A 56,594-nucleotide genomic window follows, 5' to 3' on the forward strand; every position below is an offset into this window, starting at 1 on the left:
CGGCCCCGCCCCCAGGCGGCGGGGCAGGAGTGGTTCGGCGCGGCTGAGCAGCGTCCTCAAGCACGCCGGGCTGATCGCCGCCAGCCTGGTGATGATCTACCCGTTGGTGTGGATGCTGGTGTCCTCGTTGCGGCCCACGGAGGTGATCTTCCGGACCCCGGGGTTGTGGCTGAACGAGCTCTACATCGAGAACTACATCCAGGGCTGGACCGCGCTGGCCCGGCCGTTCGACTGGTACATCGTCAACTCCGGGATCGTGGTGCTGGGGGCGATCGCGGGGAACCTGATCTCCTGCTCGCTGGCCGCTTACGCCTTCGCCCGGCTGAAGTTCCGGCTCCGGACGCTGTGGTTCGCGATCATGCTGATGACGATCATGCTGCCCTTCCACGTGGTGGTGGTGCCGCAGTACATCGTCTTCAACAACCTGGGCATGGTGAACACGTTCCTGCCGCTGGTGCTGCCCAAGTTCTTGGCCACCGACGCCTTCTTCGTGTTCCTCATGGTCCAGTTCATCCGCGGCATCCCCAAGGAGCTGGACGAGGCCGCCCGCATCGATGGCGCCGGTCACCTGCGCATCTTCGGCCAGGTCATGATCCCGCTGATGATCCCAGCCCTGGCCACCACCGCGATCTTCACCTTCATCTGGACCTGGAGCGACTTCTTCACCTCGCTGATCTACCTGACCAGCCCCGACATGTACACCGTCCCGATCGCCCTGCGATCCTTCCTGGACGCCACCTCCGGCTCCAACTGGGGTGCCATGTTCGCGATGTCCATCGTCTCCCTCGTCCCGATCTTCCTGGCCTTCCTCTTCGGCCAGAAATATCTCGTCAAAGGCATCGCCACCACCGGCGGCAAATAGCCCGGACGCACGACTGCCGCACGAGGACCAGGTCCTCGTGCGGCAGTCGTCGTCGCGTCGGTCAGGCGGGGACGGCCGCCGTGGCCAGCAGCTCGGTGAGGACCACGCCCTCGGCAGCGGGCAGGTCAAGACCCAGCAGCGCGGCGAACGTCGGTGCCTCGTCCAGCATGCTGCGCCGGCCCGCGTCCGCACCGGGTGCGAAGTCCGGACCGGTGCCGATGAAGACCGGCTGGCCACCGTGGCGCGGTGCGTGACCGTGGTTGCCGAGGTAGGCGGGGAAGTCGTCGTCACCGCGGCGGACCACCGGACGCCGGTCCAGCAGCATCCCGACGATCACACCCGGCTCGGACTCGACCACGTAGTCGAAGGGACCGTCCAACCCGTAGTCGCGCAACGTCTCCTGCGAGGTCCAGATCTTCTCGATCCGGTACTCCGGCGTGCTCTCGATCTCGGCGAGCAACGCCTCGACCTCGGCGCGGCGCTCCGCCGTCAGGTCCTCGGCGAGGAACAGCTGCCCGGACAGGCCTGCGCCGAGGCAGAACACGTCGTAGTCGGCCAGCTTGCGCTCGGTGTCGAGCCGCAGGAAGCCACGCTCGGCGAAGATCACGTTGAGGTTGGTGTGCTGCTCGGTGTCCACGTGCCCGTGGTCGGAGACCAGCACGATGTTGGTCGTCTCGAGGTCGCCGTTGTCGGACAGCGCCTTGAGGTAGGAGCCGAGCGTGACGTCCACCTCCCGCAGCGCCTGCTCGACGTGCGGCCCGTAGCTGCCGCCGGCGTGCCGGGCCGAGTCGACCTCGACGAGGTGGACGAACATCACGTCCGGGCGCTCGTTGCGCAGGATCTGCTCCGAGACGTGGTTGACGAACGGGAAGTAGTTCCGCTTCGGCTCCCGGATCACCACCCGATCCAGGTTCGGCAGGATGTACCGCTCGAGGGACGCCTCGTCGGTGGTCTGCCGGTACTGGTCCTCGAGGCCCTCGAACACCTGGGGGCTGGCGATCTCGGGCACCAGCCAGTCGATGTTCTGCTCGTTGGCGGTCACGGGCCACTGCACCGCGGCGACCGTGAGTCCCGCGGCCTTGGCCGCCTCGAAGAGGGTCGGGACCTTGATCGCCCTGGAGTCCCAGAACCACTCCGACCTGTCGCCCTTCCCGGGCTGGAACTGGAGGTTGTTGAAGATCCCGCTCCGAGCCGGCGGGCAGCCGGTGGTCTGCGCCGTGTGGTTGGGGTAGGTGACCGAGGGGTAGATGCCCTCGATCTCGGCGACCGCCGCGCGCTCCAGGATCTGAGCGAACGCCGGCAGGGTCCGTGCGAAGGGGATGTCGTCGACGTGCATCGCGTCGACCGACACCACCAGCAGCTTGTGCTGTGTCATGTCTGTCCTGCTCTCTGTTCAGGGGTGGGCAGGCTCAGGCGATCCCGAGGGCCTCGAGGTCGTCCCGGTTGTCCTCGAGGACGCCCTCGAGCTCGCCCCGCAGCGTGTCGATCGTGGCCTGCACATCGGCGTCGTCGCCCGTGAGAGTGGCGAACGCCTGACCCAGGGCCTGGACGCCGGCCTGGAACCAGAGCGCAGGTGCGACGGTCTGCGCGTTCTCGAGCTGGTCGATCGCCACCGTGAAGTTCGGGTTGGACGCGTGCAGCTCCTGGACCTCGGGCTCGTCCCGAGCAGCCGTGACGATCGGCACGTAGCCGGAGTTCATGTGGTACCAACCGGACATCTCCGGGGTCCCGAGAAACTTGAGCAGCTCGGCGGTCGCGTCCTGGCGCTCCTGCGAGTCGGTCTTGACCAGCGAGAACCCGGAGCCGCCCGTCGGCACCCGCGGCGGCTGGTTGACCTCGCCCGGCATGAACGCGGCGCCCAGCTCGAAGTCGACCGCGTCGGTGAGGCCGCGCATCGACGCCGTCGAGCCGTGCACCGCGGTGACGAGACCGGTCTGGAAGTCGGTGTGCGCGGCCTGAGCCTGGTAGGCGTGCCCGTCGACATGGACCCACTCCTTGGCGAAGGTCATCAGGTCCTGCACCGGGGCCTCCTCGGGCATCACGGTGAAGCCGTCGGCCCACTGGCCGTCGAACGCCCACAGCCAGGAGGAGGCGAACCAGGCGTCGTCGGCGCCGTAGGCGAAGGTCTTGACCGGCTGCCCGGAGGAGGTCAGCGAGGCGATCTCCGGTCCGAACTCACGCAGCTGGGACCAGGTGTACTGGGTGTCGACCGGAAGGCCGAGCTCGGAGAACGCCGTCTTGTTGTAGTAGAACAGCGGCGTCGAGCGCGCGAAGGGGACCACGTAGGTCTCCTCGCCCGCCTTGCCCTCGCCGATGTAGTTCTGCAGGTAGATGTCGAGGTTCCACTCGTCCGTGAAGTGCGGGTCCAGCGGGGTCAGTGCACCGGCGAAGTAGAACTGGAGCCACTGCAGCTCCGGGAAGCAGACCATGTCCGGGACCGCCTTGGCCTGCAGTGCCGCGGTGAACTGGGTGTTGAGGTCGGCGTAGCCGCCGACCGACTCGACCGCTGCGTAGATGTCGCTCTGCGAGTCGTTGAACATCGTGAAGGCCTCGGCCAGCACGTCGAACAGCGCACCGGTCCACGGGGCCCAGAACAGGATGTTGGTCCGGCCCTGGTACTGCGAGGGGATCTCGCCGAGCGCGGCCTGCTTCATGTCGGCACGGAGGTTGCTGCCGGAGCCACCGGCGTCACCGCCCCCGCCGGACGAGCCGCTCGAGGTGGGGACGGTGCATGCGGCGAGGGCCGCAGCACCGGCGCCCATGCCCAGCACGGTGAGCAGGCGGCGGCGGGAGAGCGTGAGGTCAGGCATGGGGACTCCTTGTTGGGGATGGAAACATCGGTGGAAGGGGAGGCGGGGAGGGCGCGTGGTCAGCCCTTGAGGGCGCCCGAGACGATGCCGCCGACGATGCGGCGCTGGGCGAGGAAGAACACGACGAGCATCGGCAGCGCGACGATGACGGTGCCGGCCATCACCGGACCCCAGGAGTCGTAGCCCTCCTGGCTGCGCAGGAACATCAGCCCGATCGGAAGGGTGCGCATGTCCGCCGTGGAGGTCACGATCAGCGGCCACACGAAGTCGTTCCACTTGCCGATCATCACGATCAGGGTCGCGGTGAGGATCATCGGCTGGCAGATCGGGGCGACGACGTTCCACATGCGTCGGACATGGCCCGCGCCGTCGATCTTCGCTGCGTCGACGAGCTCACCGGGCACCTGACGCATCTGCTGGTAGATCAGGAACATCGCGAACGCGGACCCGATGCCGGGCAGGATCAGGCCCTGGTAGGTGTTCAACCACCCCAGGCCGGCGACCGTGATGTAGTTGACGAGCAGCGTGATGTGGCCGGGCAGCATCAGCGAGCCGACCATCACGGCGAAGATCAGCATCTTGCCGCGGAACCGCACGAAGGCGAACGCGTAGGCCGACAGCAGCGCGACGCCGATCTCGAGCACGGTGCCCACCACGGTGGTGATGACCGAGTTCCGCAGGAACGCGCCGAACGGGGCCGAACGCCACGCCTCGGCGAAGTTGCCCCACTCCAGCGAGCTGGGGATCCACGTCAGCGGGAACGTGTAGATCTCGTTCTCGGGCTTGAGCGAGGAGCTGAACAACCAGTAGATCGGGACCGCGAACACCGCGAAGACGAAGCCCAGCAGGATGTACAGGGCGATGGCCGCAGAGCGGGAGCGGCGTGGCGCCCTGCGACGGTCCCGTTCCGGGCGGATCCCCGTACGGGTGCCCTCGTCGGCCTCGGCGGCGGGTGCGGGAACGGCGTCGGCCGGAGCGATCGGCCGTGGCGAGGTGAGCGTCATGAGTAGTGGACCTGCCTCGAGGCGTAACGGGTCTGGACGAGGGTGACGACCAGCAGGAGCACGAACATCACGGTGGCCGTGGCTGCGGAGTTGCCGATGTTGAAGCTCACGAAGGCCTGGTCGTAGATCAGCCACGGCAGCGTGGTGCTCGACGTCCCGGGCCCGCCGCCCGTCAGCGTGGCGATGATGTCGAACGTCTGGGCCGCCGCGATGATCCCGGTGACCGTGAGGAAGAACGTGATCGGGCTGAGCAGCGGCAGCGTCATGTGCCTGAACAGCTTCCAGCCGCGCGCCCCGTCGAGCGAGGCGGCCTCGAAGATGTCCTTGGGCAGGTCGAGGATCGCGGCGTAGTAGATGATCGCGACGAACCCGAGCCGCTGCCACGCCGAGGCGATGATGATGGCCCAGAGCGAGAAGTCGGAGGTGGTGGTCCACCGGGGCGAGTCGGCGCCGAACATCTCGAAGAACCAGCGGCTCAGACCGTAGTTCGGGTCGAAGAGGAAGAGCCAGAGCACACCGACCGCCGCGCCGGGGAGCATGTGCGGTGCGAACGCGATCGTGCGCACGACGCCGCTGAAGCGGAGCCGCTGCGCGAGCAGGCCACCGATCGCGAGGCCACCCACCATGGTGCCGGCGACCGTGAACAGCACGAAGAGCGCCGTGTTGGTGAGCGCCTCCATCAGCAGCGAGCCCGGCTGGAAGAGGTCGACGTAGTTCTCGAGGCCGACCAGCACCGGCGCGGGCTGCACGAAGTCCCAGTCGGTGAAGCTGAGCACGAGGTTGTACAGCGTCGGGTAGTAGCCGAACACGACGATCGCGGCGAGGTTCGGGATGATGAGGGCCCAGAACAGCAACCCCTCACGCATCAGCATGCGGGTACGCACCGCTGACCTTCGTCGAGCAGGTGGGGGAGCGAGCGCGGTCATTCCTGATAGCTCCGTCGGGTCGCGGGTGAGCAGTCGGCCAGGGACTAGGCAAGACCTGCCCGGTGGCCGCCAACCCACCGCGACGTGACGAGCAGGTGGCGGTGTGGCGAAGCCCATATGACCTGGCCCGCGCGGTGCGGCGGCGTAGTATGAGGGCCACAGGCATCGACCCGGCCATCACCGGCGAGCCTCCGGAAGAACGGCGCTCTCGACACCTCTCGCCCTGCGAGAGGTGGGGCGGGTGCCCAGTAGAACCGGACGGGGCAGGCCCGTCACAGCCGTCGTGGAGTGGTCACGCCACCCGAAGCACAACCGGGTGAGCGGGGCAAGCGAGGTGGTACCGCGGTTCGCTCACGGGCGGGTCGTCCTCGCGGACGACGCCCGACCACCCGCTCCCAGAGGACCACACGATGGCCAGCACCTACCCCCGCCACCGCGATGCCAGCCCGGCCACACCGCCGTCGGACGAGGGCGTCGTCAGCTCACCGAACCTGCCCGAGCTCGAGGAGAACGTCCTCGCGTTCTGGAAGGCCGACGGCACCTTCCAGGCCTCGATCGACGCCCGGCCGGCCGGTGACAACGGGTCGAACGAGTTCGTCTTCTACGACGGGCCGCCCTACGCGAACGGTCTCCCGCACTACGGTCACCTCCTCACCGGCTACACCAAGGACGTCGTGCCGCGGTTCCAGACGATGCTGGGGCGCCGGGTGGAGCGCCGGTTCGGGTGGGACACCCACGGGCTGCCGGTCGAGCTCGAGACCGAGCGGCTGCTCGGCATCACCGACAAGGCCCAGATCGACGAGATGGGGATCGAGGCGTTCAACGCCGCCTGCCGCGACTCGGTGTCCCGCTACACCGGCGAGTGGGAGGAGTACGTCACCCGGCAGGCGCGCTGGGTGGACTTCGAGAACGACTACCGCACGCTCGAGCCCTGGTACATGGAGTCGGTGATCTGGGCGTTCAAGCGGCTGTACGACAAGGGGCTGGCCTACCAGGGCTACCGCGTGCTGCCGTACTGCTGGCGCGACCAGACGCCGCTGTCCAACCACGAGCTCCGGATGGACGACGACGTCTACCAGATGCGCCAGGACCCGGCCGTGACGGTCGGGCTGCGCCTGGCCACCGGCGAGCTCGCGCTCGTCTGGACCACGACGCCCTGGACGCTGCCGAGCAACCTCGCGATCGTCGTCGGCCGCGACATCGACTACGTGGTGGTGACCTCGGACGCGACGGGCTCGACCGAGCGTTACGTCCTCGCGGCGGAGCGCCTGCAGGCGTACGCGCGCGAGCTGAAGAACGAGGGAGTCGAGGACGTCGAGGAGCAGGTGGTCGAGCGGCTGAAGGGCGCCGACCTGCTCGAGCGCAGCTACACGCCGCCGTTCTCCTACTACCTCGGTCACAAGAACGCGTTCCGGATCGTCGAGGCCGACTTCGTCACCACCACCGACGGCACCGGCCTGGTCCACACCGCGGGTGCGTTCGGCGAGGACGACAAGGCGGTCACCGACCGCGAGGGCATCGAGGCGGTGATGCCGGTCGGCGCGGACGGCAGGTTCACCGAGCCGGTCCTGGACTACGCGGATCAGCTCGTGTTCGACGCCAACGCGCCGATCATCGCCGACCTCAAGCGCGCGACCCGGGGCGAGACCGCCTCGTCGGTGACGCCCGGCACCGTGCTGCTGCGGCAGGAGACCTACGACCACTCCTACCCGCACTGCTGGCGGTGCCGCAACCCGTTGATCTACAAGGGCGTCGAGTCCTGGTTCATCCGGGTCACCGAGTTCAAGGACCGCCTGGTCGAGCTCAACCAGGAGATCACCTGGGTGCCCGACCACATCAAGGACGGGCAGTTCGGCACGTGGCTCGAGAACGCACGCGACTGGTCGGTCTCGCGGAACCGCTACTGGGGCACCCCGATCCCGGTCTGGATGAGCGACGACCCCGAGTACCCGCGCATCGAGGTCTACGGCAGCTTCGCCGAGCTCGAGGAGGCCTTCGGCGTACCGGTCACCGACCTGCACCGGCCCTTCATCGACGAGCTGACGCGGCCGAACCCGGATGATCCGACCGGGCGCTCCACCATGCGCCGCATCCCGGACATCCTCGACGTGTGGTTCGACTCCGGGTCGATGCCGTTCGCGCAGGTGCACTACCCGTTCGAGAACCAGGACTGGTTCGAGCACCACTACCCGGGCGACTTCATCGTGGAGTACATCGGCCAGACCCGCGGGTGGTTCTACACGATGCACGTGCTGGCGACCGCGCTGTTCGACCGGCAGGCGTTCCAGACCTGCATCAGCCACGGGATCGTGCTGGGCGACGACGGCCGCAAGGCCAGCAAGTCGCTGCGCAACTTCCCCGACCCGTACGCGATGTGGAACACCTACGGCTCCGACGCCGTCCGGCTCTCGCTCATGGGGTCGCCGGTGCTGCGCGGCGGCAACCTCATCGTCGCGGAGGAGTCGATCCGCGAGCAGGTGCGCGGTGTGCTGCTGCCGCTGTGGAACACCTGGTACTTCTTCTCGCTGTACGCCAACACCGTGGCCGACGGCGAAGGTTACGTCGCGGCGGCGCCCTCGCCCGGGTCCGTGGCCGACCTGGACGAGCTCGACCGCTACGTGCTCGCCAAGACGCGCGCGTTCGCCGATGCCGCGAAGGCGGATCTCGAGGCGTACGACATCCCGGGTGCGGTGCAGAGGCTGAAGGACCACCTCGACGTCGTCACGAACTGGTACGTGCGGAACTCCCGTGACCGCTTCTGGGCCGAGGACGCCGAGGCCTACGACACCCTCTTCACGGTGCTCGAGGTGACGTGCCGCGTCGCGGCGCCGCTGGCGCCGATGGTGACCGAGGAGATCTGGCGCGGTCTGACGGGGCAGCGGTCGGTGCACCTGACCGACTGGCCCGACGCCGACAGCAGCGAGGACGCCACCGCGACGGCGCTCGTGGCCGACGAGGCGCTCGTGGCGGCCATGGACGCCGTGCGCGAGGTCGTCAGCACGGCCCACGGGCTGCGCAAGGCCAACAAGCTGCGGGTGCGGCAGCCGCTGCGCTCGCTCGTGGTCGCGGTGCCCGAGCCGGCGGCGCTGCAGCCCTTCGCCGACCTGATCGCCGACGAGGTCAACCTCAAGGAGGTGCGGCTGGTCAGCGAGGCGGAGACGCCGGCGGCCAGGTATGGCCTGGTCACCACCCTGCAGGTCAACGCCCGGGCGGCGGGACCGCGGCTCGGCAAGGACGTGCAGAAGGTCATCCAGGCGGCGCGGGCAGGCAGCTGGGAGCAGACCGAGGCGGGGGTGCTCGCCGGCGGCGTCGCGCTGCAGGAGGGCGAGTACTCCCTCGTCACCAAGGTGGAGGACCGCTTCGGCGACTCGATCGCGGCCGCGGTGCTTCCCGGTGGCGGGTTCGTGGTGCTCGATCTCGCGCTGGACGACGAGCTGCTCGGCGATGGTTACGCACGCGACGTGGTCCGCCAGGTGCAGGACGCCCGCAAGGCGGCCGGCCTGCACGTGGCCGACCGGATCACGCTCCGGCTCTCCGTCCCGGGGACGTGGGCGCAGGCGGTCGCTGATCGGTCCGCCTTCATCGGCGAGGAGACGCTCGCGCTCCAGGTCGCGGTCGAGGCCTCACCGATGGTCGTCGACGGCGATGGTGACGGCGTCGATGACCGGACGGTCGGCATCGAGCTCATCAAGGTGGCGCAGTCATGAGCAAGGAGGCCGGCGTGAGCTCCGCCGTCGAGAAGGAAGCGCACGAGATCTACCGTGCGATCCTGCGGCGCGCGCCCGAGCACAAGATCGAGCCCACGATCGCGCGGGTCGCGACCTTGCTCGACCTGCTCGGGTCGCCGCAGCGCAGCTTCCGTGCGATCCACCTGACCGGGACGAACGGCAAGACGTCGACCGCGCGGATGACCGAGCGGTTGCTGCGGGAGACCGGGCTGCGGACCGGCAGGTTCACGTCCCCGCACCTGCACGACGTCCGCGAACGGATCGCGATCGACGGCGAGTCGATCAGCGCCGAGCAGTTCGTGGCGACCTGGCACGACATCGAGCCGTACGTCGCGATGGTCGACGCGGACCTCGAGGCCTCCGGGCAGGCGCAGCTGAACTTCTTCGAGGTGCTCACGGCGCTCGGGTTCGCGGCGTTCGCCGACGCACCGGTGGAGGTCGCCGTCGTCGAGGTGGGCATGGGCGGGGAGTGGGACTCCACCAACACCCTCGACGCCGAGGTCGCGATCTTCACCCCGATCGCGCGCGACCACGAACGCTGGCTGGGCCACAGCATCACCGAGATCGCGACCGTGAAGTCCGGCATCATCAAGGCGACCGAGCCGGACCAGGTGGTCGTCACGGCGTCGCAGTCCGAGGACGCGGCCGTGGTGATCGCCGACGCCGCCAGGCAGCGCCACGCCCGCGTCGTGGCCGAGGGCTTCGACATCGACGTGGCGAACCGGGTGGTCGCTGTCGGCGGTCAGCTGATCGACCTCCGAGGAACCGGCGGCCTGTACACCGAGATCTTCCTGCCCCTGCACGGCCAGCACCAGGCGCACAACGCGCTGCTGGCGCTGGTCGCCGTCGAGCAGTTCTTCGGTGGCGGTGCCCTCGACGGCGCGGTGGTCGAGACCGCGTTCGCCGACGTCACCTCGCCAGGGCGGCTCGAGGTGGTGCGGCGCAGCCCGACCGTGCTGGTCGACGCCGCGCACAACCCCAGCGGCACCGAGGCTCTCGTGGACGCGCTCGACGAGGCGTTCGCGTTCTCGCGGCTCGTCGGCGTCGTCGGCGTGATGAACGACAAGGACGCCGAGGGCATCCTCGCGGTCCTGGAGCCCGTGCTGCCCGAGATCGTGGTCACCCAGGCGAGCCTCGATCGCGCGATGCCCGCCGACGAGCTCGCCGAGCTCGCGCGCGAGGTGTTCGGGGAGGACCGCGTGCACGTGCAGCCCTCGCTGCCGGACGCGATCTCGATGGCCGCCGACCTGGCCGAGCAGGGTGACGACGACCGGATCGGCAGCGGCACGGGTGTCCTCGTGGCCGGTTCGGTGATCCTCGCGGCCGAGGCGCGTGCCGTGTTCGGCCGCGACAAGAGCTGACCCGCCCGCCTCGCTACTTGATGCCGGTTGTGGCGATGCCCTTGACCAGGTAGCGCTGACCGACCAGGAACGCCAGGAACAGCGGCAGCAGCGAGACCACCGACATCGCGAACATCGCGCCGTAGTTGGACGTCGACTGCGCATCGATGAACCCCTTGAGCGCCACCGACACCGTGAAGTTCTCGCGCGTGCGCAGGTAGATCAGTGGACCGAAGAAGTCGCCCCACGTCCAGATGAACGTGAAGATCGTGGTGGTCGCGAGGGCGGGCACCATCAACGGCAGCGTGATGCCGCCGTAGATCCGGATGTGCCCGGCGCCGTCGATGCGTGCCGCCTCGAAGAGCTCGCGCGGCAACCCCCGGATGAACTGCACCATGAGGAACACGAAGAACGAGTCGAGCGCGAGGAACTTCGGGACCACCAGCGGCAGGAAGGTCTCGAGCCAGCCCAGCTCGCGGAAGATGATGAACTGCGGCACGAGCACGACGTGGAACGGCAGCATGATCGTGCCGAGCATGACTGCGAAGTAGAGGTTGCGACCCGCGAACCGCAGCCGGGCGAAGGCGTAGGCGGCGAGCGAGCAGGACACCAGGTTCCCGACGATGGCGCCCAGCGACAGGATCGCCGAGTTGGCCAGGAAGCGGCTGAACGGAAGCTGCTGCGAGGTCCAGCCGTGCACGTAGTTGTCGAGGGTCAGGTCGGTGGTGAAGATGCTGAGATCGGTGAAGATCGTCGCGTTGGGCTTGAAGGAGGACACGACCAGCCAGAGCAGCGGGTAGATCATCAGCAGGGAGAGCGCGATCAGACCGACGTGCTTGAGCGTCGATCGGGGCCGTGACGTCCTCATGCTGCCCTCCTCGACCCACGGCCTCGCCGCCTGTCCACACCTGAGTCCTCCTCGTAGAAGACCCAGAACTTCGAGAACCAGAAGTTGAACGCCGTGAAGGCCGCGATGATCAGCAGCAGGAACCACGCCATCGCGGACGCGTAGCCCATCTCCAGCTCCGTGAAGGCCTGCTGGTACAGGTAGAGCGTGAAGAACATGGTCGAGTCGGAGGGCCCGCCCGTCCCGCCCGAGACGATGTAGGCCTGCGTGAAGGACTGGAACGCGAAGATGATCTGCAGCACCAGGTTGAAGAAGATGATGGGGGTGAGCAGCGGGAACGTGATCGAGACGAACCGGCGGAGCTTGCCGGCACCGTCGACCTGGGCGGCCTCGTAGTACATCTCCGGAATCTGCCGGAGGCCCGCGAGGAAGATGATCATCGGGGACCCGAACGTCCACACGTGCAGGATGATGATCGTCAGCAGCGCGTAGTCGGGATGCGAGATCCAGCCGGGTCCCTCGATCCCGAGCAGCGCGAGGAACGCGTTGACGATGCCTTCCTTGCCGAACACCTGACGCCACAGGATGGCGATCGCCACCGAGCCGCCGAGCAGGCTCGGGAGGTAGAAGATCGACCGGTAGATCGCCAGCCCGCGCATCCCCTTGTCGAGCAGCATCGCGACGCCGAGCGCCAGCGCCAGCTGCAGCGGCACCGAGACGATCACGTAGACGAGCGTGACCCGCAGGGAGTTCCAGAGCCGCTCGTCCTCGATCATGCGGACGATGTTGTCCAGGCCGGCCCAGGTGGGCGGCTGCAGCAGGTTGTAGTCCGTGAACGCCAGGAACAGCGAGGCGATCATCGGACCGATCGTGAAGGCCAGCACGCCGATAAACCAGGGGATGAGGAACAGGTGTCCCGCGAGGTTGTCGGGATGGCGGACCTTGGCTGCGGGCGTCCCGCCGCGCTCGCGTCGGCGCGCCAGGCGCCGCAGCTCACCGATGCTGCTCACGAGACCTCCTCGTCGTCGTGCCGCGCTCGTGCAAGCGCATTCTCGAAGGCGCCCAGTATCACCACGAACCGACGGAGCCGTCAACAGATACGTCGGAGGTGCTGCGATATCAACGTTTGCAGTCTTCCCGGCTGGTATCCCGGTCGCCCTCAGCGAACCCGTTGACAGCCTCCATCGGCGCTGTTACGGTCCGCTGCAAGCGATTTCTGAGAATCCGCTTTCACGATGGCGTGACGCAGCGAGGCAGTCGCGCCCACGACGATCGAAGAGAGACAGCAATGACGCGATCTGCACATCACTCGATCACGACTGCGGTCGTCGCAGGTGCGGCGGCGCTCGCGCTCGTGGCCTGCTCCGGAGGGTCCGGTGGGACCGGCGGAGACGCCGACGAGGTCGAGACCGATCAGCCCGTCGAGCTCCACATCGCCTGGTGGGGCAACGACGCCCGCGCCGCCATCATGGCCGAGGCGATCGACCTGTTCGAGGCCGAGTACCCGAACATCACCGTCGTCGAGGAACCGGTCGGTGCACCCGACGACCTGTTCAACCGGCTCGCCACGGACTTCGCGTCCGGTACCGCTCCGGACGTGTTCGCGCTCGGGGGAGCCAAGCCTCAGGAGTACGGCGCCGCCGGCGCGCTGCTCGACCTGGCCACGGTCTCCGACCAGCTGCCGACCGACGCGTACCCCGAGTTCACGCTGACCAACGCCGTCGTCGACGAGACGCTGTACGGGCTGCCCACCGGCGGGAACGCGATCGGCGTGCTCGTCAACCCGGCGTTGTTCGAGCAGGCAGGTGTCCCGCTGCCCGAGCCCGACTGGACGTGGGAGGACTTCGTCGGCATCGCCAACGAGATCTCGGCCAACGCCGGCGACGACGTCGTGGGGCTGGACCTGCGGCTGCAGGACATCCTCGGCACCTATGTGGCGCAGTACACCGAGACCGGGATCTACGACTGGGAGGGCCGGCTGGCGGTCGAGGCCGACGTCATCCAGCAGTGGTACGACATGGAGGTGGGCCTCGTCGCCGACGGCGGGTTGCCCGATCCCTCGGTGATCGTCGAGCACTGGAACGTCACGCCCGACCTCAGCCTGTTCGGGACGGGCCGCGCGGCGATGGCCTTCAGCTACAGCAACCAGATCGCGGCCTACCAGGCCGGCGCGGGCAGCGACATCGAGATCCTCACACCGCCGAGCTCGACCGGTGTCTCCGGCGTCGCGGTGCTGCCGTCGCAGTTCTGGGCGATCGCCTCGCAGTCCGAGAACCCTGCGGAGGCGGCGCTGCTGGTCGACTGGCTGCTCAACCAGCCTGCTGCGGCCGAGCTGATCCTGTCGGACCGGGGGCTGCCCTTCAACCCGGACACGCTCGCGGTGGTCGAGCCGTTGCTGGCGCCCGCCGACGCCCAGGCGGCCGCGTACCTCACCGAGGTTCTCGAGATCGGCGTGGTGGCACCTCCGCAGCCCGCCGGCGGCGCGATCCTCAACGAGCTGTCGCAGCGCATCGAGTCGGAGATCCTGTTCGGTCGGGTGACCTCGGCGGAGGGTGCGCAGCAGTGGATCGACGAGCTGTCCGCCTCGTTGGACGGCTGACGCCGCTCGCCCTCACCGCCGGTCCGCCACGTCGCCGGCACTCCGTCGGCGACGTGGCGCCGCGCTCAGCAGTGCCTCGGCGAACCTAAGATGTCGCAGCGCTTGCCCCGCCGGGGACCGGTCAGTACACGAGAGGACGGGCAGTGGTCACGAGACGGCCGGACGCGACCACGATCGCGGAGGTAGCGGCGCGGGCCGGGGTGTCGGCGTCGACCGTGTCGAGGGTCATGAACGGTCGGTTCGCCGGAGACCCGGGGGTCGCCGATCGCGTGCGGGCGGCAGCCAGCGAGCTGCACTACGCCCCGAACCACCTCGCCCGCAGCTTCGCCATGGGCCAGACGAGCGCGATCGCGTTCCTCGTGCCCGACCTGGCGAACCCCTCGTCGCAGGCGGTGCTCGCCGCGCTCAGCTCGGCTGCCGCTGCCGACGGCTACCGCGTGCTCGTGGCCGACTCCGCCGAGTCCGCCACGGACGAGCCGTTGCTCGCCGCCGACATCCGCCGCCGCAGCGACGCGCTCGTGCTGTGCGCGCCTCGCATGTCCGATGCCGAGCTGATCAGGTCCGCCGAGGCGCTCGCACCCGTGGTGCTGCTCAACCGAGCCTGCCCGGGCTTGCCCGCGCCGACGCTGTCGGTCGACTCGCGTGCCGGTTTCGAGCACCTGACCCGCCATCTGTACTCCCTGGGCCACCGGCGGTTCGTGTACGTGGAGGGCCCTGACGGGGTGGCCAACCGCAACCGGATCAACGGCATCGGTGACTTCACGGCGACGGTGGACGACATCAGCCTGGTGCGGGTGCCCGGTGGAGGCACGAGCGAGGACGGTCTGGCCGCCGTGGGTGCGGTGGTCAGCACCGGCGCGACGGCGGCGATGGCGTTCAACGACCTCGTCGCGGTCGGGCTCGTCCACGGGCTGCTCGAGCGCGGCGTCGCCGTGCCCGCGGACGTCTCGGTCACGGGCTTCGACGACATCCCGTTCGCCCGCTTCATGTCGCCCTCGTTGACGACGCAGTCGGTGCCGCACCAGATGCTCGGAGAGCTCGGGTGGGCTCGCATGAGGGCGCTGCTGCGGGAGGACGCCCCCGATCACGACCTGCTGATTCAGCCCCGGCTCGAGGTGCGCCGGTCCACGGCGTCGCCGCCGTCCCCGGCCGGCTGACTCGAGGCCCGCACCACCAGCCGGTGCGGGACCAGGACGTGCCGCCCGGCGCCCTGGTAGCCCATGATCCGCTCGTGCAGCAGTCGCAGCGCCGCCCGTGCGAGCGCCCGCTTGTCGGGGGCGACGCTGCTGAGCTGCGGGTGCGACCACCGGGCTGGTTCGGTGTCGTCCCAGCCCACGACCGCCACGTCCTCGGGGACCCGTCTGCCTGCCCGCAGCAGCGCCCGCAGCGCACCTACCGCGAACCGGTCCTCGCGGCACATCACCGCATCGATCTGCAGCCCGTCCGCCAGCGCTCGGCTCAGAGCGGCCTCGCTCGCCTCGACCGAGTAGTCGGCGCACACCAGCACGCACCTGTCGGCCTGGGGTGTACCCAAGTCGTCCAGACCCTCGTGGTAGCCCTGCAGCCGGGGTGCGGTCGCGTCGCTCAGCTGATCGACGACGGTGCCGAGGAACGCGATCCGGCGACGGCCGGCGTCGACGAGGTGCTGGATCACCGCACGCGCGGCCGCGACGTTGTCGATCATCACGTGGTCGGCAGCCGGTGGCGCGCTCTCGCCGAGAAGCACCAGCGGGAGGTCGCGCGGCAGCGCACCGATCTCCTCCGGGGTCAACCGGACCGGGTGCAGCAGGATCCCGTCGACGACGCCGTTCTGGCTGCTGCCGATCGCCGCGTGCTCGTCGTCCGCCGAGAGCAGCGTCTGCTCCATCAGCACGCGGTACCCGAACTCCGGCGCGGCCTCGGCGACGTGCCGTGCGAGCTCGGCGTAGTAGGGCTGGTCCATCTCCGGGAGCGCGAGCGCGAGCATCCCAGTCCTGCCTGTCGCGAGCCGTCGCGCCGTGAGGTTGGGGCGGTAGCCCAGCTCGTCGATCGATCGCTCCACCCGCGCGCGCATGGCCGGACTGACGTGGGGGTTGTCGTGCACCACGTTGGACACGGTCTTCATCGAGACCCCGGCGTGGGCGGCGACGTCCACGAGGCGCACGCGCGCCTGCGGACCTGGTGGCCTCATCGCCGAACCCTGCACACCTCGGGATGCTACCGAGCGGCGCGTCCGCTTGTGGGAAGTTTTACAGCGCTGTAGCGTCGGCCACACCCAGGTACCGGCGCCTGGGCCACCGGGGAGGCACCCGGGTGGAGAACGCGTCACGAGGGAGTGATCCGCATGGTGGACCGCACCACGGGCCTGACCAGACGCCAGCTGCTGACGACGGGTGTCGGCGCGCTCGGCGCTGCTGCTGTCGGTGGCTCGCTGCTGGCTGGCTGCTCACCAGGAGGGGGAGTGGCTGGACGCCAGAACCTCGACTTCTGGCACCTGCTCAGCGGCGGTGACGGCATCAAGATGGCCGACCTCATCGACTCGGCCAACGCCGCGAGCGACGTCTACTCGGTCAAGCCGACCGTGCTCGCGTGGGGCGCGCCGTACTACACGAAGCTGGCCATGGCCTCGGCCGGAGGCCGCGCGCCGGACCTGGGGATCATGCACGCGTCGCGACTTCCGGGCTACGCCCCGGGCGGGCTGCTCGACCCCTGGGACCAGGACATGCTCGCCGAGGTCGGCATCACCGAGGACACGTTCCCGGGACCGATCTGGGAGAAGGGCTTCAGCGAGGACTCGTTGTACTCGCTGGCGCTCGACGCGCACCCGTTCATCATGATGTACAACACCGAGATCTGCGACCAGGCGGGGGTGCTCGGCAGCGACGGTCAGCTCGCGGAGATCAGCTCGCGCGAGGACTTCCTCGAGGTCGCGGCCGCGATCCAGGGCGTCACCGGCGTCCACGCACTCTCGTACGGCTACCTCGGTGACGGCGCCCAGATGTGGCGCCTCTGGTACTGCCTGTACCTGCAGCAGGGCGCGGAGCTGGTGCTGACCGGCGACTCGGCGGAGTATGAGCTCGACGCTGCGGTCACCGCCCTGGAGTTCATGCAGACGTTGCTCGACGACACCATCTGCGCGCGTGGCGCCGACTACGCCAACGCGGTCGCCGAGTTCGCGGGAGGGTCGGACAGCGCGTTGTTCTTCACCGGTGTGTGGGAGCTGCCGACGATGCTCGGGGCGGACATCGCGCTCGACGCGCAGACGATCCCCAACCTGTACGGGACCGACGCGGCCTACGGCGACTCACACTCGTTCGTGCTCCCGCACCAGGACAACCCGGACCCGGATGCCCGGCGCGCGACCTACCAGTTCGTCGCGGATCTGCTGGGTTCTTCGTTCCGGTGGGCGGAGGCCGGGCACATCCCGGCGTTCCTGCCGGTCACGGAGAGCCCTGAGTACGAGGAGCTGGTGCCGCAGTCGCACTACGCCAACGCGGCCGACATCCTCAACTACGACCCGGAGGCCTGGTTCAGCGGCTCGGGCAGCAACTTCCAGGAGTACTTCGCGGAGTACGTCCAAGGGGTGCTGCTCTCAGGTGATGACGCGGCGAGCGGGTTCGAGGCGTTCATGCGGCGTGTCAACGCCCTGATCAGGCAGCCGAACCCGGTCGCGGGCTGAGGAGGACGAGATGACCACCGCTCCACAGACCGCCGTCACGGCGGCACCGGCTCGCCGCGTGAGGTCGGGCGCGCCCCGCTCGGGAGACCGGCTCGCCGGCTGGGCCTTCGTCGCGCCGTTCCTCGTGTTCTTCATCGCCTTCTTGATCTGGCCGATGATCCATGGTCTCTACCTGAGCTTCACCGATGTCTCGCTCACCGGCGCGGGTGGCAACCTCATCGGGTTCGCCAACTACTCGGAGGCCTTTGCCGACGGCGACGTGTGGCGCTCGCTGGGCAACACGGCCTGGTTCACGCTGCTGTCCACGATCCCGCTGGTGGTCATCGCCCTCGTGATGGCGGTGCTCGTCGAGCAGGGGCTGCCGGGGCAGTGGCTGTGGCGGCTCTCGTTCTTCATGCCGTTCCTGCTCGCCTCGACGGTCATCAGCCAGATCTGGGTATGGATCTTCAACCCGCAGCTCGGTATCGCCAACGCGGTCCTGAACGTCTTCGGCCTCGAGAGCGTCGCGTGGTTGCAGGAGCCCGAGACCGCCATGATCGGCGTGGTGATCGCCACCGTGTGGTGGACGATCGGCTTCAACTTCCTGCTCTACCTCGCGGCTCTGCAGAACATCCCGCCGCAGCAGTACGAGGCAGCGGCGATCGACGGCGCCGGCAGGTTCCGCCAGTTCTGGTCGATCACGATGCCGCAGCTGCTCCCGACCACGTTCTTGATCGTGATGCTGCAGGTGCTCGCCTCGCTGAAGCTGTTCGACCAGGTGTACCAGATGACCGGTGGCGGACCCGGTGGGGCGACCCGTTCGATCCTGCAGTACGTCTACGAGGTCGGGTTCACGGGCTACCGGTTCGGATACTCGGCCGCGATCTCCTACGTGTTCTTCGCGATCATCATCATCGTCTCCGTCGTCCAGTTCCGTTTCACGCGAAGGAGTGACTCATGAGCGCCGCCGCAGCCACCGCCCCGCGTCGCGTCAGCAGCCGAGGGCGCGGGCCGGAGAAGAAGGCCGGTCCGGGCAGGATCGTCGCGTTCGTGATCCTCGCGCTGATGGCGATCGGCTGGCTGCTGCCCTTCCTCTGGGCGGTCAACACCGCGCTGAAGACGGAGCAGGATGCCGCGTCGTCGACGAGCTGGATCCCCGAGAACGGCTTCACGCTCGAGTCCTTCGCCGACGTGCTCGCGGTCGGGAACGTGCCGATCTGGGCGTGGAACTCGCTGCTCACCTCGGTGATCATCACGGCGATCACGGTCGCGATCTCGGCGCTCGCCGCCTACGCGTTCGCGCGTATCGACTTCGGTGGCCGGAAGTGGCTCTACGCGGTCGTGATCGCCTCGATCGTGGTGCCGGGCCAGGTGCTGATCATCCCGCTGTACTACGAGATGCTCGCGCTGCGCATGGTCGACACCTACTGGGGGTTGATCCTCCCGCAGGTGATCGCGCCGGCGATGGTCTTCATCCTCAAGAAGTTCTTCGACCAGGTCCCGATCGAGCTGGAGGACGCGGCCCGTATCGACGGCGCCGGACGCCCCAGGATCTTCTGGTCGGTGGTGCTGCCGCTGTCGCGCCCGATCCTGGCCTCCGTGTCGATCTTCGTGTTCATCGGCGCCTGGAACAACTTCCTGTGGCCGTTCCTGATCATGAACGACACCTCGCTGATGACCCTCCCGGTCGGCCTGCAGACCGTCATCAGCGCCTACGGCATCGTGTACTCCCAGGTGATGGCCCAGGCCGTGATGGCGGCGCTGCCGCTGATCATCGTGTTCCTGATCTTCCAGCGGCAGATCATCAAGGGCGTCGCCACCTCCGGCTTCGGCGGTCAGTGACCGCAGGCTCCCCACCCGGCCGCTGAGCGGCGCTCGGGTGGGGAGTCCTCCCCGGCGGGCGTGATGCGGCACGCCGCGGCCCGCCACTACGGTGTGCGCCATGTCCGTGCCGCCGCAGCCCAACGCTGACTCGCCGTCGACCTCGCCCGCACCCCAGAAGGACGGCGGTGCCAAGTTCGGCGCCACCCCGGTCGCCGCGTTCGCCACGCTGGCGGTCGTCACGGTCGGAGGTGCGGTCACCTACGTGCTCACGGCGAGCGCGACCGTCACCGCGACCTGCGGTGGCGACCGGATGCGCCCGGGGGACCTCTGCGAGACGACTCGCAACGGGATCCGCACCGGCACCGACACCTACGCCGAGGTGCTCGCGAACGCGATCCGCACGAACCAGGTCGCCCAGTGGGTCGGCATCGCCCTGGTCGTGATCGGTGTGGCGTTCGGAGTGATGACCTATCTGCGCTGGCGGCAGGACGTGGCCCTGCGGGCGCAGCTGGGCCACGAGTACGGGCAGCCGATCAGCGCGCACTCCCGGACCGCGAGCTCCTCGTTCTTCGGCATCATCTTCGGGGCGGGCTTCGTGGGCCTCGCCGGGTTCTTCCTGCTGAGCGGGCTGAGCAAGGACGAGTGGCCCTACTACCTCGGCACGGTGTTCTTCGGCCTGCTCGGCCTGGTGTTCCTCTCCCTCGCGATCCCCAAGAACGGCCAGCTGATCCAGACCTTCGCCGACGGCGTGCGGATCGTCACGGGCAACCGCCACCACGCACTGCCCTGGCGGGACGTCGACTACGTCATCACCCCGGCCAAGAACGCGGCCAACCACGGGATCAGCGGACCGGGCCTCAAGCAGGTCGTGCTGACCGGGCTGCAGGACGCCACCGACCTGCAGGCGCTCGTGCAGCAGCGCACCGTCGAGGCGAAGTACCGCCCGGCGATCGAGGCGCTCAACCGCGGTGAGACGGTGCCGTTCGGATCGCTCGCGGTCAGCCGCGAGGGCATCACCGCCGGGCGCAAGCTGCTGCCCTGGAACGAGTTCGGGGGCGTCACCCTGCACCAGGGCAACGTCGGGGTCGCGAGGGTGCCCCAGGGCCGCTTCGCCGGCGTCTCGCTGGCCAACGTGCCGAACTACGCGCTGTTTGTCCACCTCACGAGCGCGATCTCCCAGCAGCAGCCCCGCTGAGCCGGGCCCAGGCCGCGCAGTCCTGACCCGTGCCTTGTGACGGGCGTCACGCCGTCGCGCCCGCACGATCCTCCCAAATCCGCCCGCGCGCGCGATGGTTCGCGGGAGAGTGGGCACGGCGGAGTGCTGCCGCTGTCATCGCAAGCGAAGGAGCCGGCTGTGAAGAAGTTGATCAACGACCCGAACGATGTCGTTCCGGAGAGCGTCGAAGGGTTCGTGCAGGCACATGCGGATATCGTCGTGGCCGGTGCCGACCCCGAGCTGCCCTACATCGCGCGTGCCGGCGGTGCGGTCGCCGGCAAGGTGGGTCTCGTCAGCGGTGGCGGCAGCGGTCACGAGCCGCTCCACGGCGGGTTCGTCGGTGTCGGCATGCTCGACGCGGCGGTACCCGGGCCCGTGTTCACCTCGCCCACGCCCGACCCCATCCTCGCGGCGACCCAGGCGGCCGACGGCGGAGCGGGTGTGCTCCACATCGTCAAGAACTACACCGGCGACGTCCTCAACTTCGAGACCGCGGCAGAGCTCGCCGACGCGGAGGACATCCCGGTCAAGGCGATCGTCGTCAACGACGACGTCGCCGTCGAGGACTCGCTCTACACGGCCGGGCGACGCGGCGTCGGCGGCACCGTGCTGCTCGAGAAGATCGCGGGCGCCTCGGCCGAGCGGGGTGACGACCTCGACACCGTGCTCGCCGTCGCGACCCGCGTGAACGACAACGTGCGCTCGATGGGGGTGGCGCTGAGCGCGTGCATCGTGCCCCACGCCGGCAAGCCGAGCTTCGACCTGCCCGAGGACGAGATCGAGATCGGCATCGGCATCCACGGCGAGCCCGGGCGCCGCCGCATCAAGGCTGCGCCGGCGGACGAGATCACCGACCTGCTGCTCGACCCGATCATCGAGGACCTCGGCCTCGGCAGCGGTGAGGACGCGCTGCTCTTCGTCAACGGCATGGGCGGCACCCCGAGCTCGGAGCTCTACATCGTCTACCGCCATGCCCGTGCCCGGCTCGAGGCTCTCGGCGTGAACGTGACCCGGTCGCTGGTGGGCAACTACATCACCTCGCTCGAGATGCAGGGCGCCTCGATCACGGTGCTGCGCCTCGACGAGGAGTCGACGGCGCTGTGGGATGCCCCGGTGCACACCGCAGCCCTGCGCTGGGGCATCTGATGACGGGGGTCGGCATCGACTGGGCGCTGGACTGGGTGCGGCGCAGCGCCGCCGTGGTGGCCGAGCGACGCGAGGACCTGATCGACCTGGACCGGCTGATCGGTGACGGCGACCACGGCGAGAACCTGCACCGTGGCTACAGCGCGGTCCTGGGCAAGCTCGACGCCGCGGAGCCCGCGACCGTGGGTGACGTCCTCAAGCTGGTGGCCACCACGCTGATGTCCACCGTCGGCGGCGCCGCCGGTCCGCTGTACGGCACGGCGTTCCTGCGCGGCGCCAAGGTGGCGGACGCGGCAGAGATCGACGCCGCCGGGGTGGCGGCGGTGCTCGCCGCCGGCCTGGAGGGCGTGGTCGCGCGTGGCAAGGCCGAGGTGGGCGACAAGACGATGGTCGACGCCTGGTCACCCGCCGCCGCGGCCGCGCAGCAGGTGGCCGACCGGGGCGGCAGCGCACCCGAGGCGCTGCGGGCCGCCGCCGACGCGGCACGTGCCGGGGCGGAGTCGACCGACCCGCTGGTGGCCCGCAAGGGCAGGGCGTCCTACCTGGGGGAGCGGGCCATCGGTCATCGTGACCCCGGTGCGGAGTCGTCCGCGCTGCTGCTGGAGGCCGCGGCCGCTGCGGCAGGTTCGTGATGGCGATCGCGTTGGTGCTGGTCAGCCACTCGGCACAGCTCGCCGCCGGGGTCGTCGAGGTCGCGGGCCAGATGGCGCCCGACGTGTCGATCACGCCGGCGGGCGGCACCGAGGACGGCCGGGTCGGGACCAGCTACGACCTCGTCGAGCAGGCCGTCTCCGGAGCGTTGGCCGACGGCGCCGAGGGCGTCGTGATCCTCACCGACCTCGGCTCCGCCACGCTGACGGCAGAGTCGGTCCTCGAGGTGCTCGACGACGACCGGGTCCGGCTCGTGGAGGCCCCCTTCGTGGAGGCGGCCGTGGCGTCCGCGGTGTCCGCGCAGGGCGGCGGCGACCTGGACGCGGTGATCCGCGCCGCGCGGACCGCCGTCGCCTCCTTCGCAGCACCCGCGGGTGACGACGACGGTGCTCCGCCTGCCGCAGCGGATCCCGCAGGCGCGGGGGCACGCTCGCGCACGCTGGTGCTGGCGAACTCGCTCGGCCTCCACGCCCGCCCGGCCGCTGTCGTGGCCAGGAAGGCGTCGGAGTTCGACGCGGACGTCACGATCAACGGCGTGGACGCGGCCAGCGTGCTCGCGCTGATGGCGCTCGGTCTCGTCGGTGGCGCCGAGGTGGAGCTGAGCGCGTCGGGTCCGCAGGCCGACGCCGCGCTCGAGGCGATCGCCGCGGACATCGAGGCGGGCTTCGGCGAGGACTGAGGCAGGTCCGCCCGTCAGCTCGTGTGGCAGGCGGGTGCGCAGTACATGCAGCCGTTGACCTGCCCGAGCACGGCGCCGGCTGCGGCCACGGCGGATCCGCAGTCGGCGTGGAAGCCGAGGTCGACGCGGTTGGCCGGGTTCGGAAGGCAGAAGGTGCCCGAGGACAGGTCGTGCACCTCGTGGTCGCCGTTGTCCTGTGCGTTGTCGTTGACGCAGAAGCGGGGCATGGTCAGTCCTTTCCCGAGCGAGCCCGCAGACCGCGGGGCGGGTGTGCACGGCTCGTCTTGAGGAGCGCCGCGGCCGCCAGGTGATACCCGGCCCTATCCTGGACCGGTGACCACGTCAGGCCCCGCTGCCCGCCCGAAGCGCTCCGCGCGTGGGGTCTTCTGCTCGGCGGTGCTGACGTTCGAGATCTTCGTGATCGTGCTCGCGGCGCTGGTCGCGTTCGGGCTGCGTGAGCCGGGCACCAGCGTCGGGCCGATCTGGGCGGTCGCCGGCGGCGGAGTGCTGCTGTGCCTGGTCGCGGCGGGCCTCGTACGACGCCCGGTCGGGCTGTGGCTCGGCTCGCTGCTCCAGGTGCTGCTGATCGCCGCCGGGCTGGTGGTGCCCGCGATGTACGGCGTCGGCGGGGTGTTCGCGGTGCTGTGGGTGGTGGCGATCCTGCTCGGCCGACGCATCGACACCGAGCGTGCGGAGCGGGCCGCGCTCGAAGATAGGTTGAGCGCATGACCGACGCACCCGTGCCCGAGCGCACCCTCGTCCTCGTCAAGCCCGATGGCGTCCGGCGCCACCTGACCGGTGAGATCCTCCGCCGGATCGAGGCCAAGGGCTACTCGGTGGTCGCGCTGCAGCTCCGCACCGCCGACGCCGATCTCCTCGCCGGCCACTACGCCGAGCACGTGGGCAAGCCGTTCTACGGCCCCCTGGTGGAGTTCATGAGCTCCGGGCCTGTCGTGGCGGCCGTCGTCGAGGGCCACCGGGTCATCGAGGGCTTCCGCTCGCTCGCGGGCGCCACCGACCCCACCGTGGCCGCGCCGGGGACGATCCGTGGCGACCTCGCCCGCGACTGGGGCCTGGCGGTCCTGCAGAACCTGGTGCACGGATCGGACTCCGCGGAGTCCGCCAACCGCGAGATCGGACTCTGGTTCCCCGACCTGGGCTGAGTCCGTGCGGGACGATGGAACCCACCCATCACGGAGCGAGGAGGAACCATGTCACTCCCGAGCGACGACTGGCGTGAGGCCGGGCTCGCCGAGCCCGACGAGCTGGACCCGGCGAACCCGTTGCTGGCCGACGGCGAGGCCGAGCGGGGCGAGGACTACCATCCCGGCACCGCCCGCCCGGACCTCGAGGACCAAGCAGCCGAGGCCGACGTCGTCGAGCAGGCGTACGAGGTCGAGGTCGACGACGACGGTGACGACGACGACGGCGATCCCGCCGTCAGCTGACCGTCGCCTCCTGAGCAGTCCCCTCCCGTCCCTACCGGCTCGCGACCAGCGACGAGATCGGACCTCCGGCCCGAGATCGCACGCCCGGTGGTCCGATCTCGAGCCGGAGTCCGATCTCGTGGCCGGGCGAGGAGCGGGCCGCGGGTGTGGTGGTGGCCGGATCCCGGCGCGGCGCCGTCTAGGCTGACCGGGTGCACCTGAAGACGTTGACGCTGCGCGGCTTCAAGTCGTTCGCGTCGGCGACCACGCTGCATCTGGAGCCGGGGATCACCTGTGTGGTGGGCCCGAACGGGTCGGGGAAGTCGAACGTCGTCGACGCGCTCGCCTGGGTGATGGGTGAGCAGGGCGCCAAGACGCTGCGCGGCGGCGCGATGGCGGACGTGATCTTCGCCGGCACCTCCTCCCGGCCGCCGCTGGGCCGCGCCGAGGTGTCGCTGACGATCGACAACACCGATGGTGCGCTGCCGATCGACTACACCGAGGTGACGATCTCGCGCACGCTGTTCCGCAACGGCGGCAGCGAGTACGCGATCAACGGCACCTCCTGCCGGCTGCTCGACATCCAAGAGCTGCTGAGCGACACCGGCATGGGTCGCGAGATGCACGTCATCGTGGGGCAGGGCCGGCTCGACACCGTGCTGCAGGCCAGCCCGGAGGAGCGGCGGCACTTCATCGAGGAGGCCGCCGGCGTCCTCAAGCACCGCAAGCGCAAGGAGAAGGCGCTCCGCAAGCTGGAGGCGATGGCGGGCAACCTCGCCCGTGTCACCGACCTGACCGGCGAGATCCGGCGCCAGCTCGGACCGCTGGCCCGGCAGGCCGAGGTGGCGCGCCGCGCCCAGGTCGTCCAGATCGACCTGCGCGACGCCAAGGCGCGCCTGCTCGCCGACGACCTCGTGCAGCTGACGGCGACCCTCGCCCAGGAGCAGGCCGACGAGACCGCGCTGCGGACCCGCCGCGCCGAGGTCGAGACTGCCCAGGAGCACGCGCGGCACCGGCTCACCGAGCTCGAGTCCGCCGCCGCCAAGGCCGCACCCGCGCTGAGCGAGGCCTCGGACACCTTCTACCGGCTCTCGAGCCTGCGGGAACGGCTGCGCGGTACCGCCAGCCTCGCCGCCGAACGGTGCCGCCTGCTGGGCAGCCGCACCGCCGAGCCCGAGAGCGGTCGCGACCCCGACGACCTCGACGCCCAGGCCAAGCGGGCGCGCGGCGAGGAGGCCGACCTCGCGCTCGAGGCCGAGAAGGCGCAGGCAGACCTGCAGGCCGCGGTCACCGAGCGGCAGCACCGTGAGGCCGCTGCCGCCGAGGCGGAGAAGTCGCTCGCGGCGGTGCACCGCGGCGTCGCCGACCGTCGTGAGGGTCTCGCCCGGATCACCGGTCAGGTCGCCGCCCGCCGCAGCCGGCTGGAGGGCACCGAGGCCGAGCTGACCCGGTTGCGCGCCGATCTGGAGTCCGCGACCGAGCGCGCCCGCACCGCCCAGGAAGCCTTCTCCGCCCTCGAGCAGCAGGTCGTCGGCTCGCAGGAGGGCGAGGAAGGTCTCGACGCCGCTCACGAGGAGGCCCTGCAGGCCCAGGAGCGCGCCGACGCCGAGGTGGTCCAGCTCGTCGAGGCTGAACGGGCCGCCGACGGCGACAGGGCCACCTGGACCGCCCGCCGCGACGCGCTCGAGCTCTCGCTCGCTCGCAAGGACGCCACCGGCGCGCTGCTGGAGTCCACCGATCTGCCGGGCATCACCGCGACGCTCGCCGACCACGTGCGCGTCGAGCCCGGTTACGAGACGGCGCTCGCGGCCGCGCTCGGCACGCACGCCGACGCCGCGCTCGCCGACGCGGTCGAGGACGCCGTCGACGCGCTCCGCTACGTCCGGGCCCAGGAGGCCGGACAGGCGCGGCTGGTGATCGCCAGCGACGACGAGCACGACGGCGATGCCGGGGAGCCGCCCTCGGGTGGCGTCTGGGCGGTGGGTCTGGTCAGCGGCGCACCCTCGGTGACGGGCACGCTCGCGCGGCTGCTCCGCGGTGTGGTGGTGGTCGAGGACCTCGCCGCTGCCCGCGCGGCGGTCGCGGCGGCCGACGTGGTCGCCGTCACGCGCGACGGCGACGTGCTGTCCCGGACCGAGGTCCGCGGCGGCAGCAGCGGCGGGCCCAGCGTGCTCGAGCTGCACGCCGCCCACGACGAGGCCGAGACCGAGCTGGCCAAGGCGGTGGCGCGTGCCGAGCAGGCGCGGTTCGCGCTCGGTCCCGCACGCGAGGCGCAGGCCGCGGCGCGCGAGGAGGTCGACCGGACGCTGTCGGCGCTGCACGCCTCCGACGCCGAGCTCGCAGCGGTGGCCGAGCGACTGGGTCAGCTCGGCGCCGCCACCCGCGCGGCGAACGCCGAGATCCAGCGGATCACGCCGGCCATCGAGACCTCCGAGCGGGAGCGCGAGCGCTACGCCACCGAGCTCGCCGAGCTGGTGGAGCGGCTCGAGATCGCCCAGCGCGAGCCGGCCGAGGCGGAGGCGGACCTCGAGGGCGCGGCCGCGGCACGCGAGGAGACCGCCGCTGCCGCCACGCAGGCGCGTCAGATCGAGACCGACGCGCGGCTGGTGCTGCGCACGGTCGAGGAGCGGGTGCGCCACATCCGCGGCCGGGCCGAGTCGCTCGAGCGCGCCGCGAACGCCGAGCGGCACGCTCGCCAGGTCGCGCAGGAGCGAGCGCGGCGTCGCGCCGAGCAGGCCGAGGTCGCCGATCGTGTCCGGTCGGGCGCCGAGCGGGCGCTCGCCGCCATCGACTCCGCGCTCGCGCTCGCGCACCGGCACCGGGAGCGCGCGGAGGCCGAGCGCACGGCGCGAGACACCGAGATCGCCGAGGTCCGGACGCTGCTCGACGGCCTGGGCAAGGAGCACGCCGAGCTCACCGACGTCGTGCACAAGGACGAGGTGGCACGCGCCCAGCAGCAGCTGCGGATCGAGCAGCTGCAGCAGCGCGCCGTCGAGGAGCTCGGCACCGACCCCGAGGTGCTCGTCGAGGAGTTCGGCCCGCACCAGCTCGTGCCGGCCGTGCCGCAGCCCGGCGAGGACCCGGACGCGCCGCTGCCCGAGCCGCGCCCGTACGTGCGCGAGGAGCAGGAGAAGCGCCTCCGCTCCGCCGAGCGCGCGCTCAACCAGCTCGGCAGGGTCAACCCGCTCGCGCTGGAGGAGCACGCGGCGCTCGAGGAGCGGCACCGCTTCCTCACCGAGCAGCTCGCGGACCTCAAGAAGTCGCGAGCCGATCTCGAGGAGATCATCCGCGAGATCGACGAGCGGGTGGAGGTGGTCTTCAGCGAGGCCTACGCCGACACCGCACGCGAGTTCGAGGGCGTCTTCAGCCGGCTGTTCCCGGGTGGTGAGGGCAGGCTGCTGCTGACCAACCCGCAGGACATGCTGACCACCGGCATCGAGGTCGAGGCACGCCCGCCGGGCAAGAAGGTCAAGCGGCTCTCGTTGCTGTCCGGCGGTGAGCGCTCGCTGACGGCGGTCGCGCTGCTGGTCGCGATCTTCAAGGCGCGGCCCAGCCCGTTCTACGTCATGGACGAGGTCGAGGCCGCCCTGGACGACGTCAACCTCGGCCGCCTGCTCGACATCTTCCGCGAGCTGCAGGAGGACTCCCAGCTGATCGTGGTGACCCACCAGAAGCGCACGATGGAGATCGGGGACGCGCTCTACGGCGTGACGATGCGCGGCGACGGCGTCACGACCGTGATCAGCCAACGCCTGCACGAGGCCGTCTGAGCCTCGACACGGTGACGATTCGGTGAAGGCTCGGCGCGCCCGGTCCGATCTCCAGGTTCGCGGGTGATACTCGACCACCGTGAACCCCTTGATCGTGTCCGTCGTCGCCGTGCTGCTCGCCCTCGTGGTCGTGGCGGTGCTGGTGCGCAGGCACATCCCCGACTCCGGCCTCGGGACCTGGCTGCGTGAGTCGTTCGGGTCGGTGAAGGCGCGCGAGGAGATCGCAGCGATGCGCGAGGAGTCCGCACGGCTCGCCGAGCCCGATGCCGAGACCGGCGACCTGCAGGTGAGCGACATCCTCGACATGGCCGAGCCCGGCAACGCCTACCACCGCCCGGTCGACCTGCGCGAGCTCGTCACCGGTCGCGGCAAGCGCTGACCATTCCCGACTAGCTCCGTCTGGGGCACGCGCCCCGCCTGCGGCACACTGGTGTCCCTATGGACACGCCAGACATCATCCTTGCCGCCATCGGCGCGCTCGCCGTCCTCGCCGGCGGCGGGTTCGCGCTGCTCCGGGGCCGCTCGCGCGGTTCCTCGACGAGCGAGCAGCCGCCCACCACCCAGGGACGGGTCGACGAGCCCGGCGAGCCCGCCGACGGCGGTGTCCTCACCGAGGAGCGCCCCGCCGGCGCACCGGCGGGGGAGAGCGACCCGGCCGGAGCGGGCTCCGCCGTCCTCGAGACACCGGTCGAGCCGGTCGTGGACAGGCCCGAGTCCGCGGCCGGGCGACTGGTCCGCCTGCGGGAGCGGCTCTCGCGCTCCGGTGCGCTCGGACGCACGATCCTCGGCCTGCTCTCCCGCGACAAGCTGAGCACCGCGGACTGGGAGGAAATCGAGGAGTCGCTGCTCCTCGCCGACCTCGGCACCGGCCCCACCGACGAGCTGGTCGAGGCGTTGCGCACCCGCGTCCAGGTCGAGGGCACCTCCGATCCCGCCGTCGCGCGCGAGCTGTTGCGATCGGAGCTGCTCAAGCTCGTCGACCCGGGCATGGACCGCCGGATCGCCGCCACGCCCGTGCTCGGCGACGACGGCCAGAGCCACCCCGCGACGATCCTCATGGTGGGCGTCAACGGCACCGGCAAGACCACCACCGTGGGCAAGCTCGCCCGGTTGCTCGTGGCCGAGGACAAGGACGTCGTGCTCGGCGCCGCCGACACCTTCCGCGCCGCCGCGGCCGACCAGCTCGCCACCTGGGGCCAGCGCGTCGGCGTGCCGGTGATCCGCTCCGAGCGTGACAGCGCCGACCCCGCCGCCGTGGCCTTCGACGCCGTCAAGGCCGGGCGTGAGAACGGCGTCGACGTCGTGATCGTCGACACCGCCGGGCGGCTGCAGAACAAGGCCGGCCTCATGGACGAGCTGGGCAAGATCAAGCGTGTCATCTCCAAGCAGGCACCCGTGCAGGAGGTGCTGCTCGTGCTCGACGCGACCACGGGGCAGAACGGCATGCGGCAGGCCCAGGTCTTCGCCGAGGTGGTCGACGTGACCGGCATCGTGCTGACCAAGCTCGACGGGACCGCCAAGGGCGGCATCGTCGTCGCCGTCCAGCGCGAGCTCGGCGTCCCGGTCAAGCTGGTCGGCCTGGGGGAGGGCCCCGACGACCTCGCGCCGTTCGACCCCGAAGCATTCGTGGACGCCATCGTCTCGTGATGTGGACGACACGCTGACCTCGAAACACACCGTTCACGAGGAACTGGATTCCGTCACACGCCCGTAACAGCGGCGGCGCCCCAGAGAAATCCGCCTGCCCGACGCTGTTCCCATCCCGGCCTCCCCCCACCGCGTCGGGCTCGAAAGGCGGATTGATGGAAGAGGTAGTCCTCAACTACGGGTCCACGGCATGGATGCTGGTCAGCGCATCTCTCGTGCTGCTGATGACCCCTGGCCTGGCCTTGTTCTACGGCGGCATGAGCCGGGGCAAGTCCATCCTCAACATGATGATGATGAGCTTCGGCGCACTCGCCGTGGTCGGAGTCATCTACGTGCTCTGGGGCTGGTCGATGTCCTACGGCGAGTCGATCGGCGGCATCGTCGGCAACCCGTTCGACCAGTTCGGTCTCTCCGGCACGATCTACGACGAGGCCGGCGAGTTCGCGCTCGACAGCTTCGGCGTGCCCATGATCGTCGGGGTCGGTTTCCAGGCGACGTTCGCGATCATCACGGTCGCCCTGATCTCCGGTGCGATCGCCGACCGCGTCAAGTTCTCGACCTGGCTCGTATTCGCCGGCATCTGGGCGACCCTGTGCTACTTCCCGATGGCGCACATGGTGTGGGCGTTCCCCGCCGGGCTGCTCTCCGCGGACGGTCCGCTCGCCACCGCGCTCGGAACCAACCCGATCGACTTCGCCGGAGGCACGGTCGTTCACATCAACGCCGGTATGGCGGGGCTGGTGCTCGCCCTCATCGTCGGCAAGCGCAAGGGCTTCGGCAAGGAGCCGATGAAGCCCAACAGCCTGCCTCTCGTGATGCTCGGTGCGGCCCTGCTGTGGTTCGGCTGGTTCGGGTTCAACGGCGGCTCGGCCTTCGAGGCCAACGGCCTGGCGGGCCTGGCTTGGGTCAACACGACCGTGGCGACCTGCGCCGCGGTGCTCGGATGGCTTCTCGCGGAGAAGATCAGGAACGGCAAGGCGACCTCGCTCGGTGCCGCCTCGGGCGTGGTGGCCGGTCTGGTCGCGGTCACACCGGCAGCCGGTGCGCTCACCCCCGTGACCTCGATCATCCTCGGAGCGATCGCGGGCGCCGCCTGCGCCCTCGCGGTCGGGCTCAAGTACAAGCTGGGCTTCGACGACTCCTTGGACGTCGTCGGGGTGCACCTCGTTGCCGGCCTCATCGGCACCGTCGCGATCGGCTTCCTGGCCACCGACACCGGTCTGTTCTTCGGTGGCGGAGCCGGTCAGCTCGTCGTCCAGATCATCATCGCGCTCGTGGCGGTGGTCTTCACCGGAGTCGTCACCACGGTGATCGCTCTCGCGCTGAAGGCGACCATGGGGTGGCGCATCCCAGAAGAGGATGAGGTCACCGGTATCGACCAGACCGTCCACGCCGAGCGCGCCTACGAGGGGATCACCTCATGAAGCTCATCACCGCAGTCATCCAGCCCCACAAGCTGGACGAGGTCAAGGCCGCTCTCGAGGCGGCAGGGGTTCGGGGCCTGACGGTCTCCGAGGCCAGCGGCTACGGCCGCCAGAAGGGTCACACCGAGGTCTACCGCGGTGCGGAGTACACGGTCGACCTCGTGCCGAAGGTGCGTGTCGAGGTGCTGATCGAGGACGAGGACGCCACCACCCTCACGGGGGTCGTCGTCAACGCCGCGCAGACCGGCAAGATCGGCGACGGCAAGGTGTGGGTCACCGCCGTCGAGCAGGTGATTCGCGTCCGCACCGGTGCCAGCGGGCCCGATGCCCTCTGACCCTGACGGGCTGACCACGGAGGCCCCGCAGCAGCTGCTGCGGGGCCTTCGGGCCGCCCGGCTCGCAACCGCACGCACCGGAGGCGAGGTCGCCGACGGCGTCGCTCGCCGCCTCGCCCTGGCTCACCTCGTCGACACGGCCCTGATCCAGCTGTGGGAGCAGGCCGGCGCGGCGTCCGGTGTCGACGTCGGCACCGGGGTGGCGCTCGCGGCCGTCGGCTCGCACGGCCGCCGCGACGCCGGCCCCACCTCCGACCTCGACCTCATGCTCGTCCACGACGCGCAGACCCACAGCGCGGAGGACATCGCCGCGCTCGCCAACGCGCTCTGGTACCCGATCTGGGACGCCGGGCTCGACCTCGACCACTCGGTGCGGACCCTGGCCCAGTGCCGCGGCGTGGCGTCGGCGGACCTGCCGGCCGCCGTCGGGCTCCTCGACGTCCGGCTCGTGGCCGGCGACGAGGCGGTGCTGCACCGTGCCCGGTCGGCCGTGCTGGCCGACTGGCGCTCGGCGGCCCGGCGCCGGCTGCCCGAGCTGCTCACCTCGACCAAGGTCCGGGCCGAGCGCCACGGCGAGCTCGCCTACCTGATCGAGCCCGACCTCAAGGAGGCCCGCGGAGGGATCCGCGACGCCGTCGTGCTCTGGGCCCTGACGGCGACCTGGCTGACCGACCGACCGCACGGCGACGTCGACGCCGCCTACGCCCACGTGCTCGACGTGCGCGACGCGCTGGCGAGCGTGACGGGCCGTCACACCAACCGGCTGCTGCGGGTCCACCACGAGGAGGTCGCCGCGCTGCTCGGGTTCGGCCACCCCGACGACCTGCTCGCCTCGCTCGCGGAGTCCGCCCGCACGATCTCCTACTCGCTCGACACCACGGTGCGGCACGCACGGCAGGCGCTGCGACGGCCCGCGCTGTCGCTGCGGCCCGCCCTGGTGCGCGGGCGTCGGATGGCGCCTCGGCTGCGCTCGGTCGCCGACAACCTCGTGGAGCACGACGGCGAGCTGGTGCTGGGTATCGACGCCAGGCCCGAGGCCGACCCCGAGCTCGCGCTCCGGGCGGCGGCGACCGCGGCCCGTACCCGGCTGCCGCTGTCGCCGGTGACGATCGCCTCGCTGCAGCGCACCCCGGACCTGCCGATGCCGTGGAGCCCGTCGGCGCGCGAGCACCTGCTCACGCTGATGCGCAGCGGGGAGGCGCAGGTGCCGCTGTGGGAGGCGCTCGACCTCGCCGGCCTGGTCACCCGCTGGATCCCCGAGTGGGAGGCGGTCCGGAACCGGCCCCAGCACTCGCCGGTGCACCGCTTCACCGTCGACCGGCACCTGGTCCAGACCGTGGCGAACGTGCACGAGGCGCCGCGCTCGCTCGAGCTGCGGGACACCGTGCTGTGGGCCGCGCTGCTGCACGACATCGGGAAGGTCGCGGGTGCCGCGGACCACTCCGAGGTCGGCGTCGAGCGGGCCCGGCCGTTGCTCGAGCGGCTGGGGCTGGCGGCGACCGAGCAGCACGACGTGCTGGTGCTGATCGCCCAGCACCTGCTGCTCGCCGAGACCGCCACCAGCGAGGACCCGCACGATCCGGCGGTGCTCGAACGCGTCGCCGCCGCGCTCGAGCACCGACCCGAGCTGGTGCGGGCGCTGCGCCACCTCACCGAGGCCGACGCCAAGGCTGCCGGGCCCAAGGCCTGGACCGCGTGGCGCGCCAGGCTCGTCGACACGCTCACGGTCAACGTGCTCCACCACCTGGGCGCCGTGCGCTGACGGCTCCCGTTCGCGGTCGAGCTCGGTGAGCGCCGACCACCGGGCTCGACGCCGGGAGCCGGGCACGGGTGAGGGAGCACAGGGCCCGCCGTTATCCTGAACGGCAGCACCCCGACCCTAAGGACCGCCTGCGTGTTCGCCTCACTCTCCGACCGCCTGTCCGCGACGTTCAAGAACCTGCGCGGCAAGGGACGCCTGTCCGAGGCCGATGTCGACAAGACCGTCTCGGAGATCCGCCGCGCCCTGCTCGACGCCGACGTCGCCGTGCCCGCCGTCCGCGCCTTCACCGGCGCGGTGCGCGAGCGCGCGATGTCCTCCGAGGTCTCGGAGGCGCTGAACCCGGCGCAGCAGGTGCTGAAGATCGTCAACGAGCAGCTGATCGAGATCCTCGGCGGCGAGGCACGCGAGCTCCGGTTCGCCAAGCGTCCGCCGACCGTCATCATGCTCGCGGGTCTGCAGGGCGCCGGCAAGACGACCCTCGCGGGCAAGCTCGGCAAGTGGCTGCGGGAGCAGGGGCACACGCCGCTGCTCGTGGCCTCCGACCTGCAGCGCCCCAACGCGGTCACGCAGCTCCAGGTCGTCGGTGGTCAGGCGGGTGTGCCGGTCTGGGCGCCCGAGCCGGGCAACGGCGTCGGCGACCCCGTCCAGGTGGCCCGCTCCGGCCTCGAGCACGCCCGCGAGCAGTACCACGACGTCGTCGTCGTCGACACCGCGGGTCGCCTCGGTGTCGATGCCGAGATGATGCAGCAGGCGCGCGACATCCGTGACGCCACGCAGCCGGACGAGATCCTCTTCGTCGTCGACGCGATGATCGGTCAGGACGCCGTCACGACCGCCGAGGCGTTCCGCGACGGGGTCGGTTTCAGCGGTGTTGTGCTCTCCAAGCTCGACGGCGATGCTCGTGGTGGTGCGGCGCTCTCGATCCGGACCGTCACCGGGCAGCCGGTGCTGTTCGCCTCCACCGGTGAGAAGCTCACCGACTTCGAGCGGTTCCACCCCGACCGGATGGCCTCGCGCATCCTCGACATGGGTGACCTGCTGACGCTGATCGAGCAGGCCGAGAAGGCGTTCGACGAGAAGCAGGCCGCCGAGATGGGCCGCAAGCTCTCCGGCGAGGACGACTTCACGCTGCAGGACTTCATGGACTACATGCGGCAGCTGCGCCAGCTGGGGTCGATGAAGAAGATGCTCGGGATGCTGCCCGGCATGGGACAGCTGCGCGAGCAGCTCGAGAACTTCGACGAGCGCGAGGTCGACCGCGTCGAGGCGATGATCAACTCGATGACCCCGGCCGAGCGTGCCAACCCCAAGATCATCAACGGATCCCGCCGCTCGCGGATCGCACGCGGCTCCGGCTCCACCGTCTCCGACATCAACGGGCTGCTCGACCGGTTCGACCAGGCCAAGACGATGATGCGCTCGATGGCCCGCAACGGCGGCGCGATGGGCGGCAAGGGCCCGATGGGCATGGGCGGGCTCCCCGGGGGCGGCAAGAAGAGCAAGGGCCGCATGGCTCCGCCGCCGCGCACGAAGAAGGGCAAGTCCGGCAACCCGGCCAAGCGTGCCCAGCAGGAGCGGGAGGCGGCCGAGCGGGCCGCGGCAGCGGGCACGTCGCAGCCGGGCTCGGCGTTCGGGCTCCAGCAGGACGCCGATCAGGTCGACCCGAGCTCGCTGCAGCTGCCTGCCGGGTTCGACAAGATGTTCGGACGCTGACGGCGATCGAGCGTCCCCGCCGGGGGAGTGCCGCACCGCGCTGTCATGGTGCGGGGCCACCTCATGGCAGAATGACCCGCTGAACCCGCTCGGTCCCGGCCCTCTCACCGGTACCGGCGTGTCCACCGGGCCCTGAGGCCGCCGAGTCCCAACCGGCGCAGCGCGCGGGCCCAACCAAACCTTGAACCCCAGGAGTGAGCCAGAACGTGGCTGTCAAGATTCGTCTCAAGCGCTTCGGCAAGACCCATGCGCCCTACTACCGTGTCGTCGTCGCCGACTCGCGCACCAAGCGCGATGGTCGAGTGATCGAGGAGATCGGCAAGTACCACCCCACCGAGGAGCCCTCGCTCATCGACATCGATGGTGAGCGTGCGCGGTACTGGCTCGGTGTCGGCGCACAGCCGAGCGAGCAGGTCCTCGCACTCCTCAAGGTCACCGGTGACTGGCAGACCTTCAAGGGTCTCCCGGGCGCCGAGGGCACCCTGCGGACCGCCGAGCCCAAGGGCGCCGCTGCGGACGCCGTGGCCGCCGCCGAGGCGGAGGCCGAGCTGAAGAAGGCTGCCGCGTCGGAGGCCAAGGCCGCCGCTGCTGCCGAGGCGAAGGCTGCTGCCGACGCCGAGGCGAAGGCCGCTGCTGAGGCCGAGGCTCCCGCCGAGGAGACCGAGGCCGAGGCTCCCGCCGAGGACAAGAACGCCTGATGCTGGCTGACGCGCTCGAGCACCTCGTGCGGGGCATCGTGGACAACCCCGACGATGTCGAGGTCAGCTCTCGCACGCTCCGGCGTGGCGAGCTGCTGGAGGTCCGCGTGAACCCGTCCGACCTCGGGCGCGTCATCGGCCGCAACGGCCGCACGGCACGCGCGCTCCGCACCGTGATCGACGCGCTCTCGCGCTCGGGTCCGGTGCGGGTCGACGTCGTGGACACCGACCGCCGCTAGGGATGGACGAGCTCGACAAGGTTCGGGTGGCCACGCTCGCCGCGGCCCACGGCCTCAAGGGCGACGTGAAGCTGCGGCTGCACACCGACGATCCTGCGACCCGCCTCGTGCCGGGAACGCGCTTCGACACCGACCCGGCCGACGTCGGACCGCTGGAGCTGACCGCCGTCGTCGAGCACAGCGGCTCCACCTACGCCCGGTTCGCCGGGTACGCCGACCGCACAGCGGTCGAGGCGCTCCGCGGCGTCGTGCTTCTCGCCGACCGTGAGAACGAGGACGACGCGTGGTATCCCGAGCAGCTCGCCGGCCTGGAGGCCCGCCGGCCGGACGGCACCGTGATCGGCACCGTCGCCGGCGTGCAGCACCTGCCCGCCCACGACGTGCTGCTGCTGACCGAGCCCGACGGCGCCCGCACCCTGGTCCCGTTCGTGACCGCGATCGTGCCCGTGGTCGACGTCGAGGGCGGCTTCGTGGTCATCGACCCGCCGCTGGGGCTGCTGGCGGCTGATCCGAGCCCGGACTCCGCCGAGGAGTGACATGACCGCCAGGATCGACGTCGTCTCGATCTTCCCGGACTACCTGGCTCCGCTGGATCTCTCGCTCGTCGGCAAGGCCCGGCAGCGGGGACTGGTCGACATCGCCGTGCACGACCTGCGCGCATGGACCAGCGACCGGCACCGCACGGTCGACGACACCCCGTTCGGTGGGGGCGCCGGCATGGTGATGCGCCCGGACGTCTGGGGCCAGGCGCTCGACGCGGTGCTCGATCCCGGCGGCGGAGCACGCCCGAGCGGTCGGGTGCTGCTGGTCCCGACCCCCGCCGGGGAGCCGTTCACCCAACGCATCGCCGAGGAGCTCGCCGGCGTGCTCGCCGACGGCGGCCAGATCGCGGTCGCGTGCGGCCGGTACGAAGGCATCGACTCCCGGGTCACCGAGCACTACGCCGCCCACCAGGACGTGCAGGTGCGCGAGGTCTCGATCGGCGACTACGTGCTCAACGGCGGCGAGGTCGCCGCGCTGGTGGTGATCGAGGCCGTGGTGCGGCTGCTGCCCGGCGTGCTCGGCAACGCGGCCTCGGTGGTCGAGGAGTCGCACGGTGCCGACGGCCTGCTCGAGCACCCCAGCTACACCCAGCCTCCCGTGTGGCGCGGTCTCGAGGTGCCCGAGATCCTGCGCTCCGGCGACCACGGGCGGATCGCCGACTGGCGACGCGAGCGCGCGGTCGAGCGGACCGCCCGCGTGCGCCCCGACCTGCTCGCCGCGCACCCCGCGACCGTGCGCGCTGCCCGCAAGGGCGACGCCGAGGTGCTCGCCGACCTGGCGGCCGCGACCTTCCGCCTCGCCTGCCCGCCGGACATGTCCGAGGAGGACATGGCCGCGTACGTGCGGGAGCACCTGACGCTCGAGCGGTTCCGTGGCTATCTCAGGGACAAGCACAGGTGGCTGCTCCTCGCCGAGGTGGCGGGCGCCGTCGTCGGCTACACGATGAGCATCGCGGGGGAGCCCGTCGACCCCGAGATCGCGGCAGCGGTCCCCACCCGGCCCACGGCCGAGCTCAGCAAGTTCTACGTCCGCGCCGCCCTGCACCGCAGCGGCGCGGCGTCGGCACTCATGGACGCCACGCTCGCGACGGCGCGTGAGCGCGGGCTGCCCGGCATCTGGCTCGGCGTCCACGGTCAGAACGAGCGCGCCAAGCGGTTCTACCGCAAGCACGGCTTCGCGCGGCTCGGCGGACGCACCTTCACGGTGGGCAGCCGGCGCGAGAGCGACGACGTGATGTACCGCACCCTGTAGCCCACCCGATTTCTGTGGGGCAGGGTGGTGTGGCAGACTTGCGCGGTCATCCGATGCGCCAACCAGCTCTGCCACAGGGGAGCGGTGAGAACGCGCACGGAGCAAACCTCAGACTCGGCGGCCCGCACGACTCGGCCGCCCAGATATTCGCGGGTGACCTGTGGCAGTCGTGGGAAGGCACATCATGCAGAAGCTGGACGCTGTCGACGCCGTCTCGTTGCGGGAGGTCCCGGCCTTTCGAGCCGGAGACACCCTCAAGGTCGGCGTGAACATCATCGAAGGTAGCCGCAGCCGTATCCAGGTCTTCCAGGGCGTCGTGATCAGCCGCTCGGGCGCCGGTGTGCGTGAGACCTTCACGGTCCGCAAGGTGTCCTTCGGCGTCGGCGTGGAGCGCACCTTCCCGCTGCACTCGCCCACGGTCGACCACATCGAGGTCGTTTCGCGCGGCGCCGTGCGCCGCGCCAAGCTGTACTACCTGCGTGGTCGCAGCGGCAAGGCCGCCAAGATCCGTGAGCGCCGCGAGCCCACCTCCGCCAGCTGAGGTGAACGACCGCCGGGCCGGTGAGCTCGCCGAGGAGGGCGAGAGCCGGCACTCCGACGACGCGAACCTCGACGCCGAGCACGGTGACCACGGCGAGGAGACCGCCGAGGATCGCGACGACCAGGTTCCCGCCAGGCGCCGGAACCCCGTCGTCGCGTTCCTGCGCGAGGTCGTCATCGTGCTGGTCTCGGCGCTCGCGATCTCGCTGGTGCTCAAGACTTTCCTGATCCAGCCGTTCTACATCCCGAGCGTCTCGATGGAGACCACGCTGGACGTGGGCGACCGGATCGTCGTCAACAAGCTGGCCCCCGGCCCGTTCGACGTCGAGCGCGGCGACATCGTCGTGTTCCTCGACCCCGGCGGCTGGCTCGAGGGTGAGCCCGTCCCGGAGCTGAGCCCGGTGGAGACGGCGCTCACCTGGGTGGGGCTGCTGCCGGAGAACGCCGGCCAGCACCTCGTCAAGCGGGTCATCGGGGTCGCCGGCGACCACGTGGTCTGCTGCGACGACGACGGGCTGATCACGGTCAACGGGGTGGCCATCGAGGAGCCCTACGTCATCGACGGTGCCGCCCCGAGCGAGCGCCCCTTCGACGTCGTGGTGCCCGCCGACCATCTCTGGGTGATGGGCGACAACCGGCCGCAGTCCGCGGACTCGCGCTTCCACGAGGACTCCGCGACCGGTGGGTTCGTGCCGATCCGCAACGTCGTCGGACGCGTGTTCGTGATCCTGTGGCCGTTCGAGCACCTCACGTGGATCGAGCGACCCGACGAGACGTTCGCCGACGTCCCGGACGAGTGACCAGCAAGCCTCCTTCCCGTCGGCTGGAGCGCGAGCTGATCGCGAGCGGCCACCGGTTCGTCGCGGGCATGGACGAGGTCGGCCGCGGCGCGCTCGCCGGCCCGGTCACCGTGGGCGTGGTCGTGGTGGACGAGAGCACCGGCCGCACCCCGGCACGGTTGCGGGACTCCAAGCTGCTGCGCCCCGCCGTGCGGGAGCGGCTCTGCGACCCGATCCGCCGCTGGGCGGTGGCGAGCGCCGTCGGCCACTCCTCGCCCGAGGAGATCGACCGGTACGGCATCATCGCGGCGCTCCGCATCGCCGGCACCCGCGCGCTGCACCAGATGAGGGGCGCCGGGATCGCGCCGGACGTCGTCGTGCTCGACGGCAACCACGACTGGCTGACGCACCCGCCCCACCTGCCGCCGCTGCCCGTGACCGGCCAGGGCGTGCCGGTGATCACGCGCATCAAGGGTGATCTCACCGTGACGGCGATCGCCGCCGCGAGCGTGCTGGCCAAGACCGAGCGGGACGCGCTGATGGTGCAGCTGCACGAGCAGCAGCCGCGGTACGGCTGGCTGGGGAACAAGGGCTACTCCGCGCCCGAGCACACGGCGGCGCTGCGCGAGCACGGCCCGTGCGAGCTGCACCGGCGGAGCTGGTCGCTGCCGCTGACCGAGGGCTACGTCGCCGACGAGCTGGACCTGGAGGTCGACGGCGGGACCGTGCTCAGGTGGGAAGGGGCATGATGGTCTCGTGAGTGCTGAGGACCTCGAGAACTACGAGACCGATGCCGAGCTCGCGCTGTACCGCGAGTACCGGGACGTCGTCGGCCTGTTCTCCTACGTGGTGGAGACGGAGCGACGGTTCTACCTGGCCAACCAGGTGGACCTGCAGGTGCGCTCGGCCGGCGGTGAGGTGTTCTTCGAGCTGACGTTGAACGATGCCTGGGTGTGGGACGTGTACCGCTCCGCGCGCTTCGTCAAGACCGTGCGCGTGGTGACGTTCAAGGACGTCAACGTCGAGGAGCTCGCCAAGGCCGAGCTCGAGATGCCGCAGTAGCCGCGGCTCACCCCAGCGGCAGCCGCGCACCGGCGCGCCGCGCCAGCTCCTGCACGCCCCAGGCCACCAGCCCCGTGAGCAGGCCGACCGCGGCGCCGGTCCCGATGCTGCTGAGCCCCGTCGCGCCGCGCATCAGCACCTCCTCGGTCGCGGGGGACCAGACGCCGGCGAGGTTGCCGCCGAGTCGGGGCGGTGCGCCGCCCCACACGGTCGACCACGCGAGGTTGTGCACCAGCCCGAGGGCGATGCCGTAGCCGGCACCCGCCGCGACGAGCGTGGCGAGGGGGCGGCGCGAGGCGAGCACGGCGACGACGACCCACACGATCAGCGGACCCACCGACAGGGCGATGTTGGCGAGCGAGCCCGGTGGGACGAGTGCGAGGTCGTGCGCGAGCGCGCGCGGCACCGCGAGCGCAGCCAGCACGGCGACCGCCGCGACCGGCATGCCCAACGGTGACGGACGGTGCTGCGCGGGGGCCGTCCCGGGGTCGCGGGACAGGGCTGTCGAGGTCATGGCTCGACGCTAGATCTGGCGCTGCGCGGCCACCACGCGGGCGTCCGCCGAGATCCCTGGGGGCCAGCCCCCGGAGGTTTGTCCACAGGTGCGCGCCGATGCGTCGCTGTCCACAGCAGCCCCCGGTCGCTGCGGCGTGAGCGGTGCGGTTGCTGGATCGTGCTGTGCGGAGGTGGTCGCATGGGTGCGAAGGACAGGGTGGGGCGTGCGGGTGAGCAGCTCGCGCGGGAGTGGCTGACCCGGCAGGGCCTGCAGATCCTGGACGCGAACTGGCGCTGCCCGATCGGCGAGCTGGACATCGTCGCGCTCGACGGCGACGAGCTGGCTTTCGTGGAGGTCAAGACGCGGACCTCGACGGCGTTCGGTCACCCCGCCGAGTCGATCACGCGGGCGAAGCTGGCGCGGCTGCGCCGGCTCGCCGGGGCGTGGGTCGCGGTCCATGACGTGCATGCCTCGGGCATGCGTATCGATGTCGTGGCGATCCTGCGCAGGTCCGGGGAGCCGACGCTGGTCGAGCACGTGCAGGGGGTCGGCTGATGGGGCTGGGGCGCACGTTCGGGGTCTCGTTGGTGGGGCTGCAGGGCAGCGTCGTCGAGGTGGAGGCGCAGCTGGCGTCGGGGTTGCCGGCGTTCCGCATCGTGGGGCTGCCGGACACCTCGCTCGGCGAGGCGCGCGAGCGTGTGCGTGCGGCGATCTCGTCCTGCGGCCTCGCCTGGCCGATGCGGCGGGTCACGGTCGGGCTGACGCCTGCCGAGCTGCCGAAGGCGGGCTCGGGCTTCGACCTGGCGATCGCAGTGGCGGTGCTCGCCGCCGACGGCGCGATCCAGCCCGGGCGGGGCACCGCGCGCGTGCACGTCGGCGAGCTCGGGCTGGACGGCCGTGTGCACCCCGTGCGAGGGGTGCTGCCCGCGGTCGCCGCCGCGGTGGCCGCGGGGCGGCCGGAGGTGGTGGTCCCGCACGGCAACGAGGCGGAGGCGAGCCTGGTGCCGGGCGCGCACGTGACCGCTGTGCGGCACCTGGCCGAGCTCGCACTCGTCTACGGGGCGCAGATCGAGCCGGTGGTGCTCGATCGGATCGACGACGCCTCAGCGCCGGTGCTCCCGGCGGCCGAGCCACGTCGCGGGGAGCCGGACCTGTCCGACGTGCTCGGGCAGGAGCAGGCGCGGCTGGCTCTGGAGATCGCGGCCGCGGGCGGGCACCACCTGCTGCTGCACGGGCCACCGGGCACCGGGAAGACGATGCTCGCGGCCCGGCTGCCGGGGCTGCTGCCCGACCTCACGGAGGCCGAGGCGGTCGAGGTGACCAGCGTGCACTCGATCGCCGGCACCTTCGACGCACGCGACGGTCTGCTGCGGCGACCCCCCTTCGAGAACCCGCACCACACCGCCACCCCGGCGTCGATCATCGGGGGCGGCTCCGGGCTGCCGCGCCCGGGTGCGGCCTCGCGTGCGCACCGCGGCGTGCTGTTCATGGACGAGGCGCCGGAGTTCGCCTCACGGGTGCTGGAGACGCTGCGGCAGCCGCTGGAGCACGGCGAGCTGGTGCTGCACCGCGCGCGGGGGACCGCCCGCTACCCGGCACGCTTCCAGCTGGTGCTGGCGGCCAACCCGTGCCCGTGCGGCCGGGCCACGGGCAAGGGACTGGACTGCGTGTGCACACCGGTGGCACGGCGCCGGTACCTGTCCCGGCTGAGCGGTCCGCTGCTGGACCGCGTCGACATCCGCGTGGAGGTGCCCGACCTGGCCTCCGGGGTGCTGCGGGCGGCCCCGGTCGGGGAGCGGACCGCCGTCGTGGCGGGGCGGGTGCAGGCAGCCAGGGACCGGTCGGCGCAGCGTCTGCGCGGCACGCCGTGGCGCGTCAACGGCGAGGTCCCTGGGCCCTGGCTGCGTGAGCACACGCGCGCGGTGGCGCCCGGGCTGGTCGGCAGGCTGGACCAGCTGCGCGACTCGGGTCGGCTGAGCCTGCGGGGTCTGGACCGGGTGCTCAAGCTGGCGTGGACGCTCGCCGACCTCGGACCTCGGGAGGTACCGGCGCCGGCCGACCTGGCCACCGCCGTCTCGCTGCGAGCGGGAGGAACTCGTGGCTGAGCGCCTCGCCTTCGACGCCACCGACGAGCTGCTCGCCACCGTGGCCTGGAGCCGGATCTCGGAACCCGGCGAGCACGTCGCCGGCGCGCTCGTCCGCGCGCTCGGGCCGGTGGCCGCGCTCGACTGGGTGCGCTCGGAGTCGCAGCAGCCGCCGGGTGTGCCACCGCACATCGGGTGGCAGGCTGCGGCCGCCCGGTGGCGTCCCCGCCTGCAGGCGCTGGACCCGCGGCGCGAGCTCGAGGCGATCAGGCGGCGCAGCGGCACGGTGGTGCTGCCCGACGACCCGCGCTGGCCACGCCGGCTCGACGACCTCGGTGATCGGCGCCCGATGTGCCTGTACGTGCTGGGGTCGGCGCGGATCGCCTCGATCACCCACCGGGCCGTCGCCGTCGTCGGGGCGCGCGCGTGCACCGACTACGGCAGGCATGTCGCCCGAGAGCTCGGGGTCGGCCTCACCGGCCGCGGCGTCACGGTCGTCTCCGGCGGTGCGTTCGGCATCGACGCCGCCGTGCACAAGGCCGCGGTCGTGGAGGGAGGGCCGGCGCTGGCCGTCATGGCCGGTGGTCTCGACCGGCTCTACCCGCGCGACAACCTCGAGCTGCTCGAGGAGGTGATCGAGAACGGCGCCGTGGTGTCGGAGGCGCCGCCCGGCACCGCTCCGATGCGACAACGGTTCCTGGCGCGCAACAGGCTGATCGCGGCGCTCTCGGAGGCGACGGTGGTGGTCGAGGCCGCCTGGCGATCCGGGGCGCTGAGCACCGCACGGCAGGCTGCCGAGCTGCTGCGGCCGGTCGGCGCGGTACCGGGCGCGGTGACATCGATGGCCTCGAGCGGCTGCCACCGGTTGCTGCGCGAGGGTGTGGCCGTGTGCGTCACCGACGTCGGCGAGGTGCTGGAGCTGACCGCAGGGCTCGAGCCTGCTGCCGAGGAGCCGTTCACCCAGCCTGGCCTCCTCGACGGGCTCGGTCCGCAGGAGGCGCGGGTGCTGGACGCGCTGCCGGTGCGCGCGGCGGCCGAGGTGGACAACCTGGTCCGGGTCTGCGGGCTCTCGGTCACCGAGACGCTGGGCGCACTCGGGCTCCTCGAGATGGCTGGTCGGGTCGAGCGCTCAGGAGCGGGATGGCGCCGCCGTCAGAGCTGACGCAAACGAGCGGGTCAGCCTGGCGCTTGACCTTGTCACAGTGACAAGGTGTGTCATGGTGGGGGAGGTGGTCGAGATGACCCGAGCACACAGCACCACGACGGACCCGCGCCTGCTGGAGGCGTTGTCGGCGCCGTCGCCGTCGACCCGACTTCGAGCAGCGCTGGCCGCAGGCAGCGCGCCGCACCCGGACCAGGTGGAGGCGCTCGTGCAGCGGTGCGCCGTCGAGCCCGACTTCTACGTCCGCGACATGCTGACCTGGGCGCTGACCCGGCACGACCGCGAGGTCACCACCGCGCGCGTGCTGCGCGAGCTCGGCTCGTCGGTCGCACAGGCGCGGAGCCAGGCGCTGCACACCCTGTCGAAGCTCGGCGACACGGCGCTGCCGGCCCGGCCCGCCGTGACCACGGAGCTGCTGCAGGACCCCGACGACGAGGTGGCGCGGACGGCCTGGCGCACCGCGGTGGAACTCGTCGCCGAGGATGACCGGCTCGCGCTCGCCGAGGTGCTGGTCACCCAGCTGGGCCGGGGTGACCGGGAGGTGCGGCTGAGCCTCAGTCGCGCGTTCGTCGCGCTCGGCGAGGCGGCAGCTCCCGTGCTCGAGCGGGCCAGGACCCACCCGGACCCTGGCGTGCTGGCGCACGCGATCGCCACCGAGCGGTTGATGGCGGACCCCGAGGCGGGCTTCGACGACTCGGTCGCCGAGGCGCAACGCACGGTGGCGCTGCTGGCGGCGCCGAGGATCGACGCGTGAGCCGATGCTGATCGGAGAGGTGGCGCAGCAGTCCGGGATCAGTACCCGGATGCTGCGCCACTACGACCGGATCGGCCTGGTGAGGCCCACCGCGCGGACCGCGGGTGGCTACCGGGAGTACGACGAGGCGGACATCCGCCGGCTGTTCCACGTCGAGGGGCTGCGCTCGCTCGGCCTCAGCCTGAACGAGATCGGTGAGGTTCTCGAAGACCTCTCGTTCGACCCGGCGACCATGGTCGACCAGCTGATCGCCGGGACCCGGGACCGGCTCGCGCGCGAGCAGGAGCTGCTGGACCGGCTGATGAGGGTCCGCGCCAGCGACCCGAGCGCCTGGTCGGACGCGCTGCAGACGATCGGACTGATCCGTGGCCTCGACGCCGCCGACCCGAGGGCGCGGCAGCGGTTCGCGCTCTCCCTGACGGCGGAGCACCCGCAGGACGCGACGCCGTTGGCGGAGGCGGCGCTGGCCGAGTCGGAGCTCAACGTCGCGGGAACGCTGGACTGGGCGTTGGCCCGCACAGGTGACAGCGCGATCCCAGTGCTGGTGGCGGCCCTGAGCTCGCCGAGCCCTGAGCGGCGCGGTCGTGCGGTCGCCGCGCTGACGAAGATCGGCTCGCCGCGCGCCACCGGAGCGCTCGCCGAGGCCTTTCGGCACGAGGACCCGCTGGTGCGCACGAGCGCCGTCCTCGCTCGCGGCGGACTCGGTCACGCCGATGCGATCGGTGCGCTCATCGACCTGGTCGCCGAGGGCCGGAGCGACGTCGACGCGGCGGACGTGCTCGGCACGCTGGCCGGCCGGCACGGTCACGCGGACGCGATCACCGAGGCGATCGCCGTCGAGCTCGAGCGTGGCGGCGAGGCAGCCCGGCAGCGGCTGGTGGCGGCGCTGGCCGATGTGCCGGGCACCGCCGCGCGTCATCTCCTCCTCGCCCTCACCGAGGATCCGGACCCGCGTGTGTCCCACACCGCGACCTTCCTGCTGCGCCGACGCTGACCGCGTGTCCGTGACGACCGCGCCGGGCCGCATCTGCGACGGTGGGGCCATGACCGGTCCGCAGGCGCAGGCTCGTCCCGGTGACGAGGAGGTGCTGCACGCGTACGCGGGCTACCTCGAGGCGCAGCGAGGGATGTCGCCGCACAGCGTGCGCGCGTACCTGGCGGATGCGGCCCAGCTGCTGACGACGTTGCCGCTGCAGGCCGCAGCGGCCGTGCCGACCAGCGACCTGAGCGCGCTCGACCTCAGCGCGCTGCGCGCCTGGCTGGCCGACCAGTCCCGCCGCCGGATGGCACGCTCGACGCTGGCGCGACGATCCGCGGCAGCCCGGGCGTTCACGGCATGGGCCCACCGCACCGGTCGGCTGCCGAGCGACCCGGGGCTGCGCCTGCTCTCGCCGCGCCCCGACGTGGTGGTGCCGACCGTGCTGGCCGTGGGCGAGGCGGCCACCCTGCTCGACCTCGCCCGCACCCGTGCCGACGACGCCGACCCCGCTCACCTGCGCGACTGGGCCGCGCTGGAGCTGCTCTACGCCACCGGCGTCCGGGTCTCCGAGCTCGTGGGCGTCGACCTGCAGGACGTCGACCTCGACCAGCGGCTCGTCAAGGTGCTCGGCAAGGGTGACAAGGAACGTCTGGTCCCGTTCGGGGTCCCCGCCGCCCGGGCGATCCAGGCCTGGCTGGGTGCACGCCCGGCGCTCGCCACCCCCCGCAGCCCGGAGGCGCTGTTCCTCGGTGTCCGGGGCGGCCGCCTCGACGTGCGGCAGGTGCGCGACGTCGTGCATCAGCTGACCGCGCTCGCAGGCGTGCGCGACCTGGCCCCGCACGGTCTGCGGCACTCGGCCGCGACCCATCTGCTCGAGGGCGGCTCCGACCTGCGCTCGGTCCAGGAGGTGCTCGGTCACGCGTCGCTGGCCACGACCCAGCGCTACACCCACATCAGCTCCGAACGGTTGCGAGCCGCGTTCACGCAGGCGCACCCGCGCGCGTGAGCGGGTAGAGCCTGATCACCGCGTCGGACAGCAGCGACAGCGGATCGACGTAGTCCTCACCGACGCGCGCTCCCCAGTGCAGGCACGCCGCCGGCGCGCAGTGCGAACCCTCGTCCACGAGCGTCCCGATCGGTTGCCCCTGGACGACGGCGTCGCCCGCCTCGACGAGCGCGGCCACCGGTTCGTAGGTGGTCCGGATGCCATCGGGGTGATCGATCGAGATCACCGGCCGATCCACCACCACCCCCACGAACGCGACGACGCCGTCGGCTGCTGCGTGCACCTGCATGCCGAGACCGCCCGCGATGTCGACGCCGCGGTGACCGGCGGCCCACGGCGCGTCGGGGTCGTCGAAAGGCGCCACCACCTCGCCCTCGAGCGGCATCGCGTAACGCGCCTCGCCCGGAGCCGACCCGGCGCCCAGGGTGACCGACGCACCATCCGGTGCTGCGCCGTCGGGCGCCATCGGGGCCGCGAGCGTGAGCGTGAGCGCGGCCGCGAGCGTGAGCGCGCCGGCGACCGCACCGATCCTGGATCCAGCCATGCACCCAGCCCACCTCGACTCCTGCCCGGGCGCCATCGGCGGGTGGGGGTGCTGTGGACGGCGGTGCATCGGGCGGCCGCTGTGGACAACCGGGCCCGCAGGTATCGTCACGCCCATGCTCGAGCCCGTCCACGACGCCGTTGCCGGCAGCGACGACCTCCGAGCCGCCGCCCAGGTCGCGGGGCTCGGCACGGCGATCAAGATGGCGCGCCGACGGCTGGAGCTCTCGATCGCCGAGCTCGCCCAGCGTGCTGGAGTCAGCCTCGGGCTGGTCAGCCAGCTCGAGCGAGGCATGGGCAACCCGTCGCTGCAGACCATCGCCAAGCTCGCCTCCGCGCTCGGCCTGACGATCAGCCAGCTGCTGGAGGAACCGGGCTCGGAGTTCGAGGTGGTCCGGTCGAGCGCCCGGTACGCGCTGCCGCTCGACCCGAGCATCCCGGCGGACCAGCAGGTGGTGCGCGATCTGCTGACCCCGCGCGGGGAGTCGATGCTGCAGCTGATCCGATCGACGCTGCCGGTGGGTTTCAGCAACGAGGGCAGGCCGTTCCGGCACATCGGCACCGAGGCGGTGACCGTGCTCAGCGGCAGGCTGGAGATCACCCATGGCGAGCACACCGCCGTGCTGGAACCCGGCGACTGCGCGACCTACGGCTGCTCGCTGCCGCACTGGTGGGCGAACGTGGCCGAGGAGCCGACGATCGTGCTAGGCGCCGTCAGCCCGTTCGAACGCTGAGCCCGCCGGCGGTCTCGACCTCTCGTCGCGCAGCTGCGTCTCCACCAGCGACGCCAGTCGTTGCAGCGGCTGCTCGTCGTCGTCGACGCGCAGATCCAGGTCCAGCTCCGGCGGGAACCGGCGCCCGGACCGGGCTCGGGTCACGATCATCGCTGCGCTCTGCCGCCCACGCCGGTCACCGCCGGCATGCTCCCCGGCCAGCATCGCCGCGACCATGCGGCGGGCCAGCAGACCGACCGACCCGGCGTCGGCATCGGAGCCAGCGGCACCGTAGGACTCGGCGACGGCGCGCAGCACCTCGGGCCCTGTGAGCAGGTTCCCGAGCACCACCAGGCCAGGCCGCACGAGCGCGCCGGCCCACGCGCTCGTCCCGTTCCCCGTGCGGGTGTCGGACTCGCCGGTGGGGAGCATGGCGGCGACCTGGCGCCGCTCGGCGTCGTCGTCCCACTGCGGGACGAGTGTCATGACCTCGCTCGGGCTCCGGCCCTCGGCGAGCGCGTCGAGCATCCGGGCGCGCAGCTCGCGGTTCGTCCACGCCTGGCTCGCCACCGCTCCGACCGCCGGGTCGACGGCGATCACCGCGTTGCCGACGGCGAGCGAGCGGCTCGCGACCGCGGCGCCGAGCAGTCCGCTGCCCGGGTCGGCGACCAGCAGCGTGAAGGTCATGGGCGGGGTCCCCCAGGGCGAGACAGGTGGAGATGACGGTGGCGTGACCGGATCTCGAGGGTGTTGTGCCTTCGAGATGATGCTCCCATAATGAACGCAGCATCATCACAATGAAAACACATGGGAGCTCACGATGAAGCGACGCACATTCGTCAGCGGTGTCCTGCTGATGGCCACAGGAACGGCCGCTGCCGCCTGCTCCGCGGGTGAGGGCGTCGACATCGACGGCGGCACCGGCGGCACCGACGGCGGTGCGGACGGCGGCGCCGGTGCGGTGCTCCGCGTCGCGATCGGTGGCGAGCCCGACCAGCTCGACCCCAGCAAGACCTCGGCCTACTTCAGCTTCCAGGTGCTGGAGAACGTCTTCGACACCCTCGTCGCGCCCGACGAGAACCTCGAGATGCAGCCGGCGCTGGCAGAGAGCTGGGAGACCAGCGAGGACCAGCTGACCTGGACCTTCCACCTGCGCGAAGACGTCACCTGGCACGACGGCACCGAGCTCACGGCCGGCGACGTCGTCTACACCTACAACCGGATCGTCGAGGAGGAGCTGTCGAACGCCTGGAAGTTCGGCTCCGTCACCGGCATCGACGCGCCCGACGATCTCACGGTCGTCATCACGGTCGGAGCGCCGACCCCCAGCCTGCTCTCCAGCCTCGGGGGCTTCAAGGGCCTGGCGATCGTGCAGGAGGCGAACGTGACGTCGGGGGAGATCGGCACCAAGCCGATCGGTACCGGGCCGTTCTCGCTCACCGAGTACGCCAGCGGGGACCACATCACGCTCGCCGCCAACCCGGACTATTGGGGCGGCGCGCCGGCGCTCGGCGGCATCGAGTACCAGTTCATCTCCGAGCCCTCGACCGCGCTCGCCGCACTGCGGTCCGGGGAGATCGACTGGACCGACGTCGTCCCGCCCCAGCAGGTGGCCGAGCTCCAGGAGGACGACAGCCTGGCGGTCGGCGTCACGCCGTCGAGCGACTACTGGTACCTCGCTCTCAACCAGAAGCGCGACGCCTGGAGCGACGTCCGGGTCCGGCAGGCGATCGCCTACGCGATCGACCGCGAGGCGATCGTGCAGGCCGTCAGCTACGGCACGGCTGCGGCGAACCAGCTCGCGATCCCGGAGGACAGCTTCTGGTACACCGAGTACTCGACGTACTCCACCGACCTGGACACCGCCACGAGCCTGCTCGCCGAGGCCGGGTTCACGGGCGGCACGCTCGACATGCTCGCCACCAGCGACTACCCCGAGACCGTCACCGCGGCCCAGATCATCGCGTCCAACCTGGAGGCGATCGGCATCACCGTCGAGATCCGGCAACCCGACTTCTCCACCTGGCTGGACGAGCAGAACTCGGGCAACTTCGACATGCTGATGATGGGGTGGCTCGGCAACATCGATCCCGACGACTTCTACTACGCCCAGCACCACTCCGAGGGCGGCAGCAACGCCCAGGGGTACGCCAACCCCGAGGTCGACGAGATGCTCGACGCCGCCCGCGTCGAGCTCGACCAGGACGCCCGCAAGGACCTCTACGCCCAGGCCGCGACCACGATCGCCGACGAGTGCAGCTACATCTACCTGTACAACCCCTCCGTGATCCAGACGTGGAGCCCGGACCTCGGCGGCTACGAGGCGCGCGCGGACAGGGCGATCCGGTTCGCCACCGCCACGCTCGCCGGATGACCTGAGCACCCACCCGTGTCCCTCGCCCCACGCCAGCTGCTGGTGTTCCTCGGCCGGCGGCTGCTGTACTCGGCCGTCGTGCTGCTCGGCGTGCTCGTGCTGGTGTTCGCCCTCGTCCAGGTGGTCCCGGGCGACCCGATCCGGCTCGCGCTGGGAACCCGCTACACGGAGGAGGCGTACCAGGCGCTGCTGACGGCGTCCGGTCTCGACCGCCCGCTGCTCGAGCAGTTCGTCAGCTATCTGGGCCACGCGTTGACCGGAGATCTCGGGGTCAGCTTCCGCAGCGGCGAACCGGTCAGCGTGCTGCTGATGCGGCGGCTGCCGGCGACCCTGTCGCTCGCCGTCGTCGGGCTCGTGATCGCGTCGGTGATCTCGATCCCCGCGGGCGTCTGGTCGGCCTTGCACGAGGGACGCGCCAGCGACGCGATCATCCGTGTCACCAGCCAGTTCGGGGTATCGGTGCCCGACTTCTGGATGGGGATGCTGTTGATCCTGCTGTTCTCGACGACGTTCGGGCTGCTGCCCTCCAGCGGGTACGTCGCGTTCTCCGACGACCCCGGGGAATGGGCCAGGCGGGTCGTCCTGCCCGGTCTCACGGTGGGCCTGGTGGCCGGTGCGATCATGACGAGGTACGTCCGAGGAGCCGTGCTCGAGGTGGCGTCGATGTCGTACGTGCGGACCGCGCGCTCGAAGGGGCTCCCGAACGGCGTCGTGGTCCGGCGCCACATCATGCGCAACGCGCTCGTGCCGGTGCTGACCATCGCCGGCATCCAGTTCGCGAGCATCCTCGGCGGTGTCATCGTGGTCGAGGTCGTGTTCGCCTGGCCGGGGCTCGGCCGGCTGGTGTACGAGTCGGTCGCGGCGCGTGACTACTCGATGATCCAGGGCTCGGTGCTGCTGATCGCGGCGATGTTCCTCCTGGTCAACCTTCTCGTGGACGTGCTCTACGCCGTCGTGGACCCCAGGATCAGGCTCTCGTGAGCGAGGCCCGGGACGAGCCCGTCGTCGACGAGGCATCGGCCGTCGTCGCGAGCCCGAGCGAGCCTACGCGGCTGACCGCCGTCCGGCTGCTGGCGAGCAACCCGCTCACGGTCACGAGCGCCGTCGTCCTGCTGGTCGTGGTGCTGCTCGCGCTCGCCGCGCCATGGGTGGCGCCCTACGGGATCAACGACGTCGACGTCGCCAACGCGCTGCAGCTGCCGAGCGCGGCCCACTGGTTCGGGACCGACGACCTGGGCCGTGACGTGTTCTCGCGCGTGATCGTGGCGGCGCGGGTGTCGCTGCAGGTCGCGGTCGTCTCGGTGACGTTCGCGTTCGTCCTCGGCGTGCTGGTCGGCGTGGTCTCCGGCTACGTCGGTGGCCTCCTCGACACGGTGCTGATGCGCCTGGTCGACGTCATGTTCGCGTTCCCGGTGCTGCTGCTCGCGCTCGCGATCGTCGCTATCCTGCAACCGGGGATGGCCACGACGATGCTCGCGATCGGGATCGTCTACACGCCGATCTTCGCCCGGGTGGCGCGCGCCAGCACGCTGTCGGTGCGCCACGAGCCCTACGTACAGGTGTCGAGGACGATGGGCACCCCTGCCGCCACGATCCTGCGCACCCACGTGCTGCCGAACATCAGCGGCCCGCTGATCGTGCAGACGTCGCTCTCGCTGGCGTTCGCCATCCTCTCGGAGGCCGCACTCTCCTTCCTCGGCCTGGGGATCCAGCCCCCCGCGCCGTCCTGGGGAGGCATGCTGTTCAGCGCCCAGGGCTTCCTGGGTCAGGCGTGGTGGATGAGCGTGTTCCCCGGTGCCGCGATCTTCGTGACCGTGCTCGCCTTCAACCTGCTCGGAGACGGCTTGCGCGACGTCCTGGACCCGAAGCAGCGCACCCTCATCGAGTCCCGGAGGGCGCGATGAGCGCGGTGCTGCGGGTCGCGGACCTGCGTGTGTCCATCGGCCGTCGGGAGATCGTCCAGGGGCTGAGCTTCGCCGTCGAGCCCGAGACGACGCTCGGGATCGTGGGGGAGTCCGGGTCCGGCAAGTCGATGACCGTGCTGGCCGCCACCGGCCTGCTGGACGCGCCCGGTGCACGCGTGAGCGGGTCGAGCGTCCTGACGACGGGGTCCGACGGCGGCCGCTCGCTCGAGCTCGTCGGTGCGCGCTCCTCGGCGTTGCGTCGGGTCCACGGCGACAAGGTCGGCTTCGTGTTCCAGGACCCGACCACCTCGCTCAACCCGCTGCTGACGCTCGAGCGGCAGATCACCGAGTCCCTGGAGGCGCACCGCAGCCTGACCCGCCGGGCCGCCGCCGGACGTGCGCTGGAGCTGTTGGAGGCGGTCGGCCTCCCCGAGCCCGAGCAACGGCTGCAGGCCTATCCGCACCAGCTCTCCGGCGGTCAGCGGCAGCGGGTGATGATCGCGATCGCGCTGGCGTGCGACCCGGTGCTGCTCGTGGCGGACGAGCCGACGACGGCGCTCGACGTCACCACCCAGGCGCAGATCATCGAGCTGGTCCGGACCCTGCAGCGCGAGCGGGGCACCGCCGTCGTCTGGATCAGCCACGACCTCGGCGTGATCGGGCAGGTGGCCGACGACGTGCTCGTGCTCCAGCAGGGCGCACCGGTGGAGCATCGCGGCGTCGTCGAGCTCATGGACGAACCGCGGCACCCGTACACGCGTGAGCTGCTGGCCGCCCGCCCTCGGCTCGGGATGAGCGGGCCACCGCCCGTGGACGCCGAGGGTGACGTGCTGCTGAGCGTGCGCGACCTCGACGTGCGGTTCACGGTGGCCTCGGCCGCCGGCAGGCGCACCGTGCACGCCGTCGACGGTGTCTCCTTCGACGTCCGTCGCGGCCGCACCCTGGGCATCGTGGGGGAGTCGGGGTCGGGCAAGTCGACGATCGCCAACGTGCTGACGGGCCTGGTGCGGCCGGCGGGCGGATCGGCCGAGCTGGCCGGTGAGGACGTCCTGAACCGGGCCTCGAACGACCTCCGACGCCGGATCGCGATGGTCTTCCAGGATCCCTTCTCCTCGCTCGACCCGCGGATGCGCGTGGGCGACAGCATCGCGGAGCCGTTGCGGGTGCACCAGCTGCCGAGCGATCGCCGGCCGCGCGGCGAGCGCGTCGCGGAGCTGCTGGAGCTGGTGGACCTGCCGGCCGCGTTCGCCCAGCGCTACCCGCACGAGCTCTCCGGCGGTCAGCGCCAGCGGGTCTCGATCGCACGCGCTCTCGCGCTCGAGCCCGAGCTGGTGGTCCTCGACGAGTCGACGGCGTCTCTCGACGTCTCGATCCAGGCGCGCGTGCTGGACCTGCTGCGCAGGTTGCAGGCCGAGCTCTCGCTAACGTTCGTGTTCATCGCCCACGACCTGGCGATCGTGCAGCAGATGAGTCACGACGTGCTCGTGATGCAGCGGGGCCGGACGGTCGAGCACGCGCCCGCCGTCGAGATCTTCGCGAACCCGCAGCAGGAGTACACCCGACGTCTGCTCGCCGCGATCCCGCCCGACCGCCCACGCGCCGCCCTCCAGGACTCCTGACCCCTGATCCCTGGCAGACCCGCCCCCACCCGGGACCAGCAGCTTGCGCCGCGCCCGCCGCCGAGTTCGCGGGTTTCCGTCTAGGTCGGTGGGCGCGCCCACCGACTTCGGCGGAGGGCACCGAACTCGGCACCAGCGACTGATGTTCAGACGGGGCGTCAGCGGCGCGGACGTCGGGACAGGAGCAGAGGGCGAGGTGTACGTGGCATGCCGGAGGGGAACGCCCGCAGCAGCCGGCGCGCGCCACCGTTCGGGTCACGGCGATCGTGCTTGGTGAAGCGGAGTACCCGGGCGCCGGTCGCGTCCACCAGCAGCTGCTCCCGGTCTGTCTGCCTCACCACCCGCTCACCCGGCCCTCGGCCGCCAGGGGTCGCTGCGTACTTGTCGACACCGTCGTACTCGGCCAACACCGGTCTCCCGCCAGGCACCATCGACTCAGGCCACATCGCGTCCGGGTAGAAGACACCCCGCGCGGTGGCGATGGGTACCTGGAGCTCGGGTGCCGGAAGCCCTTGGACGAGCGCGAGCCAGCGAAGCCATGACTCACCCCCGAGCTCCGCGAATCCGTTCGCGTGAACGAGGACCTCGCGCGCCCGACGGACGTGCCTCACCGAACCGCGGTCGGCGAGACGCTCGAGGAGGTCGGCGCGGATCGTCTCCTGGCGCTCGGACGACTCGGCGCGGCGGAACCGTGACACCGACCCGAGCGACCGCAGCGCAGCGTCGACGATCGCCAAGGCCACCGGCGGAGAGCTCAGCAACGCACAGTCGACCGCGGTACGTTCGGCTGCCGTCACGGGCAGACCGTGCAGCCACACCACGTCCTGCTCGTCGAGGTCGGGGCAGTAGTGCCGAATCACGTCGTCGGACCTGGACTGGCCCGGACGGAACCTCTGGACGATGTGCACCGTGTCGGTGACGGGCGCCTGCCAGGACCGGAGTGCGGCGGCGGTCTCGTGGCTGAACGCGAACGAGCACCTCAAAGAGGCGGCCACGGCCTGACACCGAGACAACACGTCGGCTTCTCGCTGCTGCCAGGGATCGACGCCGGGCGCGATCGGCTCGACATACGCACCGCGGCGAAGGCGTTCGATCTCGCCGCGTCTGAGCTCCCGGCGCAGCTGATCGAAACCGAACGTGGACGTGAGGACGACAGGGCGAGGACGCGGCAACGGCGACATCACCCCAGGTTGTCCTGCTCGTGGGCACAGCGGGCTGACGCGTCAGGGGTGCTGTGGACGGCGGCGCATCGGAGTGCGCTTGTGGACAGCTGCCGAGTTCGGTGAATGCCGTCGAGATCGGCTGGTGCACCCACCGCGTTCGACGGCGACCACCGAACTCAGCGCTGCAGGGGCGGGGCCAGGCTGCGCAGGGGCGGGGCCAGCTGGGACGTGGCCGCAAGGTGCGTGTGGGAGGCGGATGTGATCGGGCGCGTGGGAGGGGGCGGACACCGGTGCGAGGTGGGGCTGCGGGCGTCGGGTAGGATGGGCGCTGCAGTCGGTGAGTCCTCGGACGAACCGGCTGACATCGCGCGCTCATGTACCGCCTCCTCGGCGGTGGCCGCACGGCGAGGTCCGGGAGTGATCCCGGGGCCGCACGGTCATGAGCACCAGGCGGTCCATCGCCCGATGGGCCGACACAACCGAGTTCGTGCCCGCGCGCCGACGGGATTCCCGCCGGCGCCCGAGCACCAGATCAGCGTGAGGGCGGATCGCCCCGCGCCGGAAGGACGAGCCATGGCCGTCGTCACCATGCGTCAGCTCCTCGAGAGCGGCGTCCACTTCGGGCACCAGACCCGTCGTTGGAACCCCAAGATGAAGCGCTTCATCTTCACCGAGCGCAACGGCATCTACATCATCGACCTGCAGAAGTCGCTCGCCGACATCGACCGCGCGTTCTCCTTCGTCAAGGAGACCGTGGCGCACGGCGGCACGATCCTGTTCGTCGGCACCAAGAAGCAGGCGCAGGAGGCCGTCGCCGAGCAGTCCACGCGCGTGGGCATGCCCTACGTGAACCAGCGCTGGCTGGGCGGCATGCTGACCAACTTCGGCACCGTCAACAAGCGGCTGCAGCGCCTCAAGGAGCTCGAGGAGGTCGACTTCGACGACGTCGCGTCCTCCGCCTTCACCAAGAAGGAGCTGCTGATGCAGCGCCGTGAGCGCGACAAGCTCGCCCGCACCCTGGGCGGCGTCCGCGACATGGCCAAGGTGCCCTCGGCCGTCTGGGTCGTCGACACCAAGAAGGAGCACCTCGCCGTCGCCGAGGCGCGCAAGCTCAACATCCCGGTCGTCGCGATCCTCGACACCAACTGCGACCCCGACGAGGTCGACTTCCCAATCCCGGGCAACGACGACGCCATCCGCGCCGTCGCGCTCCTCACGCGTGTGATCGCCGACGCCGTGGCCGAGGGCCTGGTCGCCCGCGCCGGTGGCGGCAGCACCGGTGGCACCACCGCCGCCGAGCCGCTGGCCGAGTGGGAGCGCGAGCTCCTCCAGGCGCAC

54 protein-coding genes and 1 pseudogene (1 of these 55 running past the window's edge) are annotated in these 56,594 nt (G+C 71.1%); 43 read left to right on the top strand and 12 right to left on the bottom strand.

Annotated elements, in window-relative coordinates; genetic code table 11:
• The coding region (locus tag GPA04_RS00005; protein WP_156221078.1) for a carbohydrate ABC transporter permease at window positions 1-862 on the top strand (862 nt) is incomplete at its 5' end.
• Between the two features lie 61 nt (window positions 863-923).
• On the opposite strand, the gene GPA04_RS00010 is transcribed toward GPA04_RS00005, so the two are convergent.
• Genes GPA04_RS00010 through GPA04_RS00025 form a run of 4 tightly spaced genes read right to left on the bottom strand, consistent with a single transcriptional unit; the run spans window position 924 to window position 5,560 of the window.
• The gene (locus tag GPA04_RS00010; protein ID WP_156221080.1) at window positions 924-2,237 is read right to left on the bottom strand and encodes an alkaline phosphatase family protein; all 1,314 of its coding nucleotides are present in this window, start codon (window positions 2,235-2,237) and stop codon (window positions 924-926) included.
• A 34-nt stretch (window positions 2,238-2,271) separates the two neighbouring features.
• Window positions 2,272-3,672: an extracellular solute-binding protein gene (locus tag GPA04_RS00015; RefSeq protein ID WP_156221082.1), complete on the bottom strand. Its 1,401-nt coding sequence runs from the start codon at window positions 3,670-3,672 to the stop codon at window positions 2,272-2,274.
• Between the two features lie 59 nt (window positions 3,673-3,731).
• Complete coding sequence (locus GPA04_RS00020; protein ID WP_156221084.1) at window positions 3,732-4,676, bottom strand: carbohydrate ABC transporter permease; 945 nt, start codon at window positions 4,674-4,676, stop codon at window positions 3,732-3,734.
• Entirely contained in the window at window positions 4,673-5,560 is an 888-nt protein-coding gene (locus GPA04_RS00025; protein ID WP_241680500.1) for a carbohydrate ABC transporter permease, read from the bottom strand. Before GPA04_RS00025 ends, GPA04_RS00020 begins: the two co-directional genes overlap by 4 nt.
• A 452-nt stretch (window positions 5,561-6,012) precedes the next feature.
• Between GPA04_RS00025 and ileS the strand changes: the two genes are divergently transcribed.
• Complete coding sequence (gene ileS, locus GPA04_RS00030; protein ID WP_156221088.1) at window positions 6,013-9,309, top strand: isoleucine--tRNA ligase; 3,297 nt, start codon at window positions 6,013-6,015, stop codon at window positions 9,307-9,309.
• Window positions 9,306-10,691 (top strand): bifunctional folylpolyglutamate synthase/dihydrofolate synthase, encoded by a 1,386-nt coding sequence (locus tag GPA04_RS00035; RefSeq protein ID WP_156221090.1) that lies wholly within the window; start codon window positions 9,306-9,308, stop codon window positions 10,689-10,691. Before ileS ends, GPA04_RS00035 begins: the two co-directional genes overlap by 4 nt.
• A gap of 13 nt (window positions 10,692-10,704) precedes the next feature.
• Here GPA04_RS00035 and GPA04_RS00040 read toward each other — a convergent pair whose 3' ends face one another.
• Together GPA04_RS00040 and GPA04_RS00045 are read right to left on the bottom strand one after the other, a co-directional pair.
• On the bottom strand, window positions 10,705-11,538 hold the full coding sequence (locus tag GPA04_RS00040) for a carbohydrate ABC transporter permease (protein WP_156221092.1): 834 nt from the start codon (window positions 11,536-11,538) through the stop codon (window positions 10,705-10,707).
• The gene (locus GPA04_RS00045) at window positions 11,535-12,527 is read right to left on the bottom strand and encodes a carbohydrate ABC transporter permease (protein WP_156221094.1); all 993 of its coding nucleotides are present in this window, start codon (window positions 12,525-12,527) and stop codon (window positions 11,535-11,537) included. The genes GPA04_RS00040 and GPA04_RS00045 overlap by 4 nt, the downstream gene beginning before the upstream one ends.
• A 278-nt stretch (window positions 12,528-12,805) precedes the next feature.
• Here GPA04_RS00045 and GPA04_RS00050 point away from each other — a divergent pair, with 278 nt between their 5' ends.
• Window positions 12,806-14,116, top strand: coding sequence for an extracellular solute-binding protein (locus GPA04_RS00050; protein WP_156221096.1), 1,311 nt, complete (start codon window positions 12,806-12,808; stop codon window positions 14,114-14,116).
• Between the two features lie 143 nt (window positions 14,117-14,259).
• Window positions 14,260-15,273 carry a LacI family DNA-binding transcriptional regulator gene (locus GPA04_RS00055; protein WP_277754259.1) on the top strand — a complete coding sequence of 338 codons (1,014 nt, stop codon included), beginning with the start codon at window positions 14,260-14,262 and terminating at the stop codon, window positions 15,271-15,273.
• Here GPA04_RS00055 and GPA04_RS00060 read toward each other — a convergent pair.
• On the bottom strand, window positions 15,216-16,286 hold the full coding sequence (locus tag GPA04_RS00060; protein WP_156221098.1) for a LacI family DNA-binding transcriptional regulator: 1,071 nt from the start codon (window positions 16,284-16,286) through the stop codon (window positions 15,216-15,218). The genes GPA04_RS00055 and GPA04_RS00060 overlap by 58 nt on opposite strands.
• 147 nt (window positions 16,287-16,433) lie before the next feature.
• On the opposite strand from GPA04_RS00060, the gene GPA04_RS00065 reads away from it, so the two are divergent.
• From GPA04_RS00065 to dhaM, 7 genes are all read left to right on the top strand, one after another.
• Window positions 16,434-17,774, top strand: coding sequence for an extracellular solute-binding protein (locus tag GPA04_RS00065; RefSeq protein ID WP_436277898.1), 1,341 nt, complete (start codon window positions 16,434-16,436; stop codon window positions 17,772-17,774).
• Between the two features lie 10 nt (window positions 17,775-17,784).
• Complete coding sequence (locus GPA04_RS00070) at window positions 17,785-18,714, top strand: carbohydrate ABC transporter permease (protein WP_156221103.1); 930 nt, start codon at window positions 17,785-17,787, stop codon at window positions 18,712-18,714.
• Window positions 18,711-19,595 (top strand): carbohydrate ABC transporter permease, encoded by an 885-nt coding sequence (locus tag GPA04_RS00075; RefSeq protein ID WP_156221105.1) that lies wholly within the window; start codon window positions 18,711-18,713, stop codon window positions 19,593-19,595. Before GPA04_RS00070 ends, GPA04_RS00075 begins: the two co-directional genes overlap by 4 nt.
• Before the next feature lie 100 nt (window positions 19,596-19,695).
• Window positions 19,696-20,772: a DUF6585 family protein gene (locus GPA04_RS00080; protein WP_156221107.1), complete on the top strand. Its 1,077-nt coding sequence runs from the start codon at window positions 19,696-19,698 to the stop codon at window positions 20,770-20,772.
• A gap of 159 nt (window positions 20,773-20,931) precedes the next feature.
• Complete coding sequence (gene dhaK / locus GPA04_RS00085) at window positions 20,932-21,939, top strand: dihydroxyacetone kinase subunit DhaK (RefSeq protein WP_156221110.1); 1,008 nt, start codon at window positions 20,932-20,934, stop codon at window positions 21,937-21,939.
• Window positions 21,939-22,571 (top strand): dihydroxyacetone kinase subunit DhaL, encoded by a 633-nt coding sequence (dhaL, locus tag GPA04_RS00090; protein WP_156221112.1) that lies wholly within the window; start codon window positions 21,939-21,941, stop codon window positions 22,569-22,571. Before dhaK ends, dhaL begins: the two co-directional genes overlap by 1 nt.
• Window positions 22,571-23,269 carry a dihydroxyacetone kinase phosphoryl donor subunit DhaM gene (gene dhaM, locus GPA04_RS00095; RefSeq protein WP_156221114.1) on the top strand — a complete coding sequence of 233 codons (699 nt, stop codon included), beginning with the start codon at window positions 22,571-22,573 and terminating at the stop codon, window positions 23,267-23,269. Before dhaL ends, dhaM begins: the two co-directional genes overlap by 1 nt.
• A 14-nt stretch (window positions 23,270-23,283) precedes the next feature.
• Here dhaM and GPA04_RS00100 read toward each other — a convergent pair whose 3' ends face one another.
• Complete coding sequence (locus GPA04_RS00100; RefSeq protein ID WP_156221116.1) at window positions 23,284-23,496, bottom strand: hypothetical protein; 213 nt, start codon at window positions 23,494-23,496, stop codon at window positions 23,284-23,286.
• A gap of 106 nt (window positions 23,497-23,602) precedes the next feature.
• On the opposite strand from GPA04_RS00100, the gene GPA04_RS00105 reads away from it, so the two are divergent.
• The 19 genes and pseudogenes from GPA04_RS00105 to GPA04_RS00190 all read left to right on the top strand — a co-directional run bounded on the left by GPA04_RS00105 (window position 23,603) and on the right by GPA04_RS00190 (window position 40,459).
• Window positions 23,603-23,998: a DUF4233 domain-containing protein gene (locus GPA04_RS00105; protein WP_156221118.1), complete on the top strand. Its 396-nt coding sequence runs from the start codon at window positions 23,603-23,605 to the stop codon at window positions 23,996-23,998.
• Window positions 23,995-24,432 (top strand): nucleoside-diphosphate kinase, encoded by a 438-nt coding sequence (ndk, locus tag GPA04_RS00110; RefSeq protein ID WP_156221120.1) that lies wholly within the window; start codon window positions 23,995-23,997, stop codon window positions 24,430-24,432. Before GPA04_RS00105 ends, ndk begins: the two co-directional genes overlap by 4 nt.
• Before the next feature lie 48 nt (window positions 24,433-24,480).
• A complete protein-coding gene (locus tag GPA04_RS00115) occupies window positions 24,481-24,717 on the top strand; it encodes a hypothetical protein (protein ID WP_156221121.1) in 237 nt (78 codons plus the stop codon).
• Window positions 24,718-24,908: 191 nt separating this feature from the next.
• On the top strand, window positions 24,909-28,466 hold the full coding sequence (smc, locus tag GPA04_RS00120; RefSeq protein WP_156221123.1) for a chromosome segregation protein SMC: 3,558 nt from the start codon (window positions 24,909-24,911) through the stop codon (window positions 28,464-28,466).
• Between the two features lie 79 nt (window positions 28,467-28,545).
• Window positions 28,546-28,845, top strand: a complete 300-nt coding sequence (locus GPA04_RS00125; RefSeq protein ID WP_156221125.1) for a hypothetical protein — start codon at window positions 28,546-28,548, stop codon at window positions 28,843-28,845.
• A gap of 59 nt (window positions 28,846-28,904) precedes the next feature.
• Complete coding sequence (gene ftsY, locus GPA04_RS00130; RefSeq protein ID WP_156221127.1) at window positions 28,905-30,113, top strand: signal recognition particle-docking protein FtsY; 1,209 nt, start codon at window positions 28,905-28,907, stop codon at window positions 30,111-30,113.
• A 155-nt stretch (window positions 30,114-30,268) separates the two neighbouring features.
• Window positions 30,269-31,537, top strand: coding sequence for an ammonium transporter (locus tag GPA04_RS00135; protein ID WP_156221129.1), 1,269 nt, complete (start codon window positions 30,269-30,271; stop codon window positions 31,535-31,537).
• Window positions 31,534-31,872, top strand: coding sequence for a P-II family nitrogen regulator (locus GPA04_RS00140; RefSeq protein WP_156221131.1), 339 nt, complete (start codon window positions 31,534-31,536; stop codon window positions 31,870-31,872). The genes GPA04_RS00135 and GPA04_RS00140 overlap by 4 nt, the downstream gene beginning before the upstream one ends.
• Entirely contained in the window at window positions 31,862-33,634 is a 1,773-nt protein-coding gene (locus tag GPA04_RS00145; protein WP_156221134.1) for a [protein-PII] uridylyltransferase family protein, read from the top strand. The genes GPA04_RS00140 and GPA04_RS00145 overlap by 11 nt, the downstream gene beginning before the upstream one ends.
• A 132-nt stretch (window positions 33,635-33,766) precedes the next feature.
• Window positions 33,767-35,347, top strand: coding sequence for a signal recognition particle protein (ffh, locus tag GPA04_RS00150; RefSeq protein WP_156221135.1), 1,581 nt, complete (start codon window positions 33,767-33,769; stop codon window positions 35,345-35,347).
• 206 nt (window positions 35,348-35,553) lie between these two features.
• Entirely contained in the window at window positions 35,554-36,045 is a 492-nt protein-coding gene (gene rpsP / locus GPA04_RS00155; protein WP_156221137.1) for a 30S ribosomal protein S16, read from the top strand.
• Complete coding sequence (locus GPA04_RS00160; protein ID WP_156221139.1) at window positions 36,045-36,284, top strand: RNA-binding protein; 240 nt, start codon at window positions 36,045-36,047, stop codon at window positions 36,282-36,284. Before rpsP ends, GPA04_RS00160 begins: the two co-directional genes overlap by 1 nt.
• 2 nt (window positions 36,285-36,286) lie before the next feature.
• Complete coding sequence (gene rimM / locus GPA04_RS00165; protein WP_156221142.1) at window positions 36,287-36,820, top strand: ribosome maturation factor RimM; 534 nt, start codon at window positions 36,287-36,289, stop codon at window positions 36,818-36,820.
• Window position 36,821: 1 nt separating this feature from the next.
• A pseudogene (gene trmD, locus GPA04_RS21585) lies at window positions 36,822-37,601 on the top strand (tRNA (guanosine(37)-N1)-methyltransferase TrmD); the annotation flags it as partial.
• A gap of 54 nt (window positions 37,602-37,655) precedes the next feature.
• A complete protein-coding gene (locus GPA04_RS21590; RefSeq protein ID WP_436277899.1) occupies window positions 37,656-38,078 on the top strand; it encodes a GNAT family N-acetyltransferase in 423 nt (140 codons plus the stop codon).
• 184 nt (window positions 38,079-38,262) lie between these two features.
• Entirely contained in the window at window positions 38,263-38,619 is a 357-nt protein-coding gene (gene rplS / locus GPA04_RS00175) for a 50S ribosomal protein L19 (RefSeq protein ID WP_156221146.1), read from the top strand.
• 1 nt (window position 38,620) lies between these two features.
• Window positions 38,621-39,418, top strand: coding sequence for a signal peptidase I (gene lepB, locus GPA04_RS00180; protein ID WP_156221148.1), 798 nt, complete (start codon window positions 38,621-38,623; stop codon window positions 39,416-39,418).
• Entirely contained in the window at window positions 39,415-40,146 is a 732-nt protein-coding gene (gene rnhB / locus GPA04_RS00185) for a ribonuclease HII (protein ID WP_241680502.1), read from the top strand. Before lepB ends, rnhB begins: the two co-directional genes overlap by 4 nt.
• 7 nt (window positions 40,147-40,153) lie before the next feature.
• A complete protein-coding gene (locus GPA04_RS00190; RefSeq protein WP_156221151.1) occupies window positions 40,154-40,459 on the top strand; it encodes a DUF2469 domain-containing protein in 306 nt (101 codons plus the stop codon).
• Window positions 40,460-40,466: 7 nt separating this feature from the next.
• Here the strand turns inward: GPA04_RS00190 and GPA04_RS00195 are convergent, their stop codons facing one another.
• Complete coding sequence (locus GPA04_RS00195; RefSeq protein WP_156221153.1) at window positions 40,467-40,973, bottom strand: hypothetical protein; 507 nt, start codon at window positions 40,971-40,973, stop codon at window positions 40,467-40,469.
• Between the two features lie 180 nt (window positions 40,974-41,153).
• Between GPA04_RS00195 and GPA04_RS00200 the strand changes: the two genes are divergently transcribed.
• The 6 genes from GPA04_RS00200 (at window position 41,154) to GPA04_RS00225 (ending at window position 46,940) form a co-directional block, all read left to right on the top strand.
• Entirely contained in the window at window positions 41,154-41,510 is a 357-nt protein-coding gene (locus tag GPA04_RS00200; RefSeq protein ID WP_156221155.1) for a YraN family protein, read from the top strand.
• Window positions 41,510-43,060, top strand: coding sequence for a YifB family Mg chelatase-like AAA ATPase (locus GPA04_RS00205; protein ID WP_156221157.1), 1,551 nt, complete (start codon window positions 41,510-41,512; stop codon window positions 43,058-43,060). Before GPA04_RS00200 ends, GPA04_RS00205 begins: the two co-directional genes overlap by 1 nt.
• A complete protein-coding gene (dprA, locus tag GPA04_RS00210; protein ID WP_156221159.1) occupies window positions 43,053-44,201 on the top strand; it encodes a DNA-processing protein DprA in 1,149 nt (382 codons plus the stop codon). Before GPA04_RS00205 ends, dprA begins: the two co-directional genes overlap by 8 nt.
• A gap of 76 nt (window positions 44,202-44,277) precedes the next feature.
• On the top strand, window positions 44,278-44,955 hold the full coding sequence (locus tag GPA04_RS00215; protein WP_162458477.1) for a HEAT repeat domain-containing protein: 678 nt from the start codon (window positions 44,278-44,280) through the stop codon (window positions 44,953-44,955).
• A gap of 4 nt (window positions 44,956-44,959) precedes the next feature.
• Window positions 44,960-45,949, top strand: coding sequence for a MerR family transcriptional regulator (locus GPA04_RS00220; protein ID WP_156221163.1), 990 nt, complete (start codon window positions 44,960-44,962; stop codon window positions 45,947-45,949).
• A gap of 49 nt (window positions 45,950-45,998) precedes the next feature.
• A complete protein-coding gene (locus tag GPA04_RS00225; RefSeq protein ID WP_156221164.1) occupies window positions 45,999-46,940 on the top strand; it encodes a tyrosine-type recombinase/integrase in 942 nt (313 codons plus the stop codon).
• On the opposite strand, the gene GPA04_RS00230 is transcribed toward GPA04_RS00225, so the two are convergent.
• A complete protein-coding gene (locus tag GPA04_RS00230; protein ID WP_156221166.1) occupies window positions 46,915-47,484 on the bottom strand; it encodes a M23 family metallopeptidase in 570 nt (189 codons plus the stop codon). The genes GPA04_RS00225 and GPA04_RS00230 overlap by 26 nt on opposite strands.
• 115 nt (window positions 47,485-47,599) lie before the next feature.
• On the opposite strand from GPA04_RS00230, the gene GPA04_RS00235 reads away from it, so the two are divergent.
• On the top strand, window positions 47,600-48,217 hold the full coding sequence (locus tag GPA04_RS00235; protein WP_156221168.1) for a helix-turn-helix domain-containing protein: 618 nt from the start codon (window positions 47,600-47,602) through the stop codon (window positions 48,215-48,217).
• Here GPA04_RS00235 and GPA04_RS00240 read toward each other — a convergent pair.
• The gene (locus GPA04_RS00240) at window positions 48,188-48,883 is read right to left on the bottom strand and encodes a DUF1028 domain-containing protein (RefSeq protein ID WP_156221169.1); all 696 of its coding nucleotides are present in this window, start codon (window positions 48,881-48,883) and stop codon (window positions 48,188-48,190) included. The genes GPA04_RS00235 and GPA04_RS00240 overlap by 30 nt on opposite strands.
• A gap of 133 nt (window positions 48,884-49,016) precedes the next feature.
• On the opposite strand from GPA04_RS00240, the gene GPA04_RS00245 reads away from it, so the two are divergent.
• From GPA04_RS00245 to GPA04_RS00260, 4 genes are read left to right on the top strand one after another with little or no spacing between them, the layout of a single operon-like run.
• Window positions 49,017-50,570, top strand: coding sequence for an ABC transporter substrate-binding protein (locus GPA04_RS00245; protein ID WP_156221172.1), 1,554 nt, complete (start codon window positions 49,017-49,019; stop codon window positions 50,568-50,570).
• 15 nt (window positions 50,571-50,585) lie between these two features.
• Window positions 50,586-51,551, top strand: a complete 966-nt coding sequence (locus GPA04_RS00250; RefSeq protein ID WP_162458478.1) for an ABC transporter permease — start codon at window positions 50,586-50,588, stop codon at window positions 51,549-51,551.
• A complete protein-coding gene (locus GPA04_RS00255) occupies window positions 51,548-52,474 on the top strand; it encodes an ABC transporter permease (RefSeq protein ID WP_156221174.1) in 927 nt (308 codons plus the stop codon). Before GPA04_RS00250 ends, GPA04_RS00255 begins: the two co-directional genes overlap by 4 nt.
• A complete protein-coding gene (locus tag GPA04_RS00260) occupies window positions 52,471-54,093 on the top strand; it encodes a dipeptide ABC transporter ATP-binding protein (RefSeq protein WP_156221176.1) in 1,623 nt (540 codons plus the stop codon). Before GPA04_RS00255 ends, GPA04_RS00260 begins: the two co-directional genes overlap by 4 nt.
• A gap of 158 nt (window positions 54,094-54,251) precedes the next feature.
• Here GPA04_RS00260 and GPA04_RS00265 read toward each other — a convergent pair whose 3' ends face one another.
• On the bottom strand, window positions 54,252-55,088 hold the full coding sequence (locus GPA04_RS00265; RefSeq protein ID WP_156221178.1) for a hypothetical protein: 837 nt from the start codon (window positions 55,086-55,088) through the stop codon (window positions 54,252-54,254).
• Window positions 55,089-55,829: 741 nt separating this feature from the next.
• Here GPA04_RS00265 and rpsB point away from each other — a divergent pair.
• On the top strand, window positions 55,830-56,594 hold the 5' portion of the coding sequence (rpsB, locus tag GPA04_RS00270) for a 30S ribosomal protein S2 (protein WP_156221180.1). It continues 300 nt past the right edge of the window; 765 of the gene's 1,065 nt are visible here — the first part of the coding sequence; it begins with the start codon at window positions 55,830-55,832; its stop codon lies off the right edge, out of view.

This window comes from Pseudactinotalea suaedae, from assembly GCF_009733815.1.
Lineage (GTDB): Bacteria > Actinomycetota > Actinomycetes > Actinomycetales > Beutenbergiaceae > Pseudactinotalea > Pseudactinotalea suaedae.

Excerpts from the sequence above, each read along its gene's own strand:
- GPA04_RS00245 (WP_156221172.1), top strand. The coding sequence starts at position 49,017 with ATGAAGCGACGCACATTCGTCAGCGGTGTCCTGCTGATGGCCACAGGA.
- ftsY (WP_156221127.1), top strand. The coding sequence starts at position 28,905 with ATGGACACGCCAGACATCATCCTTGCCGCCATCGGCGCGCTCGCCGTC.
- GPA04_RS00240 (WP_156221169.1), bottom strand. The coding sequence starts at position 48,883 with ATGACCTTCACGCTGCTGGTCGCCGACCCGGGCAGCGGACTGCTCGGC.
- GPA04_RS00080 (WP_156221107.1), top strand. The coding sequence starts at position 19,696 with ATGTCCGTGCCGCCGCAGCCCAACGCTGACTCGCCGTCGACCTCGCCC.
- GPA04_RS00195 (WP_156221153.1), bottom strand. The coding sequence starts at position 40,973 with ATGACCTCGACAGCCCTGTCCCGCGACCCCGGGACGGCCCCCGCGCAG.
- GPA04_RS00035 (WP_156221090.1), top strand. The coding sequence starts at position 9,306 with ATGAGCAAGGAGGCCGGCGTGAGCTCCGCCGTCGAGAAGGAAGCGCAC.
- GPA04_RS00200 (WP_156221155.1), top strand. The coding sequence starts at position 41,154 with ATGGGTGCGAAGGACAGGGTGGGGCGTGCGGGTGAGCAGCTCGCGCGG.
- dhaM (WP_156221114.1), top strand. The coding sequence starts at position 22,571 with ATGGCGATCGCGTTGGTGCTGGTCAGCCACTCGGCACAGCTCGCCGCC.
- GPA04_RS00100 (WP_156221116.1), bottom strand. The coding sequence starts at position 23,496 with ATGCCCCGCTTCTGCGTCAACGACAACGCACAGGACAACGGCGACCAC.
- GPA04_RS00015 (WP_156221082.1), bottom strand. The coding sequence starts at position 3,672 with ATGCCTGACCTCACGCTCTCCCGCCGCCGCCTGCTCACCGTGCTGGGC.
- GPA04_RS00135 (WP_156221129.1), top strand. The coding sequence starts at position 30,269 with ATGGAAGAGGTAGTCCTCAACTACGGGTCCACGGCATGGATGCTGGTC.
- GPA04_RS21590 (WP_436277899.1), top strand. The coding sequence starts at position 37,656 with ATGGCCGCGTACGTGCGGGAGCACCTGACGCTCGAGCGGTTCCGTGGC.
- GPA04_RS00010 (WP_156221080.1), bottom strand. The coding sequence starts at position 2,237 with ATGACACAGCACAAGCTGCTGGTGGTGTCGGTCGACGCGATGCACGTC.
- ndk (WP_156221120.1), top strand. The coding sequence starts at position 23,995 with ATGACCGACGCACCCGTGCCCGAGCGCACCCTCGTCCTCGTCAAGCCC.
- GPA04_RS00260 (WP_156221176.1), top strand. The coding sequence starts at position 52,471 with ATGAGCGCGGTGCTGCGGGTCGCGGACCTGCGTGTGTCCATCGGCCGT.
- GPA04_RS00115 (WP_156221121.1), top strand. The coding sequence starts at position 24,481 with ATGTCACTCCCGAGCGACGACTGGCGTGAGGCCGGGCTCGCCGAGCCC.
- GPA04_RS00140 (WP_156221131.1), top strand. The coding sequence starts at position 31,534 with ATGAAGCTCATCACCGCAGTCATCCAGCCCCACAAGCTGGACGAGGTC.
- GPA04_RS00215 (WP_162458477.1), top strand. The coding sequence starts at position 44,278 with ATGACCCGAGCACACAGCACCACGACGGACCCGCGCCTGCTGGAGGCG.
- dhaL (WP_156221112.1), top strand. The coding sequence starts at position 21,939 with ATGACGGGGGTCGGCATCGACTGGGCGCTGGACTGGGTGCGGCGCAGC.
- GPA04_RS00075 (WP_156221105.1), top strand. The coding sequence starts at position 18,711 with ATGAGCGCCGCCGCAGCCACCGCCCCGCGTCGCGTCAGCAGCCGAGGG.
- GPA04_RS00235 (WP_156221168.1), top strand. The coding sequence starts at position 47,600 with ATGCTCGAGCCCGTCCACGACGCCGTTGCCGGCAGCGACGACCTCCGA.
- ileS (WP_156221088.1), top strand. The coding sequence starts at position 6,013 with ATGGCCAGCACCTACCCCCGCCACCGCGATGCCAGCCCGGCCACACCG.
- GPA04_RS00230 (WP_156221166.1), bottom strand. The coding sequence starts at position 47,484 with ATGGCTGGATCCAGGATCGGTGCGGTCGCCGGCGCGCTCACGCTCGCG.
- GPA04_RS00160 (WP_156221139.1), top strand. The coding sequence starts at position 36,045 with ATGCTGGCTGACGCGCTCGAGCACCTCGTGCGGGGCATCGTGGACAAC.
- GPA04_RS00040 (WP_156221092.1), bottom strand. The coding sequence starts at position 11,538 with ATGAGGACGTCACGGCCCCGATCGACGCTCAAGCACGTCGGTCTGATC.
- rplS (WP_156221146.1), top strand. The coding sequence starts at position 38,263 with ATGCAGAAGCTGGACGCTGTCGACGCCGTCTCGTTGCGGGAGGTCCCG.
- GPA04_RS00225 (WP_156221164.1), top strand. The coding sequence starts at position 45,999 with ATGACCGGTCCGCAGGCGCAGGCTCGTCCCGGTGACGAGGAGGTGCTG.
- GPA04_RS00220 (WP_156221163.1), top strand. The coding sequence starts at position 44,960 with ATGCTGATCGGAGAGGTGGCGCAGCAGTCCGGGATCAGTACCCGGATG.
- GPA04_RS00050 (WP_156221096.1), top strand. The coding sequence starts at position 12,806 with ATGACGCGATCTGCACATCACTCGATCACGACTGCGGTCGTCGCAGGT.
- GPA04_RS00145 (WP_156221134.1), top strand. The coding sequence starts at position 31,862 with ATGCCCTCTGACCCTGACGGGCTGACCACGGAGGCCCCGCAGCAGCTG.
- GPA04_RS00060 (WP_156221098.1), bottom strand. The coding sequence starts at position 16,286 with ATGAGGCCACCAGGTCCGCAGGCGCGCGTGCGCCTCGTGGACGTCGCC.
- GPA04_RS00205 (WP_156221157.1), top strand. The coding sequence starts at position 41,510 with ATGGGGCTGGGGCGCACGTTCGGGGTCTCGTTGGTGGGGCTGCAGGGC.
- rimM (WP_156221142.1), top strand. The coding sequence starts at position 36,287 with ATGGACGAGCTCGACAAGGTTCGGGTGGCCACGCTCGCCGCGGCCCAC.
- GPA04_RS00070 (WP_156221103.1), top strand. The coding sequence starts at position 17,785 with ATGACCACCGCTCCACAGACCGCCGTCACGGCGGCACCGGCTCGCCGC.
- GPA04_RS00020 (WP_156221084.1), bottom strand. The coding sequence starts at position 4,676 with ATGACGCTCACCTCGCCACGGCCGATCGCTCCGGCCGACGCCGTTCCC.